This window comes from Porphyrobacter sp. SLTP, assembly GCF_009905735.1.
GTDB lineage: Bacteria > Pseudomonadota > Alphaproteobacteria > Sphingomonadales > Sphingomonadaceae > Erythrobacter.
The window spans coordinates 169,660-221,194 of record NZ_JAAALE010000005.1 but is presented as its reverse complement, the minus strand read 5'-3'; the positions used below and the strand labels follow the sequence as shown (position 1 = coordinate 221,194).

General features: G+C 65.2%; 45 protein-coding genes (1 of these 45 cut by a window edge). 28 read left to right on the top strand and 17 right to left on the bottom strand.

From position 1 onward, the window contains the following. The 4 genes from GVM20_RS06390 to GVM20_RS06375 all read right to left on the bottom strand — a co-directional run. The coding region (locus GVM20_RS06390; protein ID WP_166546449.1) for a helicase HerA domain-containing protein at positions 1-945 on the bottom strand (945 nt) is incomplete at its 3' end. A gap of 73 nt (positions 946-1,018) precedes the next feature. Then, complete coding sequence (locus GVM20_RS06385; protein ID WP_166546448.1) at positions 1,019-1,657, bottom strand: class I SAM-dependent methyltransferase; 639 nt, start codon at positions 1,655-1,657, stop codon at positions 1,019-1,021. Continuing rightward, on the bottom strand, positions 1,657-2,871 hold the full coding sequence (locus GVM20_RS06380; RefSeq protein ID WP_166546447.1) for a BtaA family protein: 1,215 nt from the start codon (positions 2,869-2,871) through the stop codon (positions 1,657-1,659). Before GVM20_RS06380 ends, GVM20_RS06385 begins: the two co-directional genes overlap by 1 nt. A gap of 79 nt (positions 2,872-2,950) precedes the next feature. Further along, entirely contained in the window at positions 2,951-3,913 is a 963-nt protein-coding gene (locus GVM20_RS06375) for a threonine ammonia-lyase (protein WP_166546446.1), read from the bottom strand. Between the two features lie 121 nt (positions 3,914-4,034). On the opposite strand from GVM20_RS06375, the gene GVM20_RS06370 reads away from it, so the two are divergent. The 3 genes from GVM20_RS06370 to GVM20_RS06360 are packed head-to-tail and all read left to right on the top strand — an operon-like array spanning position 4,035 to position 6,807. After that, complete coding sequence (locus GVM20_RS06370; protein WP_166546445.1) at positions 4,035-5,261, top strand: saccharopine dehydrogenase family protein; 1,227 nt, start codon at positions 4,035-4,037, stop codon at positions 5,259-5,261. Then, a complete protein-coding gene (locus GVM20_RS06365) occupies positions 5,261-5,614 on the top strand; it encodes a DMT family protein (RefSeq protein WP_166546444.1) in 354 nt (117 codons plus the stop codon). The genes GVM20_RS06370 and GVM20_RS06365 overlap by 1 nt, the downstream gene beginning before the upstream one ends. Beyond that, positions 5,614-6,807: a carboxynorspermidine decarboxylase gene (locus tag GVM20_RS06360; RefSeq protein ID WP_166546443.1), complete on the top strand. Its 1,194-nt coding sequence runs from the start codon at positions 5,614-5,616 to the stop codon at positions 6,805-6,807. The genes GVM20_RS06365 and GVM20_RS06360 overlap by 1 nt, the downstream gene beginning before the upstream one ends. Here the strand turns inward: GVM20_RS06360 and GVM20_RS06355 are convergent. Further along, positions 6,800-7,786, bottom strand: coding sequence for a DUF3137 domain-containing protein (locus GVM20_RS06355; RefSeq protein WP_166546442.1), 987 nt, complete (start codon positions 7,784-7,786; stop codon positions 6,800-6,802). The two genes, GVM20_RS06360 and GVM20_RS06355, sit on opposite strands and share 8 nt — an antisense overlap. A 67-nt stretch (positions 7,787-7,853) precedes the next feature. Between GVM20_RS06355 and GVM20_RS06350 the strand changes: the two genes are divergently transcribed. Both GVM20_RS06350 and GVM20_RS06345 read left to right on the top strand, forming a co-directional pair. After that, on the top strand, positions 7,854-8,411 hold the full coding sequence (locus GVM20_RS06350) for a LemA family protein (RefSeq protein ID WP_166546441.1): 558 nt from the start codon (positions 7,854-7,856) through the stop codon (positions 8,409-8,411). A gap of 212 nt (positions 8,412-8,623) precedes the next feature. Beyond that, positions 8,624-9,829 (top strand): type III PLP-dependent enzyme domain-containing protein, encoded by a 1,206-nt coding sequence (locus GVM20_RS06345; RefSeq protein ID WP_166546440.1) that lies wholly within the window; start codon positions 8,624-8,626, stop codon positions 9,827-9,829. A 226-nt stretch (positions 9,830-10,055) separates the two neighbouring features. Here the strand turns inward: GVM20_RS06345 and GVM20_RS06340 are convergent, their stop codons facing one another. From GVM20_RS06340 to GVM20_RS06320, 5 genes are all read right to left on the bottom strand, one after another. Then, positions 10,056-10,574 carry a pyridoxamine 5'-phosphate oxidase family protein gene (locus tag GVM20_RS06340; protein WP_166546439.1) on the bottom strand — a complete coding sequence of 173 codons (519 nt, stop codon included), beginning with the start codon at positions 10,572-10,574 and terminating at the stop codon, positions 10,056-10,058. A gap of 156 nt (positions 10,575-10,730) precedes the next feature. Next, positions 10,731-11,912, bottom strand: a complete 1,182-nt coding sequence (locus GVM20_RS06335; RefSeq protein ID WP_166546438.1) for an acetyl-CoA C-acyltransferase — start codon at positions 11,910-11,912, stop codon at positions 10,731-10,733. 125 nt (positions 11,913-12,037) lie between these two features. Then, positions 12,038-12,487 carry a MaoC family dehydratase gene (locus GVM20_RS06330; RefSeq protein ID WP_166546437.1) on the bottom strand — a complete coding sequence of 150 codons (450 nt, stop codon included), beginning with the start codon at positions 12,485-12,487 and terminating at the stop codon, positions 12,038-12,040. A 101-nt stretch (positions 12,488-12,588) separates the two neighbouring features. Continuing rightward, positions 12,589-13,971 carry a DUF5935 domain-containing protein gene (locus tag GVM20_RS06325; RefSeq protein WP_166546436.1) on the bottom strand — a complete coding sequence of 461 codons (1,383 nt, stop codon included), beginning with the start codon at positions 13,969-13,971 and terminating at the stop codon, positions 12,589-12,591. After that, positions 13,964-14,188, bottom strand: a complete 225-nt coding sequence (locus GVM20_RS06320; protein WP_166546435.1) for a hypothetical protein — start codon at positions 14,186-14,188, stop codon at positions 13,964-13,966. Before GVM20_RS06320 ends, GVM20_RS06325 begins: the two co-directional genes overlap by 8 nt. Before the next feature lie 88 nt (positions 14,189-14,276). Here GVM20_RS06320 and GVM20_RS06315 point away from each other — a divergent pair, with 88 nt between their 5' ends. The 5 genes from GVM20_RS06315 (at position 14,277) to GVM20_RS06295 (ending at position 24,318) form a co-directional block, all read left to right on the top strand. Further along, a complete protein-coding gene (locus tag GVM20_RS06315) occupies positions 14,277-15,530 on the top strand; it encodes a TIGR04063 family PEP-CTERM/XrtA system glycosyltransferase (protein ID WP_166546434.1) in 1,254 nt (417 codons plus the stop codon). Between the two features lies 1 nt (position 15,531). Beyond that, entirely contained in the window at positions 15,532-16,506 is a 975-nt protein-coding gene (locus GVM20_RS06310) for a hypothetical protein (protein WP_166546433.1), read from the top strand. Between the two features lie 276 nt (positions 16,507-16,782). Further along, complete coding sequence (gene gltB, locus GVM20_RS06305; RefSeq protein ID WP_166546432.1) at positions 16,783-21,423, top strand: glutamate synthase large subunit; 4,641 nt, start codon at positions 16,783-16,785, stop codon at positions 21,421-21,423. Positions 21,424-21,559: 136 nt separating this feature from the next. Further along, complete coding sequence (locus GVM20_RS06300) at positions 21,560-22,996, top strand: glutamate synthase subunit beta (protein ID WP_166546431.1); 1,437 nt, start codon at positions 21,560-21,562, stop codon at positions 22,994-22,996. Positions 22,997-23,082: 86 nt separating this feature from the next. Next, the gene (locus tag GVM20_RS06295; protein ID WP_166546430.1) at positions 23,083-24,318 is read left to right on the top strand and encodes a hypothetical protein; all 1,236 of its coding nucleotides are present in this window, start codon (positions 23,083-23,085) and stop codon (positions 24,316-24,318) included. Positions 24,319-24,322: 4 nt separating this feature from the next. Here GVM20_RS06295 and GVM20_RS06290 read toward each other — a convergent pair whose 3' ends face one another. The 3 genes from GVM20_RS06290 to murI all read right to left on the bottom strand — a co-directional run bounded on the left by GVM20_RS06290 (position 24,323) and on the right by murI (position 27,288). After that, complete coding sequence (locus GVM20_RS06290; protein ID WP_166546429.1) at positions 24,323-25,015, bottom strand: nitroreductase; 693 nt, start codon at positions 25,013-25,015, stop codon at positions 24,323-24,325. Positions 25,016-25,099: 84 nt separating this feature from the next. Further along, a complete protein-coding gene (gene hemA / locus GVM20_RS06285; RefSeq protein ID WP_166546465.1) occupies positions 25,100-26,320 on the bottom strand; it encodes a 5-aminolevulinate synthase in 1,221 nt (406 codons plus the stop codon). A 173-nt stretch (positions 26,321-26,493) separates the two neighbouring features. Then, positions 26,494-27,288, bottom strand: coding sequence for a glutamate racemase (murI, locus tag GVM20_RS06280; RefSeq protein WP_353653117.1), 795 nt, complete (start codon positions 27,286-27,288; stop codon positions 26,494-26,496). 115 nt (positions 27,289-27,403) lie between these two features. On the opposite strand from murI, the gene plsY reads away from it, so the two are divergent. The 5 genes from plsY to GVM20_RS16525 all read left to right on the top strand — a co-directional run bounded on the left by plsY (position 27,404) and on the right by GVM20_RS16525 (position 32,856). Next, a complete protein-coding gene (gene plsY, locus GVM20_RS06275; RefSeq protein WP_166546427.1) occupies positions 27,404-27,988 on the top strand; it encodes a glycerol-3-phosphate 1-O-acyltransferase PlsY in 585 nt (194 codons plus the stop codon). 16 nt (positions 27,989-28,004) lie between these two features. After that, positions 28,005-29,141 (top strand): DNA-processing protein DprA, encoded by a 1,137-nt coding sequence (dprA, locus tag GVM20_RS06270; protein WP_166546426.1) that lies wholly within the window; start codon positions 28,005-28,007, stop codon positions 29,139-29,141. A gap of 87 nt (positions 29,142-29,228) precedes the next feature. Beyond that, a complete protein-coding gene (topA, locus tag GVM20_RS06265; RefSeq protein WP_166546425.1) occupies positions 29,229-31,799 on the top strand; it encodes a type I DNA topoisomerase in 2,571 nt (856 codons plus the stop codon). A gap of 113 nt (positions 31,800-31,912) precedes the next feature. After that, positions 31,913-32,215, top strand: coding sequence for a hypothetical protein (locus tag GVM20_RS06260; protein WP_234031883.1), 303 nt, complete (start codon positions 31,913-31,915; stop codon positions 32,213-32,215). A gap of 2 nt (positions 32,216-32,217) precedes the next feature. Continuing rightward, the gene (locus GVM20_RS16525) at positions 32,218-32,856 is read left to right on the top strand and encodes a response regulator (RefSeq protein WP_353653116.1); all 639 of its coding nucleotides are present in this window, start codon (positions 32,218-32,220) and stop codon (positions 32,854-32,856) included. A gap of 445 nt (positions 32,857-33,301) precedes the next feature. Here GVM20_RS16525 and era read toward each other — a convergent pair whose 3' ends face one another. The 3 genes from era to lepB form a co-directional block, all read right to left on the bottom strand. Next, positions 33,302-34,219 (bottom strand): GTPase Era, encoded by a 918-nt coding sequence (gene era / locus GVM20_RS06250; protein ID WP_166546424.1) that lies wholly within the window; start codon positions 34,217-34,219, stop codon positions 33,302-33,304. Positions 34,220-34,414: 195 nt separating this feature from the next. Next, positions 34,415-35,098 (bottom strand): ribonuclease III, encoded by a 684-nt coding sequence (rnc, locus tag GVM20_RS06245; protein WP_353653115.1) that lies wholly within the window; start codon positions 35,096-35,098, stop codon positions 34,415-34,417. Beyond that, positions 35,095-35,946 carry a signal peptidase I gene (gene lepB / locus GVM20_RS06240; protein ID WP_166546423.1) on the bottom strand — a complete coding sequence of 284 codons (852 nt, stop codon included), beginning with the start codon at positions 35,944-35,946 and terminating at the stop codon, positions 35,095-35,097. The genes rnc and lepB overlap by 4 nt, the downstream gene beginning before the upstream one ends. 49 nt (positions 35,947-35,995) lie before the next feature. Here lepB and pgi point away from each other — a divergent pair, with 49 nt between their 5' ends. The 4 genes from pgi (at position 35,996) to GVM20_RS06220 (ending at position 42,000) form a co-directional block, all read left to right on the top strand. After that, positions 35,996-37,558 carry a glucose-6-phosphate isomerase gene (gene pgi, locus GVM20_RS06235; RefSeq protein WP_234031882.1) on the top strand — a complete coding sequence of 521 codons (1,563 nt, stop codon included), beginning with the start codon at positions 35,996-35,998 and terminating at the stop codon, positions 37,556-37,558. Between the two features lie 350 nt (positions 37,559-37,908). After that, entirely contained in the window at positions 37,909-39,429 is a 1,521-nt protein-coding gene (locus GVM20_RS06230; protein ID WP_166546422.1) for a DEAD/DEAH box helicase, read from the top strand. Between the two features lie 130 nt (positions 39,430-39,559). Further along, positions 39,560-40,915 (top strand): glutathione-disulfide reductase, encoded by a 1,356-nt coding sequence (gene gorA, locus GVM20_RS06225; RefSeq protein WP_166546421.1) that lies wholly within the window; start codon positions 39,560-39,562, stop codon positions 40,913-40,915. 59 nt (positions 40,916-40,974) lie between these two features. Beyond that, complete coding sequence (locus GVM20_RS06220; RefSeq protein ID WP_166546420.1) at positions 40,975-42,000, top strand: NAD-dependent epimerase/dehydratase family protein; 1,026 nt, start codon at positions 40,975-40,977, stop codon at positions 41,998-42,000. Here GVM20_RS06220 and GVM20_RS06215 read toward each other — a convergent pair. Then, the gene (locus GVM20_RS06215) at positions 41,997-43,100 is read right to left on the bottom strand and encodes an NAD(P)/FAD-dependent oxidoreductase (protein ID WP_166546419.1); all 1,104 of its coding nucleotides are present in this window, start codon (positions 43,098-43,100) and stop codon (positions 41,997-41,999) included. The genes GVM20_RS06220 and GVM20_RS06215 overlap by 4 nt on opposite strands. A gap of 72 nt (positions 43,101-43,172) precedes the next feature. On the opposite strand from GVM20_RS06215, the gene GVM20_RS06210 reads away from it, so the two are divergent. The 9 genes from GVM20_RS06210 to GVM20_RS06170 all read left to right on the top strand — a co-directional run. Then, positions 43,173-43,895, top strand: coding sequence for an SDR family oxidoreductase (locus tag GVM20_RS06210; protein WP_166546418.1), 723 nt, complete (start codon positions 43,173-43,175; stop codon positions 43,893-43,895). Between the two features lie 82 nt (positions 43,896-43,977). Beyond that, positions 43,978-45,510: an acyl-CoA carboxylase subunit beta gene (locus tag GVM20_RS06205; protein ID WP_166546417.1), complete on the top strand. Its 1,533-nt coding sequence runs from the start codon at positions 43,978-43,980 to the stop codon at positions 45,508-45,510. A gap of 19 nt (positions 45,511-45,529) precedes the next feature. Continuing rightward, the gene (locus tag GVM20_RS06200) at positions 45,530-45,880 is read left to right on the top strand and encodes a DMP19 family protein (RefSeq protein ID WP_166546416.1); all 351 of its coding nucleotides are present in this window, start codon (positions 45,530-45,532) and stop codon (positions 45,878-45,880) included. Continuing rightward, on the top strand, positions 45,877-46,329 hold the full coding sequence (gene mce / locus GVM20_RS06195) for a methylmalonyl-CoA epimerase (RefSeq protein WP_166546415.1): 453 nt from the start codon (positions 45,877-45,879) through the stop codon (positions 46,327-46,329). The genes GVM20_RS06200 and mce overlap by 4 nt, the downstream gene beginning before the upstream one ends. Before the next feature lie 16 nt (positions 46,330-46,345). Next, complete coding sequence (locus GVM20_RS06190) at positions 46,346-47,131, top strand: enoyl-CoA hydratase-related protein (protein WP_166546414.1); 786 nt, start codon at positions 46,346-46,348, stop codon at positions 47,129-47,131. 106 nt (positions 47,132-47,237) lie between these two features. Further along, positions 47,238-49,391 carry a methylmalonyl-CoA mutase gene (scpA, locus tag GVM20_RS06185; protein ID WP_166546413.1) on the top strand — a complete coding sequence of 718 codons (2,154 nt, stop codon included), beginning with the start codon at positions 47,238-47,240 and terminating at the stop codon, positions 49,389-49,391. 118 nt (positions 49,392-49,509) lie between these two features. Next, positions 49,510-50,517 carry a biotin synthase BioB gene (gene bioB / locus GVM20_RS06180; protein ID WP_166546412.1) on the top strand — a complete coding sequence of 336 codons (1,008 nt, stop codon included), beginning with the start codon at positions 49,510-49,512 and terminating at the stop codon, positions 50,515-50,517. After that, a complete protein-coding gene (locus GVM20_RS06175; RefSeq protein ID WP_166546411.1) occupies positions 50,514-51,344 on the top strand; it encodes an alpha/beta hydrolase in 831 nt (276 codons plus the stop codon). The genes bioB and GVM20_RS06175 overlap by 4 nt, the downstream gene beginning before the upstream one ends. A 16-nt stretch (positions 51,345-51,360) precedes the next feature. Next, positions 51,361-51,535, top strand: the beginning of a protein-coding gene (locus tag GVM20_RS06170; RefSeq protein ID WP_166546410.1) for a heme-dependent oxidative N-demethylase family protein. Its footprint extends 620 nt past the window's final position; 175 of the gene's 795 nt are visible here — the first part of the coding sequence; the start codon lies at positions 51,361-51,363; the stop codon falls past the right edge of the window.

Genomic DNA, 51,535 nt, shown 5'->3' with positions numbered 1-51,535 from the left:
GGGCGGCACGGCGCGCAAGGCTTGCTCAAGATCGACCGCCGGGCGGGGCGGGGGCGGCGGACGGCGGATGCCCGTGTCGCTGGCCGCTTCGGCCAGCCGATCGGTCAGCAGGGCTTCCATCGCATCGCCATCCGCTTCCGGCAGCGGGAGCAGCCCGCCGCCACCACTGCGGCCGCCGGTACGGACCGGCCCGACATTGACCGCCACCGGACGACGGCTGATCGCCGGGCCGAGGCCGAGGAACTGACCCCGTTGGAGATCGCGGATGCGCTCCGCCTGCCTCCGGTCCATGCCGAGCAGGTCTGCGGCGCGCTGCATGTCGATATCCAGAAAGGTGCGACCCATCAGGAAGTTGCTCGCCTCGGCCGCGACATTCTTCGCCAGCTTGGCAAGGCGCTGGGTGGCCACGATCCCCGCCAGCCCGCGCTTGCGCCCGCGGCACATCAGGTTGGTCATGGCAGACAGTGTCAGGCGGCGGGTGTCGTCACTCATTTCGCCTGCGGCGGCAGGAGCGAACATCTGCGCTTCGTCGACCACCACCAGCGCGGGATACCAATGCTCCCTCGGTGCATCGAATAGCGCGGTCAGGAACAGGGCGGCGCAGCGGATCTGCTGTTCCACCTCAAGCTCGTCGAGCGTCAGCACCACCGAGGCCCGGTGTTGCCGCACGCGCCCAGCCAAGGCTTCGATCTCGCGCGGGGAATAGGCCGCGCCGTCGATCACCACATGGCCGAACGCATCGGCCAGTGTGACGAAATCGCCCTCGGGATCGATCACCACCTGCTGGACCTGCCCGGCGCATTCCTCCAGCAAGCGGCGCAGCAGGTGCGACTTGCCCGAGCCCGAATTGCCCTGCACCAGCAGGCGCGTGGCGAGCAGTTCCTCAAGGTCAATCGTGACCTTTTGCCGCCCTGAATCCTGGCCGATGTCGATATGTGCGCTCACCCGCAAGGGATTAGGGAGGCGGCAGCATCAGGCAAGGGCGAACCCCAAAGTTTTCCAGCGATTCGAACCCCTATCAGGCGCTCAGCACGTGCAGCTGGTAATATCCGAGCGGGCCGCGCCGACTTTCCAGCCGAAGCCCTCGCGCATGGGCAATGCGGGCGGCGACGGCGGGCAGGGTGGTGCGCGGTTCCACGTGAAACCGGGCAAGCCACCTCCTGAGCAGAGTCTGGAAGGGGCCTGGCAGACCCTGAAGGTCCCCGAAGTCGACCACGTGCAGCTCGCCCGCATCAGCCAGCTGCCCCGCCGCGTGATCCAGCGCGCCTTCCCAGTCGGGGATCATCGACAGCGAATAGGACAGCACGATCCGTTCAAACGCCGGTTCGCCCAGCAGCTCCTGCGGATCGAACGCACAGGCATCGCCTTCGCCCAGCCGTGCCTCGGTCCCCAGCGCGGCGCAGGCGCTTTTCAGCATTTCGGCCGAGATATCGAGCCCGAACAAGCGCACCCCCGGCCACGCCTTCCCAACCTTGGCGAGATTGCGCCCCGTCCCGCACGCGACCTCCAGCACCCGCATCCCGGGCCGCGCATCCAGCCTCGCAATCAGTGTGTCACGCCCGAACAGATAGTATTTGCGCGTCAGGTCATAGATGTGCCGCTGCCCGCGATAGACCTCGTCCATCAGCGCGGCGTGAGACGATCCTGCGCTCGCCATCACGCCAGCTCGTACACATGCACGCCGCCATAGATCGAGGAACGATCCCGGCGGGTCAGATCGGCGGAGGTTTCGTCGAGGTAACGCCACTTTGACAGGATCGCGTCATTCAGGCGACCCGGCAGCAGGCTCGGCTCGGCAGCCGTGCGGAACAGCACCCGCGCGCCGGGGCGGCTGGCGCGGGTGATCTTGGCCCACAGGTCATCAAGCTGCGCGTTATTCATCCAGTCCTGCGCGTCGAGCAGCACAAAGCGGTCCATGCTCGCTTCCTCACGCCCGCCAATCCAGTCGACCATATTGGCGCGGGTCACTTCGAGGCGGTCGATCCGCTCCTTCATCGCTTCCCAGTTGCCGCGCTGGAGATAGGGCGGCAGCGGCGCATCGGCCTCACGGCTGTACCCGCGTCCGAACGCCTGCCACGCGAAATAATTGTCCTTCACCGCGAAATCGCAGGCGAGCTTTTCCAGTCGGCGCCGCAGCACTTCGGCCATGCGTTCATCGCCCGCAAGGTGTTCAAATTGCGCGGGCGGAATGCCGAGGCCAAACAGCGAGGCGGGCTGATCGGTCAGCCAGCGGATGAACTTCTTTTCGAACACCGGAGCGAGTTCGCGCTCGAACACCTCGCGCTGTTCCTCCAGCGTTTGCGCTTCGAGCACCTTGCTGAGATCGATCTTGTACAGCTTGGCGAAGACATGCGCCAAGCCGATGAAATTGCCGAGCAAACCCTTCCGGTAGATCCCGCGCGTGAAATAGGAGATGCGCCGACGCCCGCGAATGTCGCGCTGTTCCCAATAGGCGCGGCTGACCCGATCAAGGTGCGGTGCGATCATGGTTGCGTAGACTGCGGCGTTTTCCTTGTGATCGGCGTGGGCGAAGAAGCGGTGGAACCGCTCGTAATTGGGCAGGTGCTTGATCGCCGCGATCTTGAGCCGGCCGAGCGCGACATGCGCATGGTTGAGATCGACGGCGGTGACGCTTTGCGGGCCTGCGGTCAGATAGGACAGCGCGTTGCAACTGCCGCTGGCGATGCACATCACGCGGCTGTCAGGCTGGATGGCGAGGCCCTCCATATCGACCACCGGGTCTTCCCAGATCTGGGCGTAGACCAGCCCCTTGAAGGCCAGCGCAAACGCTTTGTCGAGCAGCTTGTCGCCAACCTTTGCGTCCTTTCGGACAACCGCATCCTCGATGATCCGCTTTGCCTGTGTCGCCATGGGGAGGGGGTGTCCTTACGTAACGTCAGGAGGGGGTCATATGGCGCAAGAATGTCGGCAATGTGACGCTATCCACAGGCTAGTCCGTGCCTCCGATAGTCGCCGCATAGGCCGCCGGATCGGCATTGCCGCCGGTGAGCATGATCACCGTGCCCTCATCCACCGGCACCTTGCCCGCAAGTACCGCCGCCAGCGCCGCTGCGCCGCCGGGTTCGACCACCAGTCTGAGGTTGGCAAAGGCGAAGCGTTGGGCGGCGCGCACCTCGGCATCAGTGACGGCCAAGCCCGGCTCGGCGCGGCCTTGCAACACAGCGAGGTTGATCGGCTTGGTCGCGAGCGGCTGGAGCGCGTCGCAGATCGTCTTGGGGGCATCGGGCGCGGCGGGGACGATGGCTCCGGCGGCGAGCGATTGTCCGACCATGTCCCAACCCACCGGCTCGACCGGGTGGATCGCGCTGTCCGGTGCACCCAACGCCAGCCCTGCCGCAAGGCCGCCGCCGCCGCAGCAGGCGACGATCCGCGAAGGCGCGCGGCCCAGCTGGGCGGCGATCTCGATCGCGGCGCTGCCTTGGCCCTCGATCACCCACGGATCGCCGAAGGCATGAACCAGCGTGCCGCCTCGCTGTTCGATCAGCCGCGCCGCGACCGCATCGCGATCTTCTCCTGGACGCCGGTAGAGCACCACTTCTGCGCCAAGCGCCCTGGTGTTCGCCAGCTTCACCTCAGGCGCATCATGCGGCATCACGATGGTCGCGCTCATCCCCAGCCGCCGCGCCGCCCAGGCCACGCCTTGCGCATGGTTGCCCGATGACACGGCGACCACGCCCGCAGCGCGCTCTTCCGGCGAAAGGCTCACCAGCCGCCACCATGCGCCCCTGATCTTGAAAGCGCCGATGGGTTGCAGCACCTCGGCCTTCACCCACGCCTTCACGCCGCCGATGTCGACCGGCAGCAGAGGGGTAGGGGGCAGGATTGCAGCGACGGCTTGAGCCGCTTGGCGCACGCCGTCTGCGGTCGGCATTCTGACAGTGTCTTGGATCATTTGTCCCCTCGGCTGCGTTGCCCTAGTTCGTTCGCATTGCTTCGTTCCGAAAACCGGTTCCCACTTTTCGGAGCAATGCTCTAAGGCGCGCGCAAGATTCGCATTACGAAAGGTTCCTATCATGTCGGCAGCTAAGTCCAGCACTGTTCTCGTCATCGGTGCGGGCGGGGTCAGCTCGGTCTGCGTCCACAAGATGGCGTTCAATCCGGACATCTTCCCCGAAATCCACCTCGCCAGCCGCACCAAATCGAAATGCGATGCGATTGCTGCCAGTGTGAAGGAGCGCTGCGGGCGCGATATCGCCACCTATGAGATCGACGCCGAGGAAGTCCCGGCGATGGTCAACCTGATCCGCAAGACGGGCGCGGGCCTCGTCGTGAACCTTGCGCTGCCCTATCAGGATCTGCCGATCATGGACGCCTGCCTGGAAGCGGGCGTCGATTACCTCGACACCGCCAACTACGAGCCCAAGGACGAGGCCAAGTTCGAGTATCACTGGCAGTGGGCCTATCAGGACCGTTACAAGGATGCCGGCCTGATGGCGCTGCTGGGTTCGGGCTTCGATCCGGGCGTGACGAGCGTCTTCACCATGTGGCTCAAGAAGCACAAGCTGAAGACCATCCGCCAGCTCGACATCCTCGATTGCAACGGCGGTGATCACGGCCAGCATTTCGCGACCAACTTCAACCCGGAAATCAACATCCGCGAAGTGACCGCTCCCGCGCGGCACTGGGAAAACGGCGAGTGGGTGGAAACCCCCGCCATGTCGAACAAGGTGGCCTTCGACTTCGAAGCGGTCGGCCCCAAGAACATGTATCTGATGTATCACGAGGAGCTGGAAAGCCTCGCCAAGTTCGTCCCCGAACTTGAGCGCGCGCGGTTCTGGATGACCTTTGGCGATCAGTACATCACCCACCTCACCGTGCTCCAGAATGTCGGCATGACCTCGATCGAGCCGGTGCGCTATCAAGGCAAGGATATCATCCCGCTGCAATTCCTCGCCGCCGTGCTGCCCAAGCCTGAAACGCTGGGCGAGACCACCAAGGGCAACACCAATATCGGCGTGATCGCCACGGGCGAAGCGCTGGATGGCTCGGGCGAGAAGACGTTCTACATCAAGAATATCTGCTCGCATGAAGCGGCCTATGAGGAAACCGGCAATCAGGCGGTCAGCTACACCACCGGCGTGCCCGCGATGATCGGCGCGGCGATGATGGTGCGCGGCGATTGGCGCGGGGAGGGCGTGTTCAACATCGAACAGCTCGATCCCGATCCCTTCATGGACATGCTGAACGCGCACGGCCTGCCGTGGACGGTCGAGGAGATGGCCGGACCGGTTGGGTTCTGATGGGCGGAGCCCAGGCCATCCTCCCCATTGCGATGCTCGCCGCCTCGGCGGTCGTTATGAACATCGCGTGGTATTGGCACCTCAAGCACCCCTCGCTTGGCCTGCTGGCGGCGATCGGTTTGGCTTGGGGGATTGCGTTGCTGGAATATTGCCTCGCCGTCCCCGCCAACCGCATTGGCATTCAGTCCTATTCGCTGGCCGAGTTGAAGACCATTCAGGAGGTCCTATCTCTCGGCGGCTTCGTGCTGGTGGCTTGGGCGCTGTTCGGACAGACGCCGGGGCCGAGCCAACTCGCCGGTTTCGCACTCATTGCAGGAGGTGCATTCATGATCTTCAAGAGCCCGCTCGGCTGATGCAAACCAAAGCCGGTGATCCGGGCGCTTTCGCCCATTTCGATCTGTCGCGTGTCGATAGCCCCGCTTTCGTCGTGGATGCGGCGAAGCTGCGCGCCAATTGCCGGGTGCTGGCCGAGGTGCGCGATGCGGCGGCGGCTGACGGCGCGGATATCAAGGTGTTTGCCGCGCTCAAGGCGTTCAGCATGTGGTCGGCCGCGCCGATCATCGGTGAGTATCTCGACGGGGTCTCCACCTCGGGCCTGTGGGAAGCCCGGCTCGCGTCCGAATTCTACGATGGCGAAATCGCGACCTATTCCGCCGCCTTCAAGCCGGAAGAGCTGGAGGAAATTTGCCGCCTCTCCGATCACGTGATCTTCAATTCCCCCTTCCAGCATGAGCGCGCGCGGCTGATCCTTGAGCATGCTGCCGCTAACGGCGCCAAGGTCAGCGTCGGCCTGCGGATCAACCCGCAGGTGCCCACCGGCGAGGTCGCCAAGTATGATCCCTCCGCCCCCGGCTCGCGCCTCGGCTTTCCGCTCGACCAGCTGACCGAAGAGCATATGGAGGGCGTGGAGGGCATCCACTTCCACAACCTGTGCGAACAGGATTTCGAACCGCTCAAAGCGACGTGGGACCGGGTGTTCGACGTGATCGAGCCGTTCTTCGGGCAATTGAAGTGGATCAACATGGGCGGCGGCCACCACATCACCCGCGCCGATTACCAGCGCGAGGAACTGGTGGAGTTCCTCAAGGACGCGGCTGAGGATACCGGCTGCCAGATCATCCTTGAGCCGGGTGAGGCGGTGGCGCTTGATGCGGGCATTCTGGTGGGCACGCTGCTCGACACGATGTTCAACGAAGTGCCGGTCGGCATCACCGACATCAGCGCCACGTGCCACATGCCCGACGTGCTGGAAGCGCCGTATCGCCCGGCGATGCTCGGCGAGATTACGGATGATGACATGATCCCGATCCGCCTCGGCGGCCCGTCATGCCTCGCAGGCGACGTGATCGGCGATTACATCCTGCCGGTGCCTGCCGAACCGGGCGCACGGTTCGCGTTTCTCGATCAGGCTCACTATTCGATGGTCAAGACCAACACCTTCAACGGTGTGGCCCTGCCGTCGATCTGGATGTGGGATTCCGAAACCGACGCGCTCGATTGCATCAAGCGGTTCGACTACGCCGATTTCCGCGACCGGCTCAGCTGAAGTCGCTCGCGGGCGGAAGCTCGCCGCCGATCACCCGCCCGCGTTCGTTCTGGTTGATGGCCAGCGCGAGGCCCGAAATTGCGCTGAATTGCCGTTGGGCGCGTTCGGCGTTGGCCCGGTCGGCGCTGGCGTCCATCGCGCCGCTTTCGAACATATTGTCCGCCTCGACCGCGATGATCACCTCGCCCTTGGTGAACAGCGCGCGCAGTTCCTGCGCCTCGAACGCGCTTTCGAGGCGCAGCAGGTGTTCGATGTAGGTCGGGTGCACCAGCACACGCGCCTCAACCTGATCGTCGCTGTAGAGCGCGAAGGTTTCACCAAACGCCGGGTGCACCTGATCGACCCGGTCCAGCCGGTGGCCATCGAAGCTGACATGATCGCTCGCCCCGCCAAGGCCCAGCCACTTGCGATGCTTGCCGGCGCGTTCGAGCAGGGTGGTGGAGTGGAAGCTGCGGCCGAACGCCATGTGAATCACCGGCCCGCGAAACACTGTCACCCAGCGCCGGTTCTTGCCCGATCCGCGCTGTTCTTCGAGGTGGGTTTCATAAAGGTTGAAGTCATGGCCCTGAAGGCTGCCGTACCAGCGATCTTCAAAGCTTGACCGGTCATAGCTCGGCACCAGGCCATAGGTCCGCGCCGCCTCGAACTCGGCCCCCGGTTCGACCTCGTGGGCATAGGCGACGCCAAAGCTGGCGGCGATGGCGGAGTTGATCCCGATCTTGATCGCCTGCTTGGCGGCATCGATCGGGCGGTAACCCCACCATGCGATCAGCGCCGCAGCGGCGAGCGTGGCGAATAGTCGCAGCTCGACATCGATGGCAGGGCCGAACCACAGAAACGCAAGCACCGGCAAGGCAATCGCTGCACCCCACGTCCAGCGCGACGCCGCCTGCTTCTTCGCGCCCTCGCGCATGTCCGCCTGTCCGGCGAGCCATTGTTCCAGCCCGCTCTGCATCAGGCCGTCGATCCCGTTGCGCATTGCCTCTCCCGCGCGATTCTTTAACCTGTGTCAGCACAAATGGGGCCGTCTGGTAAAGGGGATGACAATGAATTTGATCGGCTTGGTGGCGATTGGCGTGGTTGTCGTAGGGGCGCTGATGGTGATCGGCATCTACAACAATCTGGTCGGCCTGCGGCAAAGCGTGCGCCAGGGCGTCGCCGATATCGACGCGCAGCTGCGCCAACGTCATGATCTGATCCCCAATCTGGTCGAGACGGTGAAGGGCTATGCCGGACACGAATCGGCGACGCTGGAAGCCGTGATCGCGGCGCGCAATGCGGCAGCCGCTGGCACGCCGGATTCGGGGAGCGAGCAGCAATTGCGCGGCGCGCTCGACAATCTGCTGGCGCTGGGGGAGGCCTATCCCGACCTCAAGGCCAGCGCGAACTTTCAGTCACTTCAGAGCGAGCTCGCCGATGTGGAAGACAAGCTGGCCGCCGCGCGCCGCGCGCTGAATGCCGCAGTCGCACGATTCAACGGTGCGCGCGAAGCCTTCCCGGCGGTGCTGTTTGCGAGTAGCCTCGGATTCGCCGAAGCCGATTTCCACCGGCTGGACGCGAGCGAACAAGGGACCGTCGATAAGGTTCCCAAAATCGGGTTCTGACGCGAAAAAAAGGCGGATTTCCGTCACATTGCGGTCGTGCTTGGTGGGGTGTCTTCGAAAAGAAACATTTCACCCCGCCGGGGTGCATTTTTCGTTTGCATTATCCCCCCCAAGCCCTAATTGCGCCCTTCCGCTGCCCCAAGGGGACTTCCAAACCGCAAGGCAGCTTGTCGTTTTATGGTTTTCAAAAACCGTTTTGGGGGTCCCTTGAGTTGCACATTTATCCCGACGCACTGGCTGTAGTTCGCGACCTCCGTCCGGACGAACCCGTCATTCTCAACCGCCCGCACGCCGCGCGGCGCGCCGCTCGTTACTTCGTCGAGAAGTTTCCGGGCAAGGTGCTCTATGCGGTGAAGGCCAATCCGGCGGCTGATCTGATCAGCGTGCTCTGGGATGCCGGCGTGACTCACTTCGACGTCGCTTCGATCACCGAAGTGCGGCTGGTGCGCGGCATTCTGCCGAACGCTGTGCTGTGCTTCATGCACCCGGTGAAGACCCCGGCGGCAATCGCAGAAGCCTATTTCGACCACGGCGTGCGGACCTTCAGCCTCGATACCGTCGAAGAGCTGGAAAAGATCATCGACGCCTGCCGCAACCGTGAAACGGGCGAGGCTCCGCGCGATCTGCGCCTGTGCGTCCGGCTGCGCGTCTCGTCTGAATATTCGGAGCTGAGCCTCGCGTCGAAGTTCGGCTGCGATCTGATCGAAGCGCCCGCCTTGCTGCGGGAAGCCCGTCAGCATTGCGACTGGCTGGGCGTCTGCTTCCATGTCGGCAGCCAGGCGATGACGCCGTTTGCCTTCGTGCAGGCGCTGGACCGTACCCGTGCCGCCATCGCCGAGGCTTCGGTCGTGATCGACATGATCGACGTGGGTGGAGGCTTCCCCAGCGCCTATCCGGGCCTCGAGCCGCCGCCGATGGAAGATTACTTCGCGATCATCGCCAAGCACTTCGAAAGCCTGCCGATCGCTTACAACGCCGAGCTGTGGTGCGAACCCGGCCGTGCGCTGTCGGCCGAGTACAGCTCGATGATCGTGCAGGTGAACAAGCGCCGCGGGGAAGAGCTCTACATCAACGACGGCGCTTACGGCGCGCTCTACGATGCAGCCCACGTCGCATGGCGCTTCCCAGTGAAGGCACTTGAAGACGATCTGATCGAGGAAGACGAGGATTTCGCCTTCTACGGCCCGACTTGTGACGACGCCGATTATATGAAGGGCCCGTTCCGGCTCCCGGCGGATATTCAGGCGGGTGATTACATCGAGATCGGGATGCTTGGCGCGTACGGCGCGGCGATGAAGACCGGCTTCAACGGCTATGGCAATGCCCAGGTCGTAACGGTGCAGGACGAGCCGATGATGAGCCTGTTCAACGGCACCCGCAAGCGCGAGGCGACCGATAACGTGGTGTCGCTGCGCTAAAGCTTTCGGGAAACGACCTCTGTCATGGCAATGCGTATCTCTCCCCCTGTGGGAGAGATACGAAGACTTGGCAGCTTGCTGCCTAGTCGCAGTTGAGAGGGGGCAGGGCCGGAGCTTCGCTCCGGACCCCTCTCCCAACCCTCTCCCGCAAGGGGAGAGGGCCAAGAGTTCGATCCACCAACTCCCGGATCTTGTTTTGCTGCGGTGATTGCCTGAAATCGGGCGCTTACAGGCGCACCTCGGCGACCTTGCCCTCATAATCCTTCTTGGGATCAATCCCGATCAGCATCTTGATCCCCGCCACCAGCGAGGATGCGTCGATCCAGATTTCGGCCTTGTCGGCGTCGAGCCGGATCAGCGCGATCTTCGGGTCATCCTTGCCATCATACCAGGCCGCGACAAAGCGGTTCCACAGCCGGTCGATGGTTGCGCGGTCGCGGGTCGTCGTCAGTGTGCCCTGAACGCTCGCCCACAGATCGTGGCCCTTTGAAGCGAAATGCGCCATCGCGCGGGGGTTGGTGTTCGCCAGTTCGGCCTGCTGGATCATCTGATACAGCGCATTGTCGGTCGAGGTGAAGAACCACACCGGCCCGTGATATTCACCGTCGTCATAAAGCTCGTCTTCGAGCTGGGCCGTCATCGGCCGGGCATGGCCATCTTCGCCCTCGGCCATGCCGAGGAACATCGTCCTGTCGTTTTTCAGGGACTTCCAGAATTTGGTCCGCATCTCCGCGTCGGTCGCCATGGTATTCTCCTTGCCATTGTGCAGGGAGCCCTAGTGCCGACGCGGAGAATTGTTCCGGATCAGGGGCAGTTGATCCGATCGCATCGGACCAACTGCCCCAAGTTTCTGATGCCGCGTTTTCCGAGCCGCCGGGTGTGCCACCCGGCTCGAAAACGCTTAGAAGACCTCGAAGAGACCAGCTGCTCCCATGCCGCCACCAACGCACATCGTGACAACGACATACTTGGCGCCGCGGCGCTTGCCTTCGATCAGCGCGTGGCCGGTGCAGCGGGCGCCGGTCATGCCATAGGGGTGGCCGATCGAGATCGAGCCGCCATTGACGTTGAGAATGTCGTTATCGATGCCAAGCGTGTCGCGGCAATAGAGCACCTGCACCGCGAAGGCTTCGTTCAGCTCCCACAGGCCGATGTCGTCCATCTTGAGGCCGGTCTGCTTCAGCAGCTTGGGGATCGCGAAGACCGGGCCGATGCCCATCTCGTCCGGCTCGGTGCCCGCCACCGCCATGCCGACATAGCGGCCGAGCGGCTCAAGGCCCTTCTGCTCCGCGAGCTTGGCTTCCATCAGCACGGATGCCGAGGAACCGTCCGACAGCTGCGAGGCGTTGCCAGCGGTGATGTTCATGCCCGGGCCCATCACCGGCTGGAGGCTTTGCAGGCCTTCGAGCGTGGTTTCGGGACGGTTGCCTTCGTCCTTGGTCAGCGTGAATTCGCGCTGGCTGACTTCCTTCGTCTCCTTGTCCATCACGTTCATGGTGGTGGTGACGGGGACGATTTCAGCATCGAACTTGCCTGCGGCCTGCGCGGCGGCGGTGCGCATCTGCGACTGGTAGGCGTATTCGTCCTGCGCATCGCGGCTGATGTTGTAACGCTTGGCCACGGTTTCAGCCGTTTGCAGCATCGGCATGTAGACGTTGCCGTGCATGGCGAGCAGCGACTTGTCCATCGCCACGCGCATTTCGGGGGTCTGCACCATCGAGATGGAGTCCTGACCGCCGCCGACGACGATATCCATATTGTCGACGATGATCTGCTTGGCTGCGGTCGAAATCGCCATCAGGCCAGACGAGCACTGGCGATCAATGGTCTGGCCGCTGACGCCGACCGGGCAACCGGCGCGCAGGGCGACCTGACGGGCGATGTTGCCGGCCTGCGTGCCCTGGGTGAGGACCGCGCCCCACACCACATCGTCAATCGCACCCGCTTCGATCCCGGCGCGTTCAATCGCGGGGGCAAGGCTGAGCGCGCCGAGGGTGGCGCCGGGGGTGGCGTTAAAGGCGCCCTTGTATGCACGGCCAATCGGCGTGCGGGCGGTGGAGACGATTACGGCGTCACGTGCCATGTTGGGGGTATCCTTTATCCTAAGCCCCAACCGTCATCCCGGCGAAGGCGGGGACCCAGTGACGGTGAGGGCTGAGCTTGCAGCTCTGGGTCCCGGCCTTCGCCGGGATGACGATGGGTGCTAAATCACACGAAGTATTGCGTGATCCATTCGCAGATCAGGGCGGGCTTTTCCTCGCCTTCGATCTCGATGGTGATCTCGCAGGTCTGCTGCCACTGGCCGGGGCGCTTTTCGACCATTTCGGTCAGCTTCCAGATGCCGCGGATGCGCTTGCCCGCGCGGACCGGCGCGATGAAGCGCGTCTTGTTGCCGCCGTAGTTCACGCCCATCTTCACGCCGTCGATGCGCGGGGCACCGCCCTGGGCGCCGAGATAGGGGATCATCGACAAGGTCAGGAAGCCGTGGGCAATCGTGCCGCCGAACGGCGTCATCTTGGCCATCTCTTCGTTGACGTGGATGAACTGGTGATCACCGGTCGCCTCGGCGAACTGGTTGATGCGTTCCTGGCTCATTTCGGCCCATTCGCTGGTGCCGATAACTTCGCCGACCTTGGCGGCCAATTCCTGCGGGTTCATGGGAGCTCCTCCTCACATTGTGCCGGCGAGATCCCGTGCCCGCCGTGCTTGTCCGTGGGCGGCTTCATGGCGCAACACAAGGGGGAGCGCAACGCTCTGATCTATGCCGCTACGGCACCGCCCATCTTGGCTGCGATGGCCTGCTTGCGCAACGCGCTGCGCTCCAGCAACCCGCGGGCCGAATCGATCCGCGCGCAATAGGTGTTGAGCCCGATCTGAAGGCCGACCAGCATCAGCATCACCGGCTGATAGGCGATCCCCTGGAAGGTCGCGCCGACCAGATAGATCAGCGCCCCCATTTGCAAGGCGGCCGCCAGCGGCGCAATCCAGCGTTCGGCCTCAGCCTCGGCATTCTTCCAGCGGCGCTGGATACGCTCCATCTGCCACAGCCCGATCAGGTGGAGCGCAAGCCAGATGATCAGGCCCGGCCAGCCCTGTTCCCCCAGCATCTCGAAGAACGAGGAGTGATAGGCGCGGCCCTTGTCCTCGACCGGCTGATAGGTCACCGTGGTGGTGTTCCGGTCAGTTTGCTTGACCGGCATCACATAGTTGAACTTGTTGCCACGAAAGGCATCGAACCCGCCGCCCAGCGGTTTCTGCGCGACATAATCGATGGTCCACTCCCACACCGCAATGCGGGTCGATGCGCTTTCATCGCCGCTCGGTTGCGCAAGCGTCGCCATGCGCTCGTAATAGGATTGCGGGAGGAAGGGCAGGGCGGTCAGCCCCAGCACGCCAGCACCGGCAATGAACAGGAAGCGCTGCTTGGTGTACCGCAGCATCAGCCCGCCGAGCGCCGCGATGCACAGCAGGCCGGTGCGCGCTTCGGTGCCGATGGGGACAAGCAGGGCAGCAAAGGTCAGCGCTACGGCGAAGCCCGTCACCAGCCAGTGCGGACGGAAGATCGTGCCATGTTTGACGAACCACCATAGCATCGGGATCAGCCCGATGGCGACCGTCGCTAGCGTCGAGCTTTCATAGATGCCGCTATTGTCGTTCACGAAGAACTTGAGGTTCTGATAGCCCCCGCCGCCCAGGATGGTCTTCATCCCTGTGCCGATCACGATGGTCGCGACCGACAGCAGCAGCACCAGTGCCAGCCCCTCGATCCGGGCGCGGGTGGTGAGGGTGAGGGGGAGGAAGATCGCAAACAGCAGCGCCTTCCACACCCAGTCCCACTTGGTCGCGGCCTCGATCGGGAAATCGGCATGGCCCGTCGTCCAGAAGCAATAGGCCAGCAGCAGCGCCAGCAATCCCTGTCGCAAGGTGAAGCGCGCGCCTTCCTTGCGGTCGAGCGCGACCCAGCCGCCGAACGCCGCAGCAAAGGCGATCAGCGAAACCGGCAGGCTGGCAATTGCGGAATAGCCGATCCGCTGCGGCGCGAGGATGTCGATATAGACATAGAGCAGCACCCACAGGAACGGGCGCCGGAGGCCGAGCACCAGCACGTATCCGATGAAGGCGAGGAAGACGAGGTCAAGCATCGGCGGGTGGGTCACCCTCGGCTTCGTCGTGTCCGTTCAACTTGGCGCGGCGGGCGGCGTTCCGTCCCGCAACGCTGGTCGCCTTGCGGTTGCCCTCGGTCTCGGCCTTGAGTTCGCCGATCAGCGGATCAGCGTCCAACCCGTCGCGCAGCATCAGGCGCAGCAAGGCGATGGCCAGCAGGCCATGTCCAAGAGCAAGCGCGAAATAGTCGATCATAGGTCGGGCATGTCCAGCCGGGGTTTGTGCTGCTTTACGCCCAGCCAGTTGACGCGGCGTTAAGCACGCCTGCGATAGATGAGCGCCTATGACCCGCGTTCTGCATGTGCTCGATCATTCGCTCCCGCTCCACAGCGGCTACACCTTCCGCACCCGCGCGATCCTGAAAGCGCAGGAGGGGCTGGGGCTGGAAGTGCGCGGCATCACCGGGCAGCGCCATAACCTGGAGGCCGTGCTGAACGGCTCGCCCGAGGAAGCGGATGGGCTCACGTTCCACCGCACCCCCGGCACGCCGTCCGGCCCGCCGCCCTTGCGCGAGATGGGCGAGATCGAAGCGCTCACCGCGTCGATCATCGCGCTGGCCGATGAATGGCGACCTGACATCATCCACGCCCATTCGCCCGCGCTGTGCGGCGCAGCGGCGCAGCGGGCGGCGCGGGCGCTTGGCATTCCCTTCGTCTATGAAATCCGCGCCTTCTGGGAGGACGCGGCGGTGGGCAATCTCACCGGCACTGAAGGCAGCATCAAATATCGCCTGACCCGTGCGCTCGAAACGCAGGTCGCCAAGGCGGCCGACGCGCTGTTCACGATCTGCGAGGGGTTGCGGCAGGATCTGGCCGAGCGCGGCATTCCCGACAGCCGGATTCATGTGATGCGCAACGGGGTCGATCTTGACCTATTCGGCGACCCGCCCCCGCGTGATGGCGCGCTGGCGGCCGAACTCGGGATTGCCGATGGCGCGCCGGTGATCGGCTATATCGGCAGTTTCTATGCCTATGAGGGCGTGGATGATCTGATCGCCGCCATGCCGCTGCTGCGCCGTTCGCACCCCGATTCGCGGCTGCTGCTGGTGGGCGCCGGGCCGATGGACGAAAGCTGGCGCGCTGCGGCGGCGAAGCTGCCCGAGCCCGAGGCGGTGATCTTCACTGGCCGCGTGCCGCACGCTGCGGTTGAGCGCTACTATTCGCTGGTCGATGTGCTCGCCTATCCGCGCAAGGCGCAGCGCCTGACCGATCTTGTCACGCCTCTGAAGCCACTGGAAGCGATGGCGCAGCGCCGTCTGGTCGCCGCGTCGAGCGTGGGCGGGCACCGCGAGCTCATCACCGATGGCGAAACCGGCACGCTGTTTGCGCCCGATGATCCGGCCGCCTGCGCCGCCGCGCTCGCCCGGTTGCTTGATGCGCGCGATGGCTGGGAGGCAATGAAGGACCGCGCTGTTTGCCATGTGCGCACCCGCCATGACTGGGCTGCCAATGCCCGTGATTATCTGTCTGTTTACCATCTGTTGGTAGCCCAGAACCAGAGCGGCGCTGCGGGGCGCATGGCCGCCAAGGCAGGATGACGTGACAATGAAGTTCGGGCAGCAGGGTCAACCGAAAGAGCGCGCGCCGCGCAAGGCAACCGGACGCACAGTGGGATCGCTTGTGGCGCACCGGGCTTTTGCGCCCATTCTCGGGCTCTGGGGCACGATGCTGGCCGGTTTGACGGTTATGGTCCTTCCGTCCGCGTTGATCGAACAGGCGCTGGGCGGGACGATGATTGGCGCGTCGGGCCTGCCGCTTCAGCCGATTGTGGCTGCCATTGCGGCGCTTGTGCTGGGCGGTGGATTGTTCGCGATTGCCGCAGGCGCAAGCCTCCGTGCCCGCCGCCGCGTCGGAGAGCCATCCGTTGCAAAGCGCGCGGTCCGCCCGATCGACCCGTTGCGCGATCTTGGCAGCAGCAGCCTTGATGATCCGATTGAGACAACGCCCTTCGCCACGCCGGCTTGGCGCGACGAGGACATGCCGGAACTTGAGCCTGAGCCGCAGACCGTCCCGCGGGAGCTTAATCTGGCCGAATTTGCCGAACTGCCCGGTCGCAATGCGGTGTGGGTGGAAGATGTGGCAGAGCCCGTCGCTCAAAGCGCACCAGAACCTGAGCCCGCACCCGAGCCGCTGCCGGTCGTCGAACCTGTGGCCGAGCCGGTTGCCGACGAACCCGTCATCGACACTCCCGTCACCGCGCTGCGCCAGACCGCGCCGCTGCCCGACCCCGGCACCGCTGCGCTCGCCCGTCTGCGCGCTGTCCCGACAAGCGAGTTGAGCATGGCCGAAATGGTCGAACGCTTTGCTGGCGCGCTCCACGAACACCGCACCAGCCCGCCGACGCGCGCGCTGACCGCCGCCGATCTCGCCGCGCGCGAAGCGGCGCTCGCCGAGGCGTTGAAGGCGCTCGCCGCCCTCAGCGGGGAAAGCACGGGCGATGCGGCCAAGGAACCGCTGCGGGCGGCTTTGGCTCAGCTTCAGACACCGCGCAAAGCCGGCGGCGGAGTGGGCTGAGCCAGAATACTGGCGCAAAAGCTGCAACCAAACCCGGCTGGGCGTGCATCATGCGCAATCTAACGATAGTCTGAATAGGTCTGCGAGAAATATTACTTCGCGCAACCCCATTGCCAAACCCGCTTCCTGTCGGCATGAGGGGGCCGAAAACGGGCAAGAGCAACCCTGAGAGGGGCTGGGCGCGCCCGATAGACCTGCCAAGAGGCGTGTTCCCTGCGTGAGCCAGTCTGCCGCAGAGTTCGCGCCTGTCGGCATCTGACAGATCGGACTTTTGCCATGGGATACCCTTCCTCCCAGGGTCTCTATGACCCCGCCAACGAACATGACGCCTGCGGCGTCGGTATGGTTGCGCATATCAAGGGCGAAAAAAGCCACGCAATCGTTGCGCAGGCCTTGGACATTCTCGACCGGTTGGATCACCGCGGCGCGGTGGGTTCCGATCCGTTGCTGGGCGATGGCGCAGGCATCCTGATCCAGATTCCCGATCCGCTGATTCGCGGCTGGGCCGACGCCCATGGTCACGAACTGCCCGCCCCCGGTGACTATGGCGTCGCCATGTGCTTCCTCCCGCAGGACGATGCCGCGCGCGATTTCGTCAAGGCGCGGATGGAGGCCTTCACCGCCAAGGAAGGCCAGCGCTTCATCGGCTGGCGCGAAGTGCCGACCACCATGGATGGCCTCGGCGCGGCGGTGATCGCCTCGATGCCGGTGATCGAGATGGCGGTGATCGCGCGCGGGGCAATCTGCGCCGATCAGGACGCCTTCGAGCGCAAGCTGCTCACCATCCGCAAGCAGGTGCAGAACCCGCTGGCGCAGCTCGCTGAAAAGCACGGCCTGCCGGGCGTGACCGAAACCTATATCCCGAGCTTTTCGACCCGCACCATCGTCTACAAGGGTCTGCTGCTGGCGACGCAGGTGGGCAGCTTCTACGACGATCTGCGCGACCCGGCCTGCGTCTCGGCGCTGGGCCTCGTCCACCAGCGCTTCTCGACCAACACCTTCCCGAGCTGGCGGCTCGCCCACCCGTTCCGGTTCATCGCCCACAACGGCGAGATCAACACGGTGCGCGGCAACGTCAACTGGATGAACGCCCGCCGCCGCACGATGGAAAGCGAGCTGCTCGGCCCCGATCTCGACAAGATGTGGCCGATCATCCCGCACGGGCAATCGGACACGGCGTGCCTCGACAACGCGCTCGAACTGCTGATCGCGGGCGGATACTCGCTGGCGCACGCGATGATGATCCTCATCCCCGAGGCTTGGGCCGGCAATGCGCTGATGGACCCCGCCCGGCGCGCCTTCTACGAATATCACGCTGCGCTGATGGAGCCGTGGGACGGCCCGGCCGCGGTGTGCTTCACCGATGGCCGCCAGATCGGCGCGACGCTGGACCGCAACGGCCTGCGCCCGGCGCGGTTCTGCGTGACCAAGGACGATATCGTCTGCCTCGCCTCGGAAAGCGGCGTGCTGCCGTTTGCCGAGGAAGACATCGTACGCAAGTGGCGGCTCCAGCCCGGCAAGATGCTGCTGATCGACCTCGAACAGGGCCGCATCATTGAGGATGACGAGCTCAAGGCCGAACTCGCCAATGCCGAGCCCTATGCCGAGTGGCTCCAGCAGGCGCAGTACAAGCTGGAAGACATCACCGATGTCGTGCCGGAACTCGCCGCGATCCCTGCCGAGGAAACCACCCTGCTGCAACGCCAGCAGGCGTTCGGCTACACGCAGGAAGACATCACCCGCTTCCTCGAACCGATGGCCGTCGATGGTGACGATCCGATCGGCTCGATGGGCACCGACACGCCGATTGCCGTGCTGTCCGACCGCGCGCGGCTGCTCTATGATTACTTCAAGCAGAACTTCGCGCAGGTCACCAATCCGCCGATCGACCCGATCCGCGAAGAACTGGTGATGAGCCTCACCAGCATGATCGGCCCGCGCCCGAACCTGCTGGGCCGCGATGCGGGGACGCACAAGCGGCTTGAAGTGCATCAGCCGATCCTGACGAATGAGGATCTCGCCAAAATCCGCTCGGTCGAAGAAGCGCTCGACGGCGCGTTCCGCTGTGCGACCATCGACATGACATGGGATGCCAGCACCGGGGCCGAAGGCCTTGAAATGGCGCTCAAGGAAATGTGCTGGGCTGCGACCGAAGCGGTGTTGCAGGACCACAACATCCTTGTCCTGTCTGACCGAGGCCAGTCCGAAACCCGCGTGCCGATGCCCGCGCTGCTGGCGACGGCGGCGGTGCATCATCACCTCGTGCGGCAGGGCCTGCGGATGCAGACCGGTCTCGTCGTTGAAACCGGCGAAGCGCGCGAAGTGCATCACTTCTGCGTGCTGGCGGGCTACGGCGCGGAGGCGATCAACCCCTATCTCGCGTTCGAGACGATCGAAGCTTTGCGCGTCAAGCGCCATGCCGATCTGCCCGCCTACAAGGTGCAGCAGAACTTCATCAAGGGCGTGGGCAAGGGCATCCGCAAGGTCATGTCCAAGATGGGCATTTCGACCTACCAGTCGTACTGCGGCGCGCAGATTTTCGACGCGGTGGGCCTGTCGACGGCCTTTGTCGAAAAGTACTTCACCGGCACCGCCACCACCATCGAAGGCATCGGCCTTGCCGAAGTCGCCGAGGAAGCGCTGCGCCGCCACGGGCAGGCCTATGGCGACAACCCGCTCTATGACGGGATGCTCGATGTCGGCGGCATCTACCAGTACCGCCTGCGCGGCGAGGAACACGCCTGGACGCCGCAGAACGTCGCGCAATTGCAGCACGCGGTGCGCGGCAATGATCCCAAGAACTACGAGGAATTCGCCAAGTCGATCAACGAGCAGTCCGAACGGCTGCTGACGATCCGCGGCCTGCTCGAATTCAAGAAGGCCGATACCCCGATCCCGCTCGACGAGGTGGAACCGGCGGCGGAAATCGTGAAGCGCTTCTCGACCGGCGCGATGAGCCTCGGCTCGATCAGCCACGAAGCGCACTCGACCATGGCGATTGCGATGAACCGAATCGGCGGGCGTTCGAACACGGGTGAGGGCGGCGAGGAGCCGTTCCGGTTTAAGCCAATGCCGAACGGGGACTCGATGCGCAGCCGCATCAAGCAGGTTGCCTCGGGCCGGTTTGGCGTGACCACCGAATATCTCGTCAATTCCGACGATATCCAGATCAAGATGGCGCAGGGTGCCAAGCCCGGCGAAGGCGGCCAGCTGCCTGGCCACAAGGTCGACAAGCGCATCGGCGCGGTGCGGCACTCGACTCCGGGCGTGGGCCTCATCTCGCCGCCGCCGCACCATGACATCTATTCGATCGAAGACCTCGCGCAGCTGATCCACGATCTCAAGAACGTGAACCCCGTCGCGCGAATCTCCGTGAAGCTGGTGTCCGAAGTGGGCGTCGGCACGGTTGCCGCGGGCGTGTCCAAGGCGCGCGCCGATCACGTCACCATCGCGGGCTATGACGGCGGGACGGGCGCTTCGCCGCTGACCTCTCTGACCCACGCGGGATCGCCGTGGGAGATTGGCCTTGCCGAAACCCAGCAGACGCTGCTGCTCAATGACCTTCGCGAGCGCATTGCTGTGCAGGTCGATGGCGGTCTGCGCACCGGGCGCGATGTTGCCATCGGCGCGCTGCTCGGCGCGGACGAGTTCGGCTTTGCCACCGCCCCGCTGATCGCGGCCGGGTGCATCATGATGCGCAAGTGCCACCTCAACACCTGCCCTGTCGGCGTCGCGACGCAAGACCCGGTCCTGCGCGCGCGCTTCACCGGCCAGCCGGAGCACGTGGTCAACTACATGTTCTTCGTCGCCGAGGAATTGCGCCAGATCATGGCCGAGATGGGCATCCGCACCGTCGCCGAGATGGTGGGCCGGGTCGACTTGCTCGACACCCGCCGGATGGAGCGCCACTGGAAGGCGCGGGGGATCGACCTTGCGCGTATCCTGCATCAGGTGGAAATCAAGGAAGGTGCCTCGCTGCGCCAGCGCGGCACGCAGGATCATGGGCTCGAAGGCGCGCTCGACAATCAGCTGATCGCCGATTGCCGCTCTGCCATCGACACCAAGGCGCCGGTGCAACTCACCTACAACGTGCGCAACGTGAACCGCACGGTTGGCGCAATGCTCTCGGGCGAGGTCGCCAAGGCGCATGGGCACGAAGGCCTGCCGACTGACACGATCCGCATCAACCTGACGGGCGTGGCCGGGCAGAGCTTCGGCGCGTGGCTGGCCCACGGCGTGACGCTTGATCTGGTCGGCGATGCCAATGACTATGTCGGCAAGGGCCTGTCCGGCGGGCGCATCATCGTGCGCCAGCCCGCCGAAGCCCCGCGCAATGCGCAGGACAACATCATCGTCGGCAACACGGTGATGTACGGCGCCATCGCGGGCGAGGCCTATTTCAACGGTGTCGCGGGCGAGCGGTTTGCCGTGCGCAACTCGGGCGCCATTGCGGTGGTCGAAGGCACCGGGGATCACGGCTGCGAATACATGACCGGCGGCGTTGTGGTCGTGCTTGGCAAGACCGGGCGCAACTTCGCAGCCGGGATGAGCGGCGGGGTCGCCTATGTCTATGACCCCGAGGGCGCGTTCAAGGATCTGGTCAACCATGCGCAGGTCGATCTGCTGCCGATCGCAGCCGGGCCGGATGCCGAGGAAGGCACCGGACGCCCCTCGCAGCGTCCGCGCTCGGTCAACGACTTCGGCATGGGCGATATGCTGCGTCACGATGCCGAGCGGCTGCGTATTCTGGTCGAACGCCACCAGCTCCACACCGGCAGCAAGCTTGCGGGCGCGCTGCTGGCCGATTGGGACGCGGCGCTGGGCCGGTTCGTCAAGGTGATGCCGCGCGACTACGCCGCTGCGCTCAAACGGCTTGAGGCCGAGCGCCACGAGGCGGAAAGCGTCGCGGCGGAGTGATTTGCATTTCCCTCGTCATTGCGAGCCGAAGGCGAAGCAACCCATGGACCGAGGGCATGAGTTTGAAACAACGGGTCATGGATTGCCGCGGGGCCTGCGGCCCCTCGCAATGACGAAAGAACGAAGGTAACGACACGTGGGCAAGGAAACCGGATTTCTCGAGCTGGACCGCCGCGAGCGGGATTATCTCGATCCCAAGGAACGGCTGAAGAACTACCGCGAATTCGTCATCCAGCCGGATGAGGGCACGCTGGCAGGGCAGGCCTCGCGCTGCATGAATTGCGGCATTCCATATTGCCACAATGGCTGTCCGGTGAACAACCTGATCCCGGACTGGAATCACCTCGTCTACGAGGCGGACTGGAAGCGCGCGCTGGCGATGCTGCATTCCACCAACAACTTCCCGGAATTCACCGGCCGCATCTGCCCCGCGCCGTGCGAGGCGGCATGCACGCTCAACATCATCGACCAGCCAGTCACCATCAAGTCGATCGAATGCGCCATCGTCGATCGCGGGTGGAAGGAAGGCTGGATTCACCCGCAGGTGCCCGCGAAGAAGACCGGCAAGTCGGTCGCGGTGGTCGGCTCGGGCCCGGCAGGGCTCGCCTGCGCGCAGCAATTGGCGCGCGCGGGGCATTCGGTCACGGTGTTCGAGAAGTCGGACCGCGTCGGCGGCTTGCTGCGTTACGGCATCCCCGACTTCAAGATGGAAAAGCACCTCATCAACCGCCGCGCCCAGCAGATGGAAGCGGAAGGGGTGACGTTCAAAACCTCGAAGGAAGTCGGCGTCGACATCTCCTTTGCCTCGCTGCGTGAGAACTTCGATGCGGTGGTGCTGGCCGGTGGCGCGGAAGATGCGCGCCAGCTCCAGATCCCCGGCGCGGAAATGTCGGGCGTGCGGCTGGCGATGGAATTCCTGACCCAGCAGAACAAGCGCGTCGCAGGCGACGATGAGCTCCGCGCCGCGCCGCGTGGCTCCCTGCTGGCGACCGGCAAGCACGTGGTGGTGCTCGGCGGCGGCGATACGGGGAGCGACTGTGTCGGCACCTCGAACCGGCAGGGCGCGCTCAGTGTCACCCAGCTCGAAATCATGCCCAAGCCGCCTGAGAAGGAAGACAAGGCGCTGACCTGGCCCGACTGGCCGATGAAGCTGCGCACCTCCTCCAGCCACCAGGAAGGCGTGGAGCGCGACTGGGCGGTGCTGGCCAAGCGCGTGCTGGGCGATGGCCAGAAGGTCACTGGCCTCGAATGCGTCCGCGTCGAGTGGATTGGCGGTCAGATGCAGGAAATGGCGGGCAGCGAATTCACCATCCCGGCCGATCTGATCCTGCTCGCGATGGGCTTCGTCGGGCCGAAGAAGGCGGGCTTGCTCGAACAGGCGGGCGTCGCGCTGTCGCCGCGCGGCAATGTCGATGCCGATACGGACCGCTACGCCACCTCCGAACCCGGCGTCTTTGCCTGTGGCGACATGCGCCGCGGGCAAAGTCTGGTTGTCTGGGCGATCCGCGAAGGGCGTCAGGCGGCGCGCGCCGTGGACGAGGCGTTGATGGGGGCGAGCGAACTGCCGCGATAAGGCGCGGCGGGGCCAGCCCCTGCGACCGGCTATATCCGGCTGCGCATTGTGTGGTATCTTCCGCCGGTCTCGGGGGGAGAATCACTATGCGTCTGACTGTCTCGGCTTTCGTCACGCTCGCGGGGCTTGGCGCCGCCGCCACGCTGGTGTCGACCACCGCCCTGTCGCAATCTTCAGCCAGCCCTCCGGTGCGCTATGCGATGGATGCCGCCACCATGAGCGGTATGGGCGCGATGGCCAGCGGCGGCGGGTTCGGGGCGATGATGGGCATGATGAGCGGCCGGGCTCCCCAAGCGGTGCGCACGCTGCTGCTGCAACATGGCGCAAGCACGACGGCGCCCAAGCCGCAGGCCGATCACTTCATGCCGCAGGGCGCGGGCCTTGGCACGTCGCTGCGGCTGCTGCCGCCGGCCAAGGCAGAATACGAGGGGACCCCGACTTTCGAACGCCCGAGCGGGCGGCTGTTGCTCTACTGGGGCTGCGGCGCGCGTGCGCCCAAGGGACAGCCGGTGGTGATCGATTTCGCCAAGCTTGCCGCTGGCGAGATGCCGCCCGGCCTGTTCACGAGCGGTGTCAATCTGCCCGAAGATTGGACCATGACCATCTCGGGAAGCAAGACCTACACCTCTTGGCCGCACGGCAAGGACAACAAGTCCGTCCCCGCCAAAGGATCGCTGATCGGCGCACACCGCATCGCTGCCAATTATTCCAAGGAAATCAATTTCACCCTTGCCGAGGACTTCATGCCTGCGCTGGAAGCGCGCACCAGCGACGTCGCAGGCGGTGCCAGCAATCTCGCGTGGAACGGGCTCGACAAGGCGACCGGCTATTATGCCTGGGCGATGGGGGCGAAAGGCATGGGGCGCGGCGGCCCGCCGACCGAAATGGTGTGGTGGGCGTCATCGAAACAGCAGGCCTTTGGCGGCCCGCTGTGGGATTGGATCTCGCCCGCAGGGGTGCGCAAGCTGATCGCGGCCGGAACCGTCATGCCGCCCGAACAGCGCGACTGCACCATCCCGGCCGAGGTGATGCAGGCGAGCGGGGAGGGGATGATGGTCAACCTCCAAGCCTATGGCCCGCAGGTCGATTTTGCCTATCCGGCGCGGCCGGCCGATGCCCGCAAGCCCTGGAACCCTGAATGGATCGCCCGCGTGCGCTTCCGCTCGTCGACCATGCTGCTCCCGGGGATGGAGGGCATGGGCGGGAGCATGGCGGGAACGGATACCGCTGCCGAGGGGAGCGGAGAACCGGCCAAGCCCGCCAAGAAGAAGTGCAAGGGGCTGAAAGGCATCGCCGAACGCGCCGCAGGGCTTTGCGAGTAAAGCCCTAGTCGAAACCGATGAACCGCGCCGCCTCGGCCACGGTCTTGCGGTGGCTGACGACGGCATTGGCGGGGAAGTCCGGATCGGGCCAACCCAGCGCGACGGCTTTCATGATCACCTGATCCTCGGGGATGCCGGCATGTTCGCGCACCACGGGGCTCTGCATGATCCCTTGCGAGTTGATCACGCAGCCGAGCCCGCGGGACCATGCCGCATTGACCAGCGCGGTGGTCACTGCGCCGCAATCGAAGGCGGTGTCATCCGAGCCGCCAAGCTCGCGGTCATAGGTGACGATCACGCAGACCGGCGCGTCGAACTGGCGGAAGCCGCGCAGCACCCAGTCCTGCCGCGCGTCCTTGTCATCGCGTTCGATCCCCATCGCGCCGAACAATTGCTTGGCGACTTCGACCTGTCGATCGCGGTGGACGCCCGCAAATGCCTCGCCCCGGCGAAATTCGCGGCTGTCGGGGACGCCGGCGAGGATGTTGTCGGTATTGCCCTTGCGGATACGATCAAGCGGTTCGCCCGTGATGACATGGAAATGCCACGGCTGGGTGTTCATCGATGTGGGCGAGCGCATCGCCAGCGTGAGGATCTCTTCGATCAACGCACGCGGGACGGGCTTGTCGAGGTAGCCGCGGATGCTGCGCCGCCCGAGGACGACCTCGGCGTAAGTCTGGTCAGGCGTACCGCCCATGATGCTCTCTCCCGAATCTGTGTTCGGGGAGGCGTTAGCCCAGCCGGAGCGCCGCTCAAAGGACGCTACGGCAGGGCGGGGCGATTACGCCGCCTCGGCCAGCCGCAGCTCCAGCCGGTCCCAGATTTCCACCAGTGCCGCCGTCAGCTCGTCCATCATTTCATCGGTGTGGTGCGGGCCGGGGGTGAAGCGCAGCCGCTCGGTCCCGCGCGGGACGGTGGGGAAATTGATCGGCTGCACATAGACGCCGTATTCGGCGAGCAGGACGTCGCTGATCTTCTTGGCGCGGATCGGATCGCCCACCATCAGCGGGACGATATGGGTGACAGAATCCATCACCGGCAGGCCCGCTTCGGCAAACTTCAGCTTCAGCATGGCCGCGGCGCGCTGCTGGGCGTTGCGCTCGACGGAGGACTCCTTCAGGTGCCGCACCGAGGCGAGCACGCCTGCCACCAGCACCGGCGACAGCGAGGTCGTGAAGATGAACCCCGGCGCGTAGGAGCGGATGCAGTCCACCACCTTGTGGCTCGCCGCGATATAGCCGCCCATCACACCGAACGCCTTGCCCAGCGTACCTTCGATGATGTCGATCCGGTGAGCCGCACCGTCGCGCTCCGAAATGCCGCCGCCGCGCGCGCCATACATGCCTACGGCGTGAACCTCGTCGATATAGGTGAGCGCGTTGTACTTCTCGGCCAGATCGCAGATCGCGTGGATCGGGGCGACATCGCCGTCCATCGAATAGACGCTCTCGAAGGCGATCAGCTTGGGCGTGTCGATATCGACGCTGGCGAGCAGCTCTTCGAGATGCGCGACATCATTGTGGCGGAACACCTTCTTGTCGCAGCCTGAATTGCGGATGCCCGCGATCATGCTGGCGTGGTTCAATTCGTCCGAGAAGATCACGCAGCCCGGCAGAAGCTTGGCGAGCGTGGACAGCGTGGCATCATTCGACACGTAACCGCTGGTGAACAGCAGCGCCGTGTCCTTGCCGTGCAGGTCGGCGAGTTCATGTTCGAGCTCGACGTGCAGGTGCGTGTTGCCGCCGATATTGCGGGTGCCGCCCGAACCTGCGCCGACATCATGCAGCGCGGCTTCCATCGCGCCGATCACCTTGTCGTGCTGGCCCATGCACAGGTAGTCGTTCGAACACCACACCGTGATCGGCTTGGGGCCATTGTGTCCGTGAAAACAGCGCGCATTGGGATAGGCGCCCTTGTTGCGCATGATGTCGATGAAGACGCGGTACCGGCCTTCTTCATGCAACCGGTCGATCGCGGAATCGAAGATCTGATCGTAGTTCACTCGCATCTCGCTGCTCTCGCGGCCGCTCACGCGGGCGCTACGTTCCTGCCGTGCTTCTTTTGTCCCGCCATAACGTGCCAGATGGCGGTTGGTTTCGCGCGATTATCTAGGGTGCGAGTGCAGTTTTTGCCACAGCGATCTTTGCGAGCGTTTCGCAAGGCTGGGGGCCCCAATCAGAACGCTTCCGCGGGGCCGAACCCGCGCGTGGCGAGGGCTTCTTCCAGCCCATGTGCCCCGGTCAGCGGCCCGGTGACCACGAAGCGGTTGGGGCCTTGCGCGACGAAGCTCTGCCCTTCGAGCAAGTGGGCGATCCGGCGCGCGATGCCATCGGCGCCGTCCACTTGCGTGACATCATCCCCGAAGGCAGCGGCCAGTTCATCGGCCAGCAGCGGGAAGTGGGTGCAGGCGAGCACCAGCGTGTCGATGTCCGCTCCGCCCGCCATTGCGGCAAGCCGCGTGTGCACATCGGCGATCAGCGCGGGATCGACCGGTCGCCCGCGCAGCTTGGCCTCGGCAGCGGCGACGAGGCCGGGGGCAGCGACCCGCAGCAGGCGCTTGCCGCCAGCAAACTTCGCTTCGAGATCGTCGACATAGGCTTGCCGGATCGTCGCTTCGGTGCCGACGAGGCCGATGGTGCCGCTCCGGGTCAGCGCAGCCGCAGGCTTGATCGCAGGCACGGTGCCGACCACCGGAATCTCCAGCACATCGCGCACCATGCCCAGCGCGATGGTCGATGCGGTATTGCAGGCAATGCAGGCGAGGCGGGGCTGATACCGCTCGGCCATCCGCCCGAGCAATCCCGCGACCCGCGCCGCGATCTGGGCTTCGGTCTTGGTGCCATAGGGCAGGCCCGCAAGGTCGGCGGCGTAGATCACCGGAGCCTCGGGCAGCACCTTCCGCAAGGCGTCGTAAACGGTCAGCCCGCCGACGCCGGAATCGAACAGCAGGATGGGGGAGTCTGAGTTCACGAAAGCCTTCTTACCGTTCACCCTCAGCTTGTCGAAGGGTTGTCTTTCTTTTGGCATACAGGGCGCTAGAAGAAGGGCAGGGCTTCGACAAGCTCAGCCCGGACGGAGAGTTGTTTTGGAACTGTTTTTCGCCGCCTTGCTTGGCTTTGCCCTCGGCTCGATCCCCTTTGGTCTGATCCTCACCCGCGCGGCGGGGCTGGGGGATGTGCGGAAGATCGGCAGCGGCTCGATTGGCGCGACCAATGTGCTGCGCACCGGCAACAAGGGGCTGGCGGCGGCGACGGTGCTGCTGGACGCAGCCAAGGCGGCAGTGCCGGTGCTGGTCGCCGGACATGTCTGGCCCGGGACTGAAGGCGTCGCAGCAATAGCGGCGGTGGCGGGGCACTGCTTCACGCCGTGGCTCGCGTTCAAGGGCGGCAAGGGCTTTGCGAGCGCCGCTGGCGCGCTGCTGGCGCTGGCATGGCCCGCGATGCTGGCTTGCGCCGCGATCTGGGCGATCACGCTGTACGTCAGCCGGATTTCCTCCGTGGCGTCGATGGTGACCGTGGTCGCATCGCCGCTGGTGGCGTGGGGGATGGGCTTTCCCGACGCCATTCCGCCGCTGGTCTCGATCGCGGCCATCGTGCTGTTGCAGCACCGCGCCAATATCGGGCGGTTGATGCGCGGAGAGGAGCCGAAGATCGGCTCAAGCACGCCGTAATGCGGGGCCGCATCTGATGGAGAGCCAAGGGTCGCAGCCGGTGCTCTCGCAACAAGAAGCCTTCGCGCGGATCCGCCTGCTGCGCTCGCCCCATATCGGGCCGGTGAGCTATCGTCAGCTGCTGGCGCGGTTCGGTACGGCGGCGGCGGCGCTGGATGCCTTGCCCGATCTGGCGAGCCGGGGGCGGGGCCCCTTTCGCCCTGCCAGCGCGGAGAGTATCGAGCGCGAGGTCACAGGCGTGCGCCAGGCGGGCGCGCGCTACCTGTTTCACGATCAACCCGATTACCCCGCGCTGCTGGCCGAGCTGGACAGCGCTCCCCCGATTGTCACCTGCCGGGGCAGGCTGGCCTTGGCGTCCGAGCCGTGCGTCGCGCTGGTCGGCGCGCGCAATGCCAGCGGGGCGGCGGTCAAGCTGGCCCGCGATTTCGCCGCCGCTCTGGCCGAAGCGGGCTTCAAGGTGGTCTCCGGCCTGGCGCGCGGGATCGACGGTGCGGCGCATGAAGGCGCCTTCCCGCAGACCATCGGGGTGATCGCCAGCGGCATCGACATCGCCTACCCCCCGCAGCACACCGCCTTGCAAGAGCGCATCGCGAAAGATGGCCTGCTGATCGCCGAACAGCCCCCCGGCACCGAGCCGCGCGGGCGGCATTTCCCCTCTCGGAACCGCATCATCGCAGGCCTCGCCAGCGGCACGCTGGTGGTCGAAGCCGCACCGCAATCCGGCTCACTCATCACTGCTAGGCTGGCGGGCGAGGCGGGGCGCGAGGTGATGGCGATCCCCGGCTCCCCACTCGATGCGCGGGCGTCAGGCTGCAACCAGCTGATCCGCGAAGGCGCGGTGCTGGTGCAGACGCCCGAGGAGGTGGTCGAGTTGTTGCAAAGCTTCACCGGCGCCCCGCGCTCCCGCTTCCGGGTGGGCGACGGGATGGCGGATTTCGACTACGCCGAACTCGCCAAGCTCAACTGGGGCGAGGCACGCGCCGACCTCAGCACCGACATCGCCAACCTGCTGACCAATGCGCCGGTCGCGGTCGACGAACTGATCCGCCAGTCAGCCGCCACCGCAGCCGAGGTGCACATGGCGCTGCTCGAACTGGAACTGGCGGGCGAATTGGTGCGCGAGGCGGACGGGGCCGTGCGCCGCGCCGGATAAGCGCCCTCTTGCACAACCCGCTTGACGCTGTAAGCCGCGCCGCTCCACCCTCGCGCGTACACACGTAAGGGACACCCCGGCACTATCATGCAGCTTGTCATCGTTGAATCCCCCGCCAAGGCGAAGACCATCGAGAAATATCTCGGCAAGGACTTCAAGGTCCTCGCCTCCTATGGCCACGTCCGCGATCTGCCGCCCAAGGATGGCAGCGTCGATCCCGATGCCGACTTTGCGATGGAGTGGGAACTTTACCGCGACAAGCAGAGCCGCTTCAAAGAGATTTCCGACGCCGCCAAGGGTGCCAGCCGTCTGGTGCTGGCGACCGACCCTGACCGTGAGGGTGAGGCGATCAGCTGGCACGTGCTGGAGCTGCTGAAGAAGAAGAAGAGCGTCCCTGCCAACGTCCAGCGCGTCACCTTCAACGCGATCACCAAGCAGGCCGTGACCGAGGCGATGGCCCGCCCGCGCGAGCTCGATCAGCCGCTGATCGACGCCTATCTGGCGCGCCGGGCGCTCGATTACCTGTTCGGCTTTACGCTCTCGCCGGTGCTGTGGCGCAAGCTTCCCGGTGCCAAGAGCGCGGGCCGCGTGCAGTCGGTCGCGCTGCGCCTGATCGTTGAGCGCGAGCGCGAGATCGAGGCCTTCCGGGCGGATGAATACTGGTCAGTCGTCGCGCGCATGATGCATGACGGCACCGAGTTCGATGCCCGCCTCGTCAAGTTCCGGGGCGACAAGCTGGAGAAGCTGAGCCTCGGCCAGCAGGGCATCGCGATGGAGGCCAAGGCCGCCGTTGAAGCCGGGCGCTTCACGGTCGAAGGCGTCGAGACCAAGCCGGTCAAGCGCAACCCCGCGCCGCCGTTCACCACCTCGACCCTGCAACAGGAGGCCGCGCGCAAGCTCGGATATTCGGCGCAGCATACGATGCGTCTCGCCCAGAGCCTCTACGAAGCGGGTGCGATCACCTATATGCGGACTGACGGCGTGCAGATGGACATGAGCGCCATCATGGCTGCCCGCGATGCCATTGCCGCGCGCTTCAGCGAGGATTACCGCCCCGAAAAGCCGCGGATGTACAGCACCAAGGCCAAGAACGCGCAGGAGGCCCACGAAGCCATCCGCCCGACCGATTTCACCCGTGAACGTGCCGCGAGCGGGGACGAGGGCAAGCTCTACGACCTCATCTTCAAGCGCGCGATGGCGAGCCAGATGGCGACCGCGCAGCTGGAACGCACCACGGTCACCTTCCGCGATGCGACCGGCCAGCACGAGCTGCGCGCCACGGGTCAGGTGATCCGCTTCCCCGGCTTCCTCGCCGTTTATCAGGAAGGCTTCGACGACGCCGATGATGACGAAAGCGGCCTGCTGCCGGTGATGAAATCGGGCGATTGCCCCGCCAAGCGCGCGGTCGATGCCACGCAGCACTTCACCCAGCCGCCGCCGCGCTTCTCCGAAGCATCGCTGGTCAAGCGTCTGGAAGAACTCGGCATCGGGCGTCCGTCCACCTACGCCTCGACCATCCAGACCCTGCGGGACCGCGCCTATGTGCGGATGGAGAAGAACCGCTTCTTCGCCGAGGAATCGGGCCGCTTGCTGACGGCTTTCCTCGAACGCTTCTTCCCCACCTATGTCGCCTATGATTTCACCGCCGGGATGGAGGACGAGCTCGACATCGTCTCCGACGGGCGCGAGGATTACAAGCTGCTGCTCGCCCGGTTCTGGAAGGACTTCAAGCCCAAGGCCGACGAGGTGATGGAGAAGCTCCCCTCGGAAGTGACCGAGGCATTGGACGAATATCTCTCCGATTTCCTGTTCCCTCCGCGCGAAGACGGCAGCGATCCGCGCGCCTGTCCGCTCTGCGCCACCGAGGGCCGCGCCAATGGTCGCCTCGCGTTGCGCGGCGGCAAGTTTGGCGCGTTCGTCGCCTGCGCCAATTATCCCGAGTGCAAATACACCCGCCGCTTCGCTCAGCCGGGCGGCGAGGGTGAGGGCGGGGCGGATGATGGCGTCATGGGCCAGCACCCCGAAACGGGCGAGGACATCCACCGCAAGACCGGGCGTTTTGGCCCCTATGTCCAGATGGGTGACGGCAAGGAAGCCAAGCGCGCCAGCATCCCCAAGGACCTGGACGACTTCGACCTCGATTGGGCGGTGAAGCTGCTCGATCTGCCACGCATTGTCGGCGCGCACCCCGATACCGGGCTGGAAATCGAAGCCAATATCGGACGTTACGGCCCCTATCTGCGGCACGATGGCAAATACGGCAAACTCACCAACACCCGCGAAGTGTTCGAGGTGGGGATGAACCGCGCGGTCGATCTGCTGGCGCAATCCGCCAATCGCGGCGGGGCGACACGCGGGACGTCAGAGCCCATTGCCACCCTGGGCGCACACCCCACGAGTGGCGGCGAGATCAAGGTCATGCCGGGCCGCTATGGCCCCTACGTCACCGACGGCACCACCAACGCCACCATCCCGCGCGATGCCAAGCCCGAGGATGTGACGCTCGAACAGGCGATCGCACTGATCGACGCGCGTATCACCAAGGGCCCGTCTGCCAAGAAGGGCAAGAAGAAAGCCGCGCCCAAGAAGGCGGCTGCCAAGAAGCCCGCGGCCAAGAAAGCGCCTGCCAAGAAGAAGGCTGCGGCCAAGAAGGCCTGACAAAACGACAAACCGAGCGCCGGAGGACAACAAAGACCGTTCCGGCGCTCGGACGTTTGCAAATAATAAAGCATTTGGACCTTACCACGGTGGCCGGAAAAAGGGCTCCCGCCGTGATAGAAATCGAAATCCAGAACGAGACCCATCAGACCCAGAGCCGCATCCGCTTTGCTGCGGTGCCGCGGATCGGCGAAGGCATCCGCCTGCGCGAACCGGATGGCATGTGGGCGAGCTATGATGTGCTCGACGTGTGGTACCAGAAGGCCGAATTCGGCGATGTCTGGATGCCCTATCTCCACATCCGCATGACGCCGGGCGAAGCGGTCGGCACGCTCGATGCCGCCGATCCCTATTCCGATGATTACGCCGCCAAGGCGTACGAGTCGGGCTTTGCGACGATGGGCGGGGGGCGGTAACCATGCAGAACCTGATCAAGCGCAATTCTGGCCCCAATCGCCGCACCGTCACCGACGGCAAGACGCTGGCCGAAAAGCTCGCACAGAACGAAAAAGTGCTGGCTGCCGCTGCCGAAGAGGACGAAGCCCGCGTCGCTGCCGAAGCGGCCGCCCCGCCGCGTCCGGCGCCGACGGGTCAGCCCGGCGCGTCCGAACCCGACGATACCGCCGCGATTGTCGCCGCCGCCAAGGCGATGCGCGACCGCTATTCCGGCCAGCCAGCGCCCGCTGCGACCACCAAGACGTGCCTGATCGTCGATGACAGCCGTGTGATCCGCAAGGTTTCGAGCAAGATCGCGTTGAGCCTGGGCTACGTCCCGGTCGAAGCCGAAAACGGCGAAGAAGCCTTGGCGCGCTGCAAGAAGTCGATGCCTGATCTGGTGCTGACCGACTGGAACATGCCCGAAATGGACGGCATCACCTTCGTCACCAAGCTGCGCTCGATCCCCACGCCCAAGGAGCCGGTGGTGGTGTTCTGCACCTCGAACGGCGAGGCCAAGGACATCCACGACGGCATCGCGGCAGGCGCGGACGACTACATCGTCAAGCCGTTCGACGAGGCCGCGCTGAAGGCCAAGCTGGAGAAGCTGGGGCGGGGGTGAGCTCATGCGCCACTGCCGTCACCCCAGCGAAAGCTGGGATGACGAAAACCTTCGTCATTGCGAGGAGCCGCAGGCGACGAACCAATCCATGACCTGACCTTACAAGCCGAAAGCAGCGGTTCATGGATCGCCACGGCTCTACGAGCCTCGCGATGACGAGGATTGGGGGCTGGAGTAGCTGGGGCGGGACTGGTTCCCCATCCTTCGCCCCGTGCTTGACACGGGGCCTGGCGTTACGCTCTCAAATCGCGCTGCAAACTCCCTTCCCTTGAGGGAAGGGCTGGGGATGGGTGTGCGACGCCCGCTGATGTCGAGCCCCCACCCCCAACCCCTCCCCACGGGGAGGGGAGAAGCAGGGGCCCGGACTTGATCGGAGGGTTTGGCTTTTCTGTCAGCGCTCGCACCGCCTCGTCATCTCATGCGAAGCAGCAACGCCCCACTGCGATCACCGCACCCAATCGAGCCCCATCTCCTCAAAGATTTCCTTGTCCTCGGCCCAGTTCTCCAGCTGCTTCACATGGAGATAGAGGTGCACGGGCACGCCCAGCACTTCGCTCAATTCCTTGCGCGCGGCGGCGCCGATCTGCTTGATCCGTGAGCCACCCTTGCCCAGCACGATCGCGCGCTGGGTTTCGCGGGCGACCACGATTTGCTGGTGGATTTCGATGCTCCCGTCCTTGCGGACTTCGTATTTCTCGGGCCGCACCGCGCTGTCGTAGGGCAGTTCTTCGTGGAGCTGCTGGTAGAGCTGTTCGCGGGTGATTTCGGCAGCGAGCAGGCGCTCCGAAGCATCGGAGACCTGATCTTCGGGATACATCCATTCGCCTTCGGGCATCATGCCGGCCAGCGCATCCTTCAGTTCGGGCACGCCGTCCCCGGTCAGGGCCGAGACGAAGTAAATCTCGGCAAAATCGACCTTGCCCGCCAGATCCTGCGCGAGCGCCAGCATCGGCTCCTTCTTGGAGCGGTCGACCTTGTTGATGACGAGGATCTTGCGTTCCGGGCGGCCCGCCAGCGCTTCCAGCAAGGGCTCCAGCTCATGGCGGCGCTGCTTGATCGGATCGACCAGCAGCAGCACAGCATCGGCGCTTTCCGCGCCTTCCCATGCGGCGCTGACCATCGCGCGGTCGAGCCTGCGGCGCGGCGCGAAGATGCCGGGGGTGTCGACGAGAATCATCTGCACGCCCGCGCCGTCCAGCTCATGCAAGGCGATGCCGAGCATCCGCGCGCGGGTGGTCTGCGCCTTGGCGCTGGTGATCGCGACCTTCTGGCCGACCAGTTGGTTCACCAGCGTCGATTTGCCAGCGTTCGGCGCGCCGATCACGGCAACGACTCCGCAGCGGGTAGGGGGAGAGGTGTTCATGACGTGTCCTTATCAATTTCGCTGCGGCTTGTCGAAGCGCAGCGCGCAGGGTCGCGGCGGTTTGCTTGGTTGTTGCGGTGTCGTTGGCAGGTGGTTGTCGGCTCATGGTGCCCTTATTGCGGCGCGGTGATGCCGCGGCGGGCCATGTTTCACGTGAAACATTGCAAGAACATCGGGTTGGCCGACTCTCAGCGTTCACCCATATTGTTCAAGAAACGCCTTGGCCGCGAGCCGTTCGGCCTCGCCCTTGCTGGTGGCGGTCGCTTCGGCCGCGCCGACATTGCGCACGCTGACCTGAACCGTGAATCGCGCGGCGTGGTCAGGGCCGCTGCGGTCGATGACTTCGTAGAGCGGAGGCGCACGGCGGTTGCCCGCGGCCCATTCCTGCAACGCGCTTTTGGGGTGCTTTGATTTGCCCTCGTCGCCTTCCAGTTCATGCGACCACAGGCGGTAGATTATGGCCTGCGCAGCATCGAAGCCGTTCTCGATGAAGCAGGCGCCGATCAGGGCTTCCATCACATCGCCGAGGATCTTGTCGCTGTCCGCCCCGCCATCGTCACGCGCCTGCTTGCCGAGGCGAATGTGAACCGGGAGGTCAATCGCACGGGCGATGCGCGCGCACGTCGCCCCGCTGACGAGCGCGTTGAGACGCTGCGAAAGCCGCCCCTCGGGAGCGTCTCCGGCGCGGAACAGCCAGCTCGCCACCGAGAGCCCCAGCACCCTGTCCCCCAGAAACTCCAGCCGCTGGTAATCGGCCACTTCCGCGCCCGAGACGTTGTAGCTGCCGTGGGTCAGCGCCTCGATCCACGGCGCCTCGTTGGCGATGACAAAGCCCTTGGCCTCAAGCCATTCGCGGGTAGCAGGGGCGAGCCCTTTCACAGCGTGTCTCCGATCCGGTCCCAGCGCGCGGCGGAGAACCACGTCCACGGCTTGCCCCAATCGGCGCTGCCGTCGGTCGACCAGATGATGATCGCGGCGCGCCCGACCAGCAGGTCTTGCGGGACAAAGCCGACCCCGTCACCCGCCACCGCCGGAAAGCGGCTGTCGCGCGAACTGTCGCGGTTGTCACCCATCACGAACAGGCGGCCTGCGGGCACCGTCATCTCGGCAAAGCCATCATAGGGGGTGAGGCCGAAATCGAGCGTGGTGTAAGACGGGCCGCCTGGCAGCGTCTCGCGGAACGCGGGGTAGCGGCACACCTCGATCCCCTCCGCCCCATTCGCGAGGTCGCCGCCCCAGGCACAGCCCGTATTGGACGATTGCGTCACCGGAACGTCGGCGATCCGTTGGCGCGGCAGGCGCGTGCCGTTCAGCACAACCTCGCCGCCGATCACCGCCACACGGTCGCCCGGCAGGCCGATCACCCGCTTGATATATTCGCGCCCGTCGACCGGGTGCTTGAAGATCACGATATCGCCGCGCTCGGGCGTGCCGGGCAGCAGGCGTCCGCTGGGCAGCGGCAGATCGAAGGGCAGGGCGTGGCGCGAGATGCCATAGGGCCACTTGGCCGCCAGCAGATAATCGCCGTTCATCAGCCGTGGCAACATGCTCTCCGATGGGATCGAGAAGGGCGAGAACACCAGCGTGCGGAACGCCAGCACCGCCAGCAGCAGCTTGACGAGGAACCAGATAAAGCCGCCCCAGCTTTCGCGGGCACGGGCGCCATTTGCGGCGGTCTGGCCTGCGTCGAGCGTTTGGGTCTCAAGCGATTGGGTCTTAACATCCATCGTCTCTGCCCTTACTCGCAGCCGCACACTTGCGTAAAGGGAAACGGCGATGAGCACTTCGGGTGGGGCAAAAGGTGATGCGGCTATGGCGGCAGCATGGACGCAGCTGAAGGCTCTGCCGCAGCCCAAGCTCGCCGACCTGTTCGCCGCGGATCCCGATCGGCCCGCCAACCTGACCCGGCGGATCGCCTGGCCAGTGGAGCCCGGCAGCGCCGCCGAGGCCGGGATGCGGATCGATTTTTCCAAAACCCATCTGAGCGATGACGCGCTCTCTGCCTTCGAAGCGCTGGCCGAAGCGGCCGGCTTTGACGCGGCGCGCGAGGCGCTGTTTGGCGGTGGGATCATCAACGTCACCGAAGGCCGCGCCGCGACCCACGGTGCGCTGCGCGGCAGCGGCACGCCCGCGCAGGTCGATGAGGCTGAAGCGCTGCTCACCCGCATGAGCCTGCTGGTCGAAGCGATCCACGAAGGCGCGCTGGGCGAGATCAAGCATTGCATCGCGATCGGCATCGGCGGATCGGCGCTTGGCCCCGCGCTCGCCATCGATGCGCTGACCCGCGATCTGGCGCTGGTCGATGTGCACGTGGTCTCGAACATTGACGGGCTGGCGCTGGAACAGGCGTTCCGGGCCTGCGATCCGGAGACGACGCTGATCGCGGTCGCCTCCAAGACCTTCACCACCATCGAGACGATGACCAATGCCGACAGTGCGCTGAAGTGGCTGGCAGAAAACGGTGTGGATGATCCGGGCGGCCGAGTGATCGCGCTCACCGCGTCGCCCGAGAAGGCCGTCGAGTGGGGCGTGGACGAGACTCGCGTGCTGCCCTTCATCGAAAGCGTGGGCGGGCGCTATTCGCTGTTCTCTTCGATCGGCTTCCCGGTCGCGCTCGCCATCGGCATGGACGAATTCCGCGCCATGCTGGCAGGCGCCAAGGCGGTGGACGATCACTTCCGCGCAGAGGAAGGCCGGACCAATGCCCCGCTGCTCGCTGCATTCGCCGACCAGTATTACACCCGGCTGCGCGGCTGCCAGACCCGCGCGGTGTTCGCTTATGACGAGCGGCTCGCGCTGCTGCCCGACTATCTCCAGCAGCTTGAGATGGAATCGAATGGCAAGAGCGTGAAGACGGACGGCAGCCCGGTTGACGGGCCGACAGCAGCGATCACCTGGGGCGGGGTGGGCACCGACGCGCAGCACGCCGTGTTCCAGCTGCTGCATCAGGGCACGCATCTGATCCCGGTCGATTTCCTCGTCAGTATCGGGCCCGGCGACCAGCTCGATCCGGCACATCACCGCATCCTGCTGATGAACTGCCTCGCGCAGGGGGCCGCGCTGATGGCGGGCAAACCGGCCGATGATCCGGCGCGGGCCTATCCGGGCGACCGGCCTTCGACCACCTTCCTGATCGACGATTGCGATGCGGCCGCGCTGGGCGCGCTGATCGCCTTCCACGAACACCGCACCTTCGCCAATGCCGTGCTGATGGGGATCAACCCCTTCGATCAGTTCGGGGTCGAGCTTGGCAAGGCGATCGCGAAGCAGATCGAAAGCGGCGAGGGTAAGTTCGACCCAAGCACCAAGGCGCTGATGGCTGCGGCGGGGTTGGGGTAAGGCAAACCCTAAGTCCGTCGCCCCGTGCTTGATACGGGGTTTGGCTAACCTTGTGCACACGTCCAAGAAGAAAAGCCTAGCCCCGTGTCAGGCACGGGGTGACGCATGTGGCGAAAGGATTGACTTTCCGCGCCATCACGCCCACATGGCCCCCATCGAAGCGCGCTAGCCATGCGTGAAGCGGCGGAAATCTGAAAACATCCGCCCCGGCCGCACTTCGGTTCTACCTCCAAGACTTCCCTTTTCACGCGGGCGGTTTCAACCCCCGCGCCGCGCGTGGCGTGCCCACTGGCGATACCCGTCAGAGGCAGCCCAGCGCGCGCCGCAGACTATTTGCGAGCTTATTTCATATGACAACTTTTGCTGACCTCGGGCTGTCGCAGCCCGTGCTCCAGGCTCTTGACCTCAAGGGCTACACCGTGCCGACCCCGATCCAGGAACAGGCCATTCCCGCCGTGCTCAAGGGCCGCGACCTGCTTGGTATCGCCCAGACCGGCACCGGCAAGACCGCGGCCTTCATGCTCCCGAGCATTGACCGCCTGCGCGAAGCCGACAAGCAGATCCCGTTCAAGTCCTGCCGGATGCTGGTTCTGGCGCCGACCCGCGAACTCGCGGTGCAGATTGCCGACAGCGCCAAGGATTACGGCGCGCTGGCGGGCCTCAAGGTGCAATGCATCGTTGGCGGCACCAGCGTGGGCAAGGATCGCAACAAGCTGCACCGCGGCACCGACATTCTGGTCGCCACGCCAGGCCGCCTGCTCGACCTGATCGACCAGAAGGCTTTGAATCTCGCCGGGATCGAAATTCTGGTGCTCGATGAAGCGGACCAGATGCTCGACCTCGGCTTCATCCACGCGCTGCGCAAGATCCGCGAACTGGCCCCGAAGGATCGCCAGACGCTGTTCTTCAGCGCGACCATGCCTAAGGCGATCAAGGAGCTCGTGAGCGGCTTCTGCAACAATCCCGTGCAGGTCTCGGTCACGCCGGAAAGCACCACCGCTGAGCGCATCGACCAGTACCTCTTCATGGTCCAGCAGGACGAGAAGCTCGCACTGCTCGAAATGATCCTCAAGGGTCGTCACACCGTGCCCGGTACGGTTGAGCGCGTGCTGATCTTCACCCGTACCAAGCATGGCGCGGACCGGGTGGTGAAGAAGCTGGAACAGGCGGGCATCCCCGCCAACGCGATCCACGGCAACAAGTCGCAGCCGCAGCGCCAGCGCGCTCTCGACGAGTTCCGCAAGGCTCGCGTGCCGGTGCTGATCGCGACCGATGTGGCCGCGCGCGGGATCGACATTCCCGGCGTCAGCCACGTGATCAATTACGAACTGCCCAATGTGCCGGAGCAATATGTGCACCGCATCGGCCGCACCGCGCGGGCGGGCAAGAGCGGGATCGCGATTGCCTTCTGTGCCGAGGACGAACGCGCATACCTCAAGGATATCCGCAAGGTGACCGGTGCCGAGCTTGAGCGTCTGCCGCTGCCGGACAATTTCCGTGCCGTGGTGGAAGGCGAAGGCCCGACCAAGCCGGCTGCCCGCACGCCGATGAAGCGCGTCAACCCGCGCCCGCTCGGCCAGCGTCCGCAGGGTGATCGCAAGCCGCAGGGTGATCGTCGCCCTGATGGTGAGCGTCGTCCGCAGCAGGGCGAACAGCGCCGCGCGGAAGGTGATCGTAAGCCGCAGGGCGAGCGTCGTCCTGAGGGTGATCGCCGTGCCTTTGGCTCCAAGCCCGGCGGCAACGGCGGCGGCCAGCGTCACCCCGGTGGCGGCGGGCGTCCCGCTGGTAACGGCGGCGGCAATGGCGGTGGAAACCGCGGCCGTGGTCGTCCCGGCGGCGGCGGAGGTCGCCCCCGCGCAGCCAGCGTCTGATAACAAGAACACGAAGGGCGGGAGCAGCAAACTCCCGCCCTTTTGTTATCTGAATCCGGCATTTCACCCGCGCGTGGTTGCCGCTCCGCCCCTGTGACGCCATATGCGTGTCCGCGACGATGGGAGCAGCATGATGACGGCCGAATACGACTTTGATCTCTTCACCATCGGCGCAGGCTCGGGCGGGGTGCGTGCCAGCCGCGTGGCCGCAGCTCACGGCGCCAAAGTGGCCGTTGCCGAGGAATACCGCGTCGGCGGCACCTGCGTGATCCGCGGCTGCGTGCCCAAGAAGATGCTCGTCTACGGCGCGCACTTCGCTGAGGATCTTGAGGATGCCAAAGCATTTGGCTGGACCATCGAAGGCAAGCGCTTCGATTGGGCTTCGCTGCGCGATGCCGTCCAGACGGATGTGAGCCGGCTTGAAGGGCTCTATGGCCAGACCCTCGGCAATCACGACGTCACGATCTTCAAGGAACGCGCGACGATAACGGGCGATCATCAGATCACGCTGGCCAGCGGCCAGGTGGTGACGGCCAAATACATCCTCGTCGCGACCGGCGCGCGCCCGCACGTCCCGGCGTTTCCGGGCAGCGAACATGTCATCACCTCGAACGAGGCGTTCCACCTCGACAGCCTGCCGCGCCGCATCCTGATCGCGGGCGGGGGCTATATCGCCAACGAATTTGCCGGGATCTTCAATGAATTCGGCTGCAAGGTGACGATCGCCAACCGCTCGGACACGATCCTGCGCAGCTATGATGCATCCGTGCGCGACCGGCTGCTCCAGATCTCGATGGTCAAGGGCATCGCCTTCCTCTTCCACGCCGAGTTCGAACACATTGAAAAGCAGGATGACGGAACTCTGCTCGTCAAGCTGACCGGGCAGGAGCCTTGCGAATATGACGCGGTGATGGTCGCGACGGGACGGGTGCCGAACATTGAAGGGCTGGGGCTTGAGACTGTCGGCATCGAAACCGGCAAGCGCGGGGAGATCGTGGTCGATGCTTTCAGCCGCACCAATGTCGATTATGTCTATGCCGTGGGCGATGTGACCGACCGGGTTCAACTCACCCCCGTCGCCATTCGCGAAGGGCAGGCCTTCGCCGATTCGGTATTCGGCGGGGTCGAGCCTTACGCGGTCGATCATTCCTGCGTGCCATCCGCAGTGTTCTGCCACCCGCCGATCGCCGCCGTCGGACTGACCGAAAGCGAGGCGCGCAACCAGCTTGGCAATATCAAGGTCTTTCAGTCGGATTTCCGGCCGATGAAGAACGTGGTGGCTGGCCGCAACGAGCGCAGCCTTTATAAGATGATCGTCGATGCCGCGAATGACCGGATCGTCGGCATCCACATGATCGGCCCCGATGCGCCCGAGATCATGCAGGTGGCTGCCATCGCGGTGAAGGCGGGGCTGACCAAGGCCGATTTCGATGCGACCGTCGCGATCCATCCGACGATGGCGGAAGAGCTGGTGCTGTTCAAATAGGCTGCGCGCCGCTGCCGTGCTGCTAAGGTGCGGCGACACTTCATCAGGGGAAGCGCAGCATGGCCGATACCATCCTTGTGACCGGCGGCACCGGCTATATCGCGGGCGAGATCATCGATCAGGCGCTGGCGGCGGGCAAGAGCGTCCACACCACAGTGCGCAATGCTGCCAAAAGCGAACCGCGCCTGCGCGCCCGCTGGCCTCAGGCAGGCGAGCGCCTGCGGGTGTTTCAGGCTGATCTGGAACATGACGCAGGCTGGGCTGAGGCCTGCGCGGGCTGCGACGGCGTGGCCCATGTCGCCTCGCCTTTTCCCCTCGCGGTGCCCAAACACGCCGATGCGCTGGTGATCCCGGCGCGCGAAGGGGCCTTGCGGGCGCTGCGTTTTGCCCATGCGGCGGGGGTGGAGCGTTTCGTGCTGACCAGTTCGGCGGCCGCGATTGCCTATGGCCACGGCCCGGGGAAGGACCGCTTTGACGAGCGGGATTGGACCGTGCTCGAAAATCCGGCCGTTCCGCCCTACCATCGCTCCAAGACCGTGGCCGAGAAAGCCGCGCGCGAGTGGGTTGCCTCGCACGCGCCCGATATGGCGTTCTGCTCGGTCAATCCGGTGGCCGTGCTGGGGCCGGTGGTGAATGACGATCTGTCGACCTCGATCGAATTGGTGCGCAAGCTCTTGACCGGCGAGATCCCGGCGCTGCCCGCAGTCGGCTTCGGCATTATTGACGTGCGGGATGTGGCGCGCGCCCATCTGCTGGCGCTTGATGCGCCGGCGAAAACCGTCCGCGGCGAGCGTTTTCCGGTGCAGGATCGCTTCGTGTGGATGACCGAGATTGCGCAAGTGCTGCGAACGCGCACGCCTGAGCTTGCGCGCAAGGTGCCGACCCGCAAGCTCCCGGACTTCGTCGTCACCCTGCTCGCGCCGCTGCTGGCCGAAATGAAGCAGGTGAAGGCCGAACTCGGCCGCACCCGCGATGTCTCGGGCGAGCATACGCGGCGCGTGCTGGGGATGGATTTTATCGCTGCCGACGACAGTATCGCGGCGACTGCACGCAGTCTGGTCGATCAGGGGATCGTGCGGGTCTAGGCGCCGAACCGCCGCGGGGCGAATTGCTCGGGCGCAAGGCCTGCCTCGGCGCAATCCGCGGGGAAGGGCAGGCCCAGCACCGCGCTTTCCGCAATCCGTGACAGCGCGGGCGCCGTCTGGAAGCCAGCGCCGCCTTGTCCCGCGACCCATACGAAACCGGGTGCGCCCACCGCGTGGCCGATCACCGGCAATTCATCGGGCGCAAAGCTTCTGAGGCCCGCCCAGCTATGTGCGATCCGGCGAATGGGGAGGGTGGTCGCCTGCTCGACCCGGTCGGCGGCGATGGCGATGTCGAGCTCCTCAGGCGCGGCGTCGCACGGCGCGCTGGGGGTCTGGTCCATCGCTGAGGCGAGCAACTGTCCCGCTCCTTCGGGCAGCATGTAGAAGCCTTCGCCCACGGTCTTGGTGAAGGGCCAGGCGCGCACATCCTCGTCCGGCAATGCGGCGAAGGAGATGACGGTGCGGCGGCGCGGCTCGATCCCAATAGGCGTGACGCCCGCAAGGCGCGCAATCTCATCCGCCCATGCTCCCGCCGCGTTGATGAGCAGCGGCGCGCCGTAAGTCTCGCCCAAGGCTTCCACCCGCCAGCCTGCGCCATCGCGTGCAATCGCGCTGACCGTCGCACCCGTGACCACTGTGCTCCCCGCCGCGCGCAAGGTCGTAACATGCGCCTGCAACATCGCATGCGTATCGAGCTTGAGCGCCCCGTGATCGACCAGCGCGGCCTCGCACGCTTCGGGCTTCAGCACCGGCAGCAGCGCGCGCGCTTCGGCACCGTTGATCCGCGCATAATCGCAGCCGAATTGGCGGTGCGTTTCTTCCAGCGCGTCCAGCGCCGCCAATTGCGCAGCAGAGGCGATATGCAGCGCCGGATGCCGCGTGCCATGCTCGGCCAGCGCGGGCAGGCTCAGCGCGGTCAGCGTGCGCACCAGCCGCTCGCCCAGCCCGAAATGCGCCACCGCCACGCTGCGGCCCGATGCGTGGTAGCCGGACGCGCTCTCACCCTCCAGCACCACCACTCGCCCGTGCGCGGCCAGCCGCGCCGCGCAGCTCAGCCCCGCGATCCCGCCGCCGATCACCAGAAATTCGCACCGCTCCATGACGCCGGTCTCGCCTAATGCGTTGCCCTATGCAACTGTTGTTCGTAAGCCACAGGCGGGGAGACGGGTGTCATGCAGCTTGCAGGAAAGACGGTATTGTTGACCGGCGGCAGCGCCGGGATCGGGCGCGAGATCGCGCTGCAACTCAAGGCCAAGGGCGCGCGGGTGATTCTCACCGGACGCAGCCCCGAACGGCTCGAGGCGATGCGGGCCGCGGGGTTTGAGGTGATCGCTGCCGATCTGTCCCATGCCGCCGGGGTCGATGCGCTGATAGCGCAGCTGGCTGAGACCGAGCTCGATGTGCTGATCAACAATGCCGGGCAACTGGTCGATCACGATTTCCGCAAGGCCACGCCTGATGCCGATGCGGCGGATGCGGGCATTTATGCCAATCTCTCCGCCCCGATCCGGCTGATCACCGCGCTGGTGGAGCGCCTGCGCGCCCGTCCGCAAGCGGCGATCGTCAACGTGACCAGCGGCCTCGCGATTGCGCCAGCGGCGCGCCAGCCAGTCTATTGCGCCACCAAGGCGGGCCTGCGGTTCTATACGCTGGCCCTGCGTGAACAGCTCAAGGGCAGCGCCATTCAGGTGATCGAGGCTCTGCCGCCGGTGGTCGATACCCAGATGAATGACGGCAACCGCATGAAGAAAATGCCGCCCGAGGAATGCGCGCGCAAGATCATCGCCGCGATCGAGCAGGACCACGACGAGGCCAATATCGGCATGACCAAGATGCTGCGGATGGTCGAGGCGGTCGCCCCTTGGCTGGCGCGGCGCATGACACTCAGGTTCTGACCGCCCGCACTTTTGCCACGTTGACGCTTGGGACATGCTAAGGCAACGCAGCGGCCAAACACGCCAAACAAGGGGATGCCCATTGTCCGCCAATATCGCCGAAATGGAACGCCGCCGCGAAGCCGCCCGCATGGGGGGCGGCCAGAAGCGCATCGACGCCCAGCACGCCAAGGGCAAGCTGACCGCGCGCGAACGGCTCGACGTGCTGCTCGACGAAGGCAGCTTTGAAGAAGTCGATGCCTACGTGGAGCACGACTGCAACGATTTCGGGATGGAAACCCAGCGTATCCCGGGTGACGGGGTGGTCACGGGCAGCGGCACGATCAACGGCCGGCTGGTTTACGTGTTCTCGCAGGATTTCACCGTCTTCGGCGGCTCGCTGTCGAAGCGCCATGCGGAGAAGATCTGCAAGGTGATGGACACCGCGCTGAAGGTCGGCGCGCCGGTTATCGGCCTCAACGATTCGGGTGGGGCGCGCATTCAGGAAGGCGTGGCGAGCCTCGGCGGTTATGCCGAGGTGTTCCAGCGCAATGTGCTCGCATCCGGCGTGGTGCCGCAGATCAGCCTCATCATGGGGCCCTGCGCGGGCGGGGCGGTCTATTCGCCGGCGATGACCGACTTCATCTTCATGGTGAAGGATTCGAGCTACATGTTCGTCACCGGCCCTGAAGTGGTGAAGACCGTCACCAACGAGGTGGTGACGCAGGAGGAACTGGGCGGGGCGATCACCCACACCACCAAAACCTCGGTCGCCGATCTCGCTTACGAGAACGATGTCGAAGCCCTGCTGGCGACCCGGCGATTTTTCGATTTCCTGCCGCTCTCCAACCGTGACGAAGCCCCGATCCTCCCCACCAGCGACGCGTGGGATCGGATCGACAACAGCCTCGACACGCTGATCCCCGATAATGCCAACCAGCCCTATGACATGCACGAAGTGATCGCCAAGGTGCTGGACGAGGGCGATTTCTTCGAGATCCAGCCGATGCACGCGGGCAATATCCTGTGCGGGTTCGGCCGGGTGGAAGGCCGCACCGTCGGTGTGGTGGCGAACCAGCCGATGGTGCTGGCAGGCGTGCTCGACATCAACTCCTCGAAGAAAGCCGCGCGCTTCGTGCGCTTCTGCGATGCCTTCGAGATCCCGATCATCACTTTCGTCGACGTGCCCGGCTTCCTCCCCGGCACGGCGCAGGAGCTGGGCGGGATCATCAAGCACGGCGCGAAGCTGCTCTTCGCCTATGCCGAGGCGACCGTGCCCAAGATCACCGTCATCACCCGCAAGGCTTACGGCGGGGCCTATGACGTGATGGCATCGAAGCACCTGCGGGGCGATCTGAACTATGCGTGGCCGACGGCGGAAATCGCGGTGATGGGCGCCAAGGGCGCGGTGGAGATCATCTTCCGCTCCGAGAAGGACGACCCGGCCAAGATCGCCGAGCGGACCAAGGAATATGAAGACCGCTTCGCCAACCCCTTCGTCGCGGCCCAGCGCGGCTATATCGACGAGGTGATCCACCCGCACTCGACCCGCCGCCGGATCGCGCTGGGGCTAAGGAAGCTGCGGACGAAGCAGTTGGAGAACCCTTGGAAGAAGCATGACAATATTCCGCTGTGATTACCGGGATCCTTGAACGATGACTGACCTGCAAGGCGCATATGAGGCCGCATGGAATGCGCTGGATGCAATCCATCAAGAGGGCTTCTGGTTTTTCGTCACGCAGTCTGACGAGGACGAGCTGCTTGAGGCCCACGCTGCGATGAAGACAACTGGCCTCGATCAGCACGCTGCCAAGTTTCAGGAATTTCTCGATATCGACGGAGAGGCCTTCGCCGGGGCGGGCCTCCCGGGAGAACCTCAATACGAGCCTAGCAAGGATTGGGTCGCAGAATTCGAAGCCATTCTCGACACGCGGGAGGACGGTTACCGGGCCTTTCAGGATATCGTCGAGCAGTTCCGCCAAAGACACGGATTGGAAGAATTATGAAACTCGGCCGTCTCAACCACATCGGGGTCGCCACGCCCTCCATCGCCGATAGCATCGCATTCTACCGCGACGTCATGGGTGCGACCTCCATCACCGAGCCTTTCGACCTTGAGGAACAAGGCGTGAAGGTCTGCTTCGTCGACACCCCCGGCGCGGATGGCGCGCTGAACGGAACCCAGATCGAGCTGATCGAGCCGCTGGGGGAGAACTCCACGCTCGCCGGCTTCATCGCCAAGAACCCCTTGGGCGGGCAGCATCATTTGTGCTTCGAAGTCCCCGATATCGCCGAGGCGCGCTCGGAAGTCGAGGCGCTGGGCAAGCGCATCCTTGGCCCCACGCGCATCGGCGCGCACGGCACGCCTATCTTTTTCGTCCATCCCAAGGACATGGGCGGCATGCTTACCGAGATCATGGAGACGCCCAAAGAGGGCACGCACTGGTCGAACTAAACCCCCGGAGAGAAAAATGTCCTACGAAACCATCCGCGTTGACCGTGAAGGCCCGCTGCTCACCATCACCCTCAACCGCCCCGAGCGCCTCAACGCCATGCCGCCGCAGATGGCGGACGAGCTGGGGCAGGCGTTCTACGACCTTGGCGACGCGCGCGCGGTGCTGATTACGGGCGAAGGCAAGGGCTTCTGCTCGGGCGCGGATTTGTCCGCCCGCGGCGATGGCTCGGCGCTGGGCGGCAAGGGCGGCAGCCATGAGGCGCTGATCAACCACTACAACCCCGCGATCAGCCAGGTGGTGCGCGCGAGCGTGCCGGTGATCTGCGCGGTCAACGGCCCGGCGGCGGGCGTCGGCTGCTCGCTGGCTCTGGCGGCGGATTTCACCTTGGCGGCCAAGAGCGCCTATTTCCTCCAGGCCTTCGTCAACATCGGCCTAGTGCCCGATGGCGGTTCGACCTGGCTGCTCACCCGCGCCATCGGCCGCGCCCGCGCCACGCGGATGATGATGCTGGGCGAGAAGATCAGCGGAACGCAGGCCGAGGAATGGGGCCTCGTCTACAAGTGCGTCGAGGATGCGGACCTGATGACCGAAGCCCGCGCGCTGGCCGAGAAGCTCGCCAACGGGCCGACGGTCGCCTACGCGACGATGAAGCGCAACATCGCCACCGCGCTCGACCAGAACCTGCAAATGGTGCTGCTCGCCGAGGCCGAGGGTCAGCGCATCGCCGGCGCGACCAAGGACGCGATGGAGGGCGGCATGGCCTTCCTCCAGAAGCGCAAGGCCGAGTTTAAGGGGCACTAATCGCTCCCATCTCCGTTCGTATCGAGCGGAGCACGAAGTGCGCAGTCGAGATACCCCCGCGCGGTGTCTCGACTTCGCTCGACACGAACGGAAAAATGGTAACGCGATGACCCAAAAACCGACGCTCTCCGACTGGAACGCCCTCGCCGCCAAGGAGGTGAAGGGCCGGGACCTCACTTGGCACACGCCCGAGGGCTTTGCGATCAAGCTGCTCTACACCGCGGAAGATCACGCCGGGTTCGACCCGGGCCTCCCCGGCTTTGCGCCCTTCACGCGCGGAGTGAAGGCTTCGATGTACGCGGGCCGTCCGTGGACGATCCGGCAGTATGCGGGCTTCTCCACGGCCGAGGAATCGAACGCCTTCTACCGCCGCAATCTGGCGATGGGGCAGAAGGGCCTGTCGGTGGCCTTCGACCTTGCCACCCACCGGGGTTACGACAGCGATCACCCGCGCGTCGTTGGCGATGTCGGCAAGGCGGGCGTGGCGATCGATACGGTCGCGGACATGGAAATCCTGTTCGACCAGATCCCGCTCGATTCCATGAGCGTTTCCATGACGATGAACGGAGCGGTGATCCCGGTGCTGGCCTTCTTCATCGTCGCGGCGGAACGTCAGGGCGTGTCGCAGGACAAGCTGGAAGGCACGATCCAGAACGACATTCTGAAGGAGTTCATGGTCCGCAACACCTATATCTATCCGCCCGAGCCTTCGATGCGGATCATCTCGGACATCATCGCCTATACCTCGGCCAACATGCCGAAATTTAACAGCATTTCGATCAGCGGCTACCACATGCACGAAGCCGGGGCGACGGCGGTGCAGGAGCTCGCCTTCACTATCGCCGACGGCAAGGAATATGCGAGCCGTGCCATGGCGGCGGGGCTTGATATCGACGCCTTCGCCGGCCGCCTCTCCTTCTTCTTCGGCATCGGCATGAATTTCTTCATGGAGATCGCCAAGCTGCGCGCCGCGCGCACGCTGTGGTACAAGGTGATGGACGATCTGGGGGCGAAGGACGAACGCTCCAAGATGCTGCGCACCCACTGCCAGACGAGTGGCGTGAGCTTGCAGGAGCAGGATCCCTACAACAACGTCATCCGCACCACGGTCGAGGCGATGGCGGCGGTGCTTGGCGGCACGCAGTCGCTCCACACCAACGCGCTCGATGAAGCGATTGCGCTCCCGACCGATTTCTCGGCGCGCATCGCCCGCAACACCCAGCTGGTGCTGCAAGAGGAAAGCGGCATCTGCAACGTGGTCGATCCGCTCGGCGGCTCGCATTATATCGAGGCTCTGACCGCCACGCTGGTGGCCGAGGCCGAGGCGATGATGGCCGAGGTCGACGCGGCGGGCGGCATGACCGCCTATGTCGCGACCGGCGCGCCCAAGGCCGCGATCGAGCGCGCGGCGGCGGAGAAGCAGACCAAGGTCGACAAGGGCGAGACGGTGATCGTCGGCGTCAACAAGTACCGCAAGGACGCCGAGGACGCGCTGGAGACCCTGGAGGTCGACAACCAGATGGTCCGCACCGGCCAGATCGCCCGCCTCGCCAAGGTGCGCGAAGGGCGTGACGAGGCGGCATGCCGTGCGGCTTTGGTGGCTTTGACGGCGGGCTGCGCGTCCGGCGAGAATGTGCTGGCGCTGGCGGTTGCCGCCGCGCGCCATGACGCGACGCTGGGCGAGATTTCGTCGGCGATGGAAGAGGTCTTCGGCCGCCACGATGCGACCCCCGCGCCGGTCAGCGGTGTCTATGCCAGCGCCTATGAATTCGACCGCCGCTGGGCGCAGGTCACCGATGGCGTCGAAGCCGTGGGCCGCCGTCTGGGCCGCGCACCCCGCATCATGATCGCGAAGATGGGCCAAGACGGCCATGATCGCGGCGCGAATGTGATCGCGAGCGCCTTTGCGGACATGGGCTTCGATGTGGTCTCCGGTCCGCTGTTCCAGACGCCCGAGGAGAGCGCCGCGATGGCCTTGGCCAAGGACGTCGACGTGGTCGGCGCGTCGTCACTCGCGGCGGGCCACAAGACCCTGATCCCCGAACTAATCCGGCTCCTTCGCGAAGCCGGGCGCGGCGACATCAAGGTCACCGCAGGCGGCGTGATTCCGCCGCAGGACTATGACTTCCTGCGCGAGGCGGGGGTGCAGGGGATCTACGGCCCCGGCTCGAACGTGGTGGAGTGCGCGGCGGATATTCTGGTGCTGCTCGGTCACAACATGCCGCCCTTGGGCGAGGGGCTGGACGAGGCGGCGGAGTAGGCGCTACTCCCGCGTCATTGCGAGCCGAAGGCGAAGCAATCCAGTGCGGCACGCGAGACGCTCTGGATTGTCGCGTCGCTTCGCTCCTCGCAATGACGAACAACTGGAAAACCACCCAATGACCCACCCCCGCACCGACTGGACCCGTGAAGAAATAGCGGCCCTCTTCGACCTCCCCTTCACCGAGCTGCTGTTCCACGCGGCCAGCGTCCATCGCGAATTCCACCCGCCTACGCAGGTGCAGCTTTGCACTCTGCTCAGCATCAAGACCGGCGGATGCCCCGAGGACTGCGGCTATTGCTCGCAGTCGGTCCATGCTGACAGCGGCGTCGAGGCGACCAAGCTGATGGACGTGCAGGCTGTGCTCCAGCGCGCGGCGCAGGCCAAGGATGCGGGCTCGCAGCGCTTCTGCATGGGCGCGGCGTGGCGTAATCCCAAGGACCGCGACATGCCCGCGATCGTCGAGATCGTGAAGGGTGTGCGGAGCATGGGCCTTGAGACCTGCATGACGCTGGGGATGCTCGAACCGCATCAGGCCGCAATGCTCGCTGAGGCGGGGCTCGATTACTACAACCACAATATCGACAGCAGCCCCGAATATTACGAGCGCGTCATCTCGACCCGCGATTTCCAGTGCCGCCTGGATACGCTGGATCACGTGCGCAAGGCCGGGATAAATGTCTGCTCCGGCGGGATCGTCGGTATGGGGGAAACGCGCGAGGATCGGGTGGGCTTCGTCCACACCCTCGCCACCCTGCCGCAGCACCCGGAGAGCGTGCCGGTCAATGCGCTGGTGCCGGTCAAGGGCACGGTGCTGGGCAACATGCTCGCCGACACCCCGCTCGCGAAAATCGACGATATCGAGTTCGTCCGCACCGTGGCGGTTGCCCGCATCACCATGCCGCGCTCGATGGTGCGGCTGTCGGCCGGGCGCGAGTCCATGTCCGAGGCGACGCAGGCGCTGTGCTTCCTTGCGGGCGCGAATTCGATCTTCACCGGCGACAAGCTGCTGACCGCGCCCAATGCGGGCGACGACAAGGACGGCGCGCTGTTTGCGAAGCTGGGGCTGACGGCGCTGCAAGGCGAGGAACCCGCGCGGGCCTGCAAGGCGGCGGCGGCAGCGTGATCGGCTGGCTCGCCGCGGCGGCTCTGGCAGCGGCCCCCGCGCCCGAGCCGCAGCCGCTCACCATCGGCGAGACGGTGACGCTTGAGGCGCTCGGGGCGGAACGCGCAGTCAACATCATCCTGCCGCCCGATTACGCCAGCAATCCCGAGAAGCGCTGGCCTGTTATCTATCAGCTCGACGGGGCGATGAAGCAGGACCTGATCATGGGCGCCGGGCTGATGCGCTGGGGGGCGCTGTGGGGGCGCAGTCAGGACGCGATCATCGTCGGCATCGAGACCAGGGATCGCCAGCGCGAGTTGCTCCCACCGACTGGCGACGCAGCCGAGCGCAAACGTTGGCCCAGCGCGGGCGAGAGCGCCGCGTTCCGTCAATGGCTGGCCGACACCGTCAAGCCGCTCATCGAGGCGCGCTATCGCCACGATGGCACGGCATTTCTGGTCGGCGAGAGCGCGGCGGGGCATTTCGTGGTCGAAACCTGGGCCGACACGCCGGCCTTGTTCACTGGTTACGCCGCCATCTCGCCGAGCCTGCAATGGGATAGCGAGACTCTGAGCGGACGTGCCTTGGGCGAGAGCAAGCGCCCGCCGCTTTACCTAAGCCTCGCCGATGAAGGCGGCGCGACCGAGAGCGGGATGCTACGGCTGCTGGGGGTGCTGCCGACCGAGCAGCCCTATTGCTTCTCCGACCGCCGCAAAGAGCTGCGTCACGCGACCGCCTTGCACGGATTGCTGCCCGAGGCGCTGCAATATCTGCTGCCGACCAAGGCGGATTGGCTGGAGGAGTACGGCATGGTGCTCAGGTGTGATCAGCGGGGAGGCGCCCTATGACCCCCCATCGTAACCCATGACCTTGGGCTTTTCCGTCGACAGCCTGCTCCCCAAGGCACGCGGGGGCGGGCAATTGCGCATGGGGCTGGTGAAGCTGGAAGAGCATCAGTGGCTTCAGCCCACACCCGATCTGGCAGCGCGGGCCGCTGGCTTCGCCGAATGGCCCCAGGGCCTGCAGCTGACGCCCGAGG

Excerpts from the sequence above, each read along its gene's own strand:
- GVM20_RS16525 (WP_353653116.1), top strand. The coding sequence starts at position 32,218 with ATGCAGAACCTGATCAAGCGCAATTCTGGCCCCAATCGCCGCACCGTC.
- GVM20_RS06325 (WP_166546436.1), bottom strand. The coding sequence starts at position 13,971 with ATGCTTGACCTCGTCTTCCTCGCCTTCATCGGATACGTGCTGGTGCTC.
- GVM20_RS06190 (WP_166546414.1), top strand. The coding sequence starts at position 46,346 with ATGTCCTACGAAACCATCCGCGTTGACCGTGAAGGCCCGCTGCTCACC.
- era (WP_166546424.1), bottom strand. The coding sequence starts at position 34,219 with ATGAACACCTCTCCCCCTACCCGCTGCGGAGTCGTTGCCGTGATCGGC.
- GVM20_RS06380 (WP_166546447.1), bottom strand. The coding sequence starts at position 2,871 with ATGGCGACACAGGCAAAGCGGATCATCGAGGATGCGGTTGTCCGAAAG.
- gltB (WP_166546432.1), top strand. The coding sequence starts at position 16,783 with ATGGGATACCCTTCCTCCCAGGGTCTCTATGACCCCGCCAACGAACAT.
- GVM20_RS06335 (WP_166546438.1), bottom strand. The coding sequence starts at position 11,912 with ATGGCACGTGACGCCGTAATCGTCTCCACCGCCCGCACGCCGATTGGC.
- GVM20_RS06290 (WP_166546429.1), bottom strand. The coding sequence starts at position 25,015 with ATGGGCGGTACGCCTGACCAGACTTACGCCGAGGTCGTCCTCGGGCGG.
- GVM20_RS06370 (WP_166546445.1), top strand. The coding sequence starts at position 4,035 with ATGTCGGCAGCTAAGTCCAGCACTGTTCTCGTCATCGGTGCGGGCGGG.
- GVM20_RS06365 (WP_166546444.1), top strand. The coding sequence starts at position 5,261 with ATGGGCGGAGCCCAGGCCATCCTCCCCATTGCGATGCTCGCCGCCTCG.
- topA (WP_166546425.1), top strand. The coding sequence starts at position 29,229 with ATGCAGCTTGTCATCGTTGAATCCCCCGCCAAGGCGAAGACCATCGAG.
- GVM20_RS06350 (WP_166546441.1), top strand. The coding sequence starts at position 7,854 with ATGAATTTGATCGGCTTGGTGGCGATTGGCGTGGTTGTCGTAGGGGCG.
- GVM20_RS06215 (WP_166546419.1), bottom strand. The coding sequence starts at position 43,100 with ATGGAGCGGTGCGAATTTCTGGTGATCGGCGGCGGGATCGCGGGGCTG.
- gorA (WP_166546421.1), top strand. The coding sequence starts at position 39,560 with ATGATGACGGCCGAATACGACTTTGATCTCTTCACCATCGGCGCAGGC.
- GVM20_RS06210 (WP_166546418.1), top strand. The coding sequence starts at position 43,173 with ATGCAGCTTGCAGGAAAGACGGTATTGTTGACCGGCGGCAGCGCCGGG.
- GVM20_RS06295 (WP_166546430.1), top strand. The coding sequence starts at position 23,083 with ATGCGTCTGACTGTCTCGGCTTTCGTCACGCTCGCGGGGCTTGGCGCC.
- GVM20_RS06230 (WP_166546422.1), top strand. The coding sequence starts at position 37,909 with ATGACAACTTTTGCTGACCTCGGGCTGTCGCAGCCCGTGCTCCAGGCT.
- GVM20_RS06315 (WP_166546434.1), top strand. The coding sequence starts at position 14,277 with ATGACCCGCGTTCTGCATGTGCTCGATCATTCGCTCCCGCTCCACAGC.
- GVM20_RS06330 (WP_166546437.1), bottom strand. The coding sequence starts at position 12,487 with ATGAACCCGCAGGAATTGGCCGCCAAGGTCGGCGAAGTTATCGGCACC.
- GVM20_RS06320 (WP_166546435.1), bottom strand. The coding sequence starts at position 14,188 with ATGATCGACTATTTCGCGCTTGCTCTTGGACATGGCCTGCTGGCCATC.
- pgi (WP_234031882.1), top strand. The coding sequence starts at position 35,996 with ATGAGCACTTCGGGTGGGGCAAAAGGTGATGCGGCTATGGCGGCAGCA.
- GVM20_RS06220 (WP_166546420.1), top strand. The coding sequence starts at position 40,975 with ATGGCCGATACCATCCTTGTGACCGGCGGCACCGGCTATATCGCGGGC.
- dprA (WP_166546426.1), top strand. The coding sequence starts at position 28,005 with ATGGAGAGCCAAGGGTCGCAGCCGGTGCTCTCGCAACAAGAAGCCTTC.
- GVM20_RS06360 (WP_166546443.1), top strand. The coding sequence starts at position 5,614 with ATGCAAACCAAAGCCGGTGATCCGGGCGCTTTCGCCCATTTCGATCTG.
- scpA (WP_166546413.1), top strand. The coding sequence starts at position 47,238 with ATGACCCAAAAACCGACGCTCTCCGACTGGAACGCCCTCGCCGCCAAG.
- GVM20_RS06375 (WP_166546446.1), bottom strand. The coding sequence starts at position 3,913 with ATGATCCAAGACACTGTCAGAATGCCGACCGCAGACGGCGTGCGCCAA.
- GVM20_RS06355 (WP_166546442.1), bottom strand. The coding sequence starts at position 7,786 with ATGCGCAACGGGATCGACGGCCTGATGCAGAGCGGGCTGGAACAATGG.
- GVM20_RS06340 (WP_166546439.1), bottom strand. The coding sequence starts at position 10,574 with ATGGCGACCGACGCGGAGATGCGGACCAAATTCTGGAAGTCCCTGAAA.
- GVM20_RS06200 (WP_166546416.1), top strand. The coding sequence starts at position 45,530 with ATGACTGACCTGCAAGGCGCATATGAGGCCGCATGGAATGCGCTGGAT.
- lepB (WP_166546423.1), bottom strand. The coding sequence starts at position 35,946 with ATGGATGTTAAGACCCAATCGCTTGAGACCCAAACGCTCGACGCAGGC.
- bioB (WP_166546412.1), top strand. The coding sequence starts at position 49,510 with ATGACCCACCCCCGCACCGACTGGACCCGTGAAGAAATAGCGGCCCTC.
- mce (WP_166546415.1), top strand. The coding sequence starts at position 45,877 with ATGAAACTCGGCCGTCTCAACCACATCGGGGTCGCCACGCCCTCCATC.
- GVM20_RS06385 (WP_166546448.1), bottom strand. The coding sequence starts at position 1,657 with ATGGCGAGCGCAGGATCGTCTCACGCCGCGCTGATGGACGAGGTCTAT.